The following is a 53,499-nucleotide window of genomic DNA, read 5'->3' as shown; positions in this document are numbered from 1 at the left end:
GCGCGCCCTGGGTTGCCACCTTGACCCCGGCCGGCTCAAACACCTTGCGCAGCACATCCCAGGCCACCCCGGTACCGTCGCCATTGGTGTAGTCGAGCCACTCCTCGCTGACCAGGCGGATTTGAGCAGGCAAGCCCTCGGCAGCCGCTATCCATGGCGCAAAGCTGAGCAGCATGGCCAGCAGCAGCGTCGGCAAACGCCGGCGAATCAGGCAACCGCCCACACCAGCACCTGCATGCCCAGCCAGGCGAACACACCGGCCAGGATATCGTCGAGCATGATCCCGACACCCCCATGTACGTGGCGGTCGACCCAGCGGATCGGCCACGGCTTGAGGATGTCGAAGAAGCGGAACATCAGGAACCCTGCCAGCAGCCACTGCCAGCCTTCCGGCACCAGCCAGAGGGTTATCCACATGCCGACGATTTCGTCCCAGACGATGCCTTCATGGTCATGCACACGCAGGTCGGTGGCGACCTTGCCGCACAGCCAGAAACCGAACAGCATGCTCACGCCCAGCAGCAGCCAGTAGCCCCAGTCGGGCAGCATCTGCCACAGCGGGATGAACGGGATGGCGACCAGCGAGCCCCAGGTACCCGGGGCCTTGGGCAAGGTGCCGGAGCCGAAACCAAAGGCAATGAAGTGCCATGGGTTGCGCCAGACCGAGGGCGGAACGAACTCCGCAGGCACCTGGTTGGGGTGATCGGTCACGGTGTCTCCCTGAAATGTTGGTAGCCGCGTTGCGCGGGGGTGATGTCCCGGCCTTGCGCGTCGCGCAAGGTCACGCCCTGCCCTTCGACTACGCGGCCAATGACATGCACTTCGATGAAACCCAGGGCTGTCAGGGATGCAAGTGCTTCACGCGGCAGGGTAAAGGCCAGCACGTAATCATCGCCTCCGCTAAGCGCGGCCTGCACTGCGGCCTCACGACCCAGTAATGCCTCCACCTCAGCAGACACTGGTACCTGGGCCAGGTTCACCTCAAGGGCGACCCCGGATGCCTTGGCGATATGACCACAATCGGCGAGCAGGCCGTCGGAGATATCCAGCGCAGCCGTAGCGCGGCCTCGCAGCCACGTGCCGAGGGTCAACTGCGGCATCGGCGCCCAATAATGGCGCAGCAGCGGCTTGGCCTGCTCGGCAGGCGCCTGTCGCTCACCCAGCACCAGCGGCAACGCACCGGCAGCCTTGCCCAGCGAACCGCCCACGCACAGCAGGTCGCCCGGCCGCGCGCCACTGCGGCGCAACGCCTGGCCGACGGGCACACGGCCGAACACGGTAACGGTTATGCTCAACGGGCCACGGGTGGTGTCGCCACCGATCAGGCTCATGCGGCACCGATGAGCCATGCGGCTGAGGCCGTTGGCGTATGCTTCGAGCCAGTCGGGGCCGACGTCGGGCAAGGTCAGCGCAAGGGTGAAGCCTATGGCCGTCGCGCCCATGGCCGCCAGGTCGCTGGCCGCCACGGCCAACGACCGCTGCCCCAGCAGAAGCGGATCGCACACCGCAGGGAAATGCACGCCGGCGACCAGGGTGTCGGTGGACACCGCCAGTTGCTCGCCAGGGGGCAGGTCCAGCAGGGCACAGTCGTCGCCGATACCCAGCGCCACGCCCTCGCCACCTTGCGCACAGGGCGCGGCGGCGAAGTAATGGTTGATCAGTTCGAACTCACCCATGGGCCAGCTGCGCCAGGATCAGCGCTTGTTCGCCTTGACTTCTGCTTCGCGCAGGTTCGGCGCCAGCTTGTCCAGCACACCGTTGACGAACTTGTGGCCGTCGGTGGCACCGAAGACCTTGGCCAGCTCGACACCCTCGTTGATCACCACGCGGTACGGCACGTCAACGCGCTTGATGAACTCCCAGGTGGACAGCCGCAGCACGGCCAGCTCGACCGGGTCGAGCTCGTCCAGTGGCAGGTCCAGGCAGGGCTTCAGGGCGTTGTCGATGTCGCTCTTGATCGCCGGGACCCCATGCAGGATCTCGCGGAAATAGGCGCCATCGACATCGGAAAAATCGTTATCGACCCGGAATTGCGCTTCGATCTCGTTCAGCGAATGCTGCGCCATGTGCCACTGGTACAGCGCCTGGGTCGCGAGCTTGCGGGCTTCGCGACGCTTGGCGCTCTTCGACGGCTTGCCGGCATCCGCAGGTTTTGGATCGCGCGGGTTGAAACGATCGCTTTCGTCGCTAATCACTTGGCCTCCAACTGCGCCAGCAGGCTGACCATTTCCAGAGCGGACAGGGCAGCTTCAGCACCTTTGTTGCCGGCCTTGGTGCCGGAACGCTCGATGGCTTGCTCGATGGAGTCGACGGTCAGCACGCCGAAGGCCACCGGAACACCGAACTCCATGGACACCTGGGCCAGGCCCTTGGTGCATTCGCCCGCTACGTATTCAAAGTGCGGGGTACCGCCACGGATCACTGCGCCGAGGGCGATGATCGCGTCGTAGGCACCTTGCTGGGCGACTTTCTGTGCCACCAGCGGGATTTCGAACGCGCCCGGGGCACGGATGATGGTGATGTCGCTTTCGCTGACACCGTGGCGTACCAGGGCATCAACGGCACCGCTTACCAGGCTTTCGACGACGAAGCTGTTGAAGCGGCCAACCACCAAAGCATAGCGACCTTTGGGGGCGATGAAGGTACCTTCGATGGTCTTCAGGGTCATTCCGATATTCTCATCTTCAAGAGCGAGGCCGCTTGCTGGCGGCCTCGACAGGGGTATGGACTCGAGCTGGACGGCGCATTTGCCGCCTCAAGTCACTCGGAGGGCACGTATTCTACAACTTCCAGATCGAATCCGGATATCGCGTTGAACTTCATCGGCGAACTCATCAGGCGCATCTTGCGTACACCCAGGTCGCGCAGGATCTGCGAACCGGCACCCACGGTGCTGTAGGTGGTCGGCGCCTTGACCGGCGCTTCGCCGGCGCTTTCGCGGATGTGCGCCAGCAGCACGTCGCCGTCCAGCGGGTGGCCCAGCAGCAGTACCACGCCGCTGCCAGCCTCGGCCACGGCGGCCATGGCAGCGCGCAGGCTCCAGCGCCCTGGCTGCTTGACCAGCAGCAGGTCGCGCAGCGGGTCCATGTTGTGCACGCGCACCAGGGTTGGCTCTTCGGCGCAGATCTTGCCCAAGGTCAGCGCCATGTGCACGTCGCCTTCGACCGCGTCACGGTAGGTGACTAGGTTGAATTCGCCCAGCTCGCTCTCGATCAGTTGCTCGGAAACGCGCTGCACGGTGCGCTCGTGGATCATGCGGTAGTGGATCAGGTCGGCGATGGTGCCGATCTTCAGGCCGTGTTCGGCGGCGAACACTTCCAGCTCGGCGCGGCGCGACATGGTGCCGTCGTCGTTCATCACTTCGCAGATCACCCCGCTCGGCTCGAAACCGGCCATGCGCGCCAGGTCGCAGGCAGCCTCGGTGTGGCCGGCACGGGCCAGGGTGCCGCCGGGCTGGGCCATCAGCGGGAAGATGTGGCCTGGGCTGACGATGTCTTCGGCCTTGGCATCCTTGGCGGCGGCGGCCTGCACGGTACGAGCACGGTCGGCGGCGGAAATGCCGGTGGTGACGCCTTCGGCGGCCTCGATCGACACGGTGAACTTGGTGCCGAAGCCCGAGCCGTTGCGCGGCGCCATCAGCGGCAACTTCAGCGTTTCGCAACGCTCGCGGGTCATCGGCATGCAGATCAGGCCACGGGCGTGCTTGGCCATGAAGTTGATGTGCTCAGGCTGGCAGCACTCGGCGGCCATGATGATGTCGCCTTCGTTCTCGCGGTCTTCGTCATCCATGAGGATGACCATTTTGCCCTGGCGGATGTCTTCGACCAGTTCTTCGATGCTGTTGAGCGCCACGCGGCACCCCCTCTCAATCAGGATTTCAAGAAGCCGTTGGCGGCCAGGAAGCTTTCGGTAATGCCACTGCCCTTGCTCGGTTCGGCGGCCTTGTCGCCCAGCAGCAAGCGCTCCAGGTAACGGGCCAGCAAGTCGACCTCAAGGTTGACCCGACGCCCTGCGCGGTAGTCGGCCATGATGGTTTCGGACAGGGTGTGCGGGACAATGGTCAGCTCGAACTCGGCGCCATTGACCTCATTGACCGTCAGGCTGGTGCCGTCGACGGTGATCGAGCCCTTGTGGGCGATGTACTTGGCCAGCTCCTTCGGTGCACGCACGCGGAACTGGATGGCGCGGGCGTTATCGCTGCGCGAGATGATTTCGCCAACCCCGTCGACATGGCCGCTGACCAGGTGCCCGCCCAGGCGGGTGGTGGGAGTCAGGGCCTTTTCCAGGTTGACCTTGCTGCCACTCTTGAGGTCGATGAAGGCAGTGCGCTTGAGGGTTTCGACGCTGACGTCGGCCCAGAAGCCGTCGCCCGGCAACTCGACGGCCGTCAGGCACACGCCATTGACGGCGATGCTGTCGCCGAGCTTGACGTCAGCCAGGTCGAGCTTGCCGGTTTCGACGTAGACGCGCACGTCACCGCCCTTGGGGGTCAGGCTGCGGATGGTGCCGATGGATTCGATGATGCCGGTGAACATTGGGTCTTCCTCAGAAACGGTTTGCGCTGGGCAAGCCGGGCATTATACGCCGGGCGCCGGCAGGGGCACGGCTGTGACCAGCCAGTCATCGCCCACTGCGCGCATTCCGGTAATTTTCAACCGCGGCGCTTCGCTCATCTTGTCCAGGGGCCAGTCCAGCAGCGGGCGTGCATGGCTGCCTAGGAAGGTGCCAGCGACGAACAACTGGTACTCGTCGATCAGGCCCTGCCGGGCAAAGGCACCAACCAGGCCAGCACCGGCCTCCAGCAGGATTTCATTGACGCCACGGGCGGCCAGCGCCCGCAGCAGCGCAGGCAGGTCGACCTGGCCATTATCGCCCGGCAGGCTGAGCAGTTCGTGGCCGGCAGCGGCATAGCGCGGGTCATCCGCGACAGCGCTCACTACCAGGGCCGGGCCGGCCTGGAAGAACGGCGCGTCCAGCGGCAGGCGCAGGCGGCCATCGACCAGCACGCGCAGCGGTGCACGGCTGAGTGCCAGCGCGGTGGTTTCGGCATCCAGGCCCAGCTCGGCGCCGCGCACGGTCATGCGCGCATTGTCGACCAGCACGCTGGCGGCGCTGGTCAGCACCACACTGGAGCGGGCGCGCAGGCGCTGCACGGCAGAACGCGCGGCCGGGCCGGTGATCCACTGGCTTTCGCCGCTGGCCATGGCCGTGCGCCCATCCAGGCTCATCGCCAGTTTGGCGCGAACGAACGGCAGGCCATGTTCCATGCGTTTGAGGAAGCCCGGGTTGAGCGCGCGGGCCTCGCCCTCGAGTACCCCGCTGGCCACTTCGATACCGGCCTCGGCCAGGCGCCGCAGGCCTTGCCCCGCCACTTGCGGGTTAGGATCCTGCATGGCGGCGACTACCCGCGCCACGCCAGCCTTGACCAGCGCTTCGGCGCACGGCGGCGTGCGGCCATGGTGACTGCACGGCTCCAGGGTGACGTAGGCACAGGCGCCCCGGGCACGCTCACCGGCCTGGCGCAGGGCATGCACTTCGGCATGCGGCTCGCCGGCGCGCTCGTGCCACCCCTCGCCGACCACTTCGCCATCGCGCACGATCACGCAGCCCACGCGCGGGTTCGGGTGGGTGCTGTACAGCCCCTTGCGCGCCAGCTGCAGCGCGCGGGCCATGTAGTGGGCATCGAGGATGGCAGTCTGGCTGGGCATGCTCACTCTTTGGCCGGCTCACGTGCCAGGCGGTCGATTTCTTCGCGGAACTCGTCGAGGTCCTGGAAGCGCCGGTAAACCGAGGCAAAACGGATATAGGCCACTTCGTCGAGCTTGCGCAGTTCGGCCATGACCATTTCACCGACCACCAGCGACTTGACTTCCCGCTCGCCGGTAGCGCGCAGGCGGCTCTTGATGTGGGCCAGCGCGGCTTCCAGGCGCTCGACGCTCACCGGGCGCTTTTCCAGCGCCCGCTGCATACCCGCGCGCAGTTTTTCTTCGTCGAAAGGCTGGCGCGTGCCGTCCTGCTTGATCAGCCGGGGCAGTACCAGCTCGGCGGTTTCGAAGGTGGTGAAGCGCTCGCCACAGGCCACGCATTCGCGGCGGCGGCGCACCTGCTCGCCTTCGGCAACGAGGCGAGAATCGATGACCTTGGTGTCGTTGGCACCGCAAAAGGGACAGTGCATGGTGGCAGGCAACAAAAAAAGGGAGGGCCATGGTAGCGCATCCCACTGGCAAGACAAGCCAAAGGGGTTAACATCCATGGGAAATCTGCCCGTGAAGGACTACCCCATGCACTACCGAGCGCTCGTCGTGCTGTGCTGCGCCGCCCTGCTCGCCGCCTGTGGCAGCGACAGGCCGAAGCCCGATACCCCTGCGGCACCCACGCCAGCCCGGGAGGCCAAGCCGGCCGACGTACTGGGCCCGCTGCCGGCCTACCAGCGCGAGCTGAGCGGCACCTTGCTGGAAATCCCGGCCGGGGCCGAGGTCGAACTGGCCTTGCTGGTCATCGACGAACGCGACCGCCCACAGCGCCTGCTGGCCAGCAGCAACCTGACCGGCACCGGCCAGGCCCTGCCCTACCAGCTGCGTTTCAACCCCGAGGCCTTCCCCGCCGGAGCCCGGGTCGAGCTGCGTGGCCGCGCCAGCCGCTCCGGCCAGCTGATCCTGCACCTGCCGCCCGTGCGCATTACCCAGGCCCAGAACCAGGCCACCGGCCCGCTGCGTTTCGAGAAGGCGCCATAAGTGGCGCCGCTTGCCCTGCAACAGGCGCTCAGCAGCCTGATCGGCGAAGCACGCCTGACCGTCAGCGAACTGCCTGGCTGCGACCTGAAGCTGTGGCTGATCGACGACCAGAACATGGACCGCGCCTTCAGCAGCGAGGAGACCCGGCGTATTCTGGAAGACCCGCCGTACTGGAGCTTCTGCTGGGCCAGCGGCCTGGCCATGGCCCGTTACCTGGCCGAGCGCCCGGAGTGGGTCGCTGGCAAGCGCGTGCTGGACTTTGGCGCCGGCTCGGGTATCGCCGGCATTGCCGCCGCCCGCGCCGGGGCGCTGGAGGTGGTGGCCTGCGACCTCGACCCGCTAGCCCTGAATGCCTGCCGGGCGAATGCTGCGCTGAACGGGGTGGAGTTGGGTTACAGCAGCGACTTCTTCGCCGAAGACGACCGCTTCGACCTGATCCTGGTCGCCGATGTGCTGTATGACCGCGCCAACCTGCCGCTGCTGGACGCCTTCCTCGACCGCGGCCGTCAGGCGCTGGTGGCCGACTCGCGGGTTCGCGACTTCAGCCACCCGCTCTACCAGCAGCTGGGGGTACTCGAAGCCCTGACCCTGCCGGACCTGGCCGAGCCACACGAATTCCGCCGGGTCAGCCTGTACCACGCCAGCCGCGACACCTTATAGTGGAGCCATTCATGAGTTTGCGAGAGTCGCGATGAGCCAAGACACGCCGTACATTTTCGACGCCACCGATGCCACCTTCCAGCAACTGGTGATCGAGAACTCCTTCCACAAGCCGGTACTGGTCGACTTCTGGGCCGAGTGGTGCGCGCCCTGCAAGGCGCTGATGCCATTGCTGGCGAAGATCGCCGAGGGCTACCAGGGCGAGCTGCTGCTGGCCAAGATCAACTGCGACGTGGAGCAACAGGTGGTTGCCCAGTTCGGCATCCGCAGCCTGCCGACCGTGGTGCTGTTCAAGGATGGCCAGCCGGTGGACGGTTTTGCCGGTGCCCAGCCAGAGTCGGCGATCCGCGCCATGCTCGAGCCGCATGTGCAGCTGCCTGCCGCACCTACCGCCTCGCCGCTGGAGCAGGCCAAGGCGCTGTTCGCCGAAAGCCGCTTTGCCGAGGCCGAGGCGCTGCTGCAGGCGTTGCTCGGAGAGGACAACAGCAATGCCGAGGCGTTGATCCTGTACGCCCGCTGCCTGGCCGAACGCGGTGAGCTGGGTGAAGCCCAGGTGGTGCTGGACGCGGTCAAGACGGACGAGCATAAAGCGGCATTGGCCGGTGCCAAGGCCCAGCTGACTTTCCTGCGCCAGGCCGCCAGCCTACCGGAAGTGGCTGACCTGAAGAGCCGCCTGGCGCAGAACCCGCAGGATGACGAGGCGGCCTACCAGCTGAGCGTGCAGCAGCTGGCGCGCCAGCAGTATGAGGCGGCGCTGGACGGGTTGCTGAAGCTGTTCCAGCGTAACCGTGGTTATGACAATGGCTTGCCACAGAAGGCGATGCTGCAGGTGTTCGAGTTGCTCGGTGGCGATCACCCACTGGTCAGCGTGTACCGTCGCAAGCTTTCAGCGGCAATGTTCTGAGAATACTGGGGCCGCTTTGCGGCCCCAATTTGCTGAAACCTCACCCCACCCAGTGATACACCGGCGCGTCTACGCCGCTTTCCACCTTCACCTCACTGCTGTGCCGCAAGCGCACCAGCAGCCGTTTACCCGCTGCCGTACTCCCGGCCAACCCTTCCAGGCGGTCGAGCAACTCCGGCCCGCTCATCTGCCCTGCCAGGCGCAACACATCGCGCGCCGCCGTCCATTGCCCGTCATCCTGGCGCGGCGGTGCCACCGTTGCCGCCGCAGCCGTCTGCCCCAGCGCCGGCGCCTCTGGCCGCCGCAGCTGCGCCCACTCTTCTGGCTCCAGCTCGATGGTCAAGTCCACCGGCCAGTCACCGATCTGTCCACGAATCCTCATGATGCATTCCTTGAACCCAGGTCAATGCAACCATGCTACCCGAACATGAAACCTGCGCCACGCAGGCTGGCAGCGCGCAGAAAAGTTGTTATAACATAACCACATCTTCCAGCCGTCCCGGAGTCGTCCATGCGCCGCCTGCTGCTCGCCCTGCCCTTCGCCTTGTTGCCACTGGCCGTGGCCCAAGCCCACGACGATGACCACGATCACGACCACGCCCACGGCACCCTTGGGGCCCACGAGCATGGCGTGGCCAGGCTCAATGCCGTGCTCGACGGCAATACCCTTGAACTGGAGCTGGACAGCCCGGCCATGAACCTGGTCGGGTTCGAACACGCCGCCAGCAGCGATGCCGACAAAGCCAAGGTCGTGGCAGTGCGCCAGCAGCTCGAGCAGCCGCTGAAACTGTTCGGCCTGCCGGCTGCCGCCGGGTGCAAGGAAGACCAGCAAGAGCTGGAAAGCCCGTTGTTCGGTGACGCCCCGAAAGCTGACGACGACGATCATGACCATGACCACGCACACAGCGACATCGGTGCCCATTACCAACTGACCTGCGCTAGCCCGGATAAATTGACGCAACTGGACCTCGCACCGCTATTCAAGGCCTTCCCGGCCACGCAGAAGATCAACGTGCAATTGATTGGCCCCAACGGCCAGAAAGGCCTGGAAACCACGCCGGCCAAGGCAGCGGTCGCGTTCTGAATGCGCCAGCCGTTGATCGAACTGCGCGACCTCGTGTTCGGCTGGCCAGGCCAGCCTGCGCTGCTGGACATCCCGGTGTTCCAGCTGGACGTTGGCGAGGCCCTGTTCCTCAAGGGCCCCAGCGGCAGCGGCAAGACCACCTTGCTGGGCTTGCTGGGCGGGGTGAACGTGCCGGGCCAGGGGCGCATCCAGTTGCTCGGCCAGGACCTCGGCAGCCTGGGCCAGGGCGCGCGCGACCGCTTCCGGGTTGACCACACCGGCTATATCTTCCAGCAGTTCAACCTGCTGCCGTTCCTCTCGGTACGTGAAAACGTCGAGCTGCCCTGTCGCTTCTCGCACAACCGCAAGGCCCGCGCCGAGCAGCGCCATGGCAGTGTCGACCAGGCGGCCAGCACGTTGCTGGCCCATCTAGGCCTGGGCGACCCGATGCTGCTCGCGCGCCGCGCCGACAGCCTGTCGATCGGCCAGCAGCAACGGGTTGCCGCCGCCCGCGCGCTGATCGGCCAGCCCGAGCTGGTGATCGCCGACGAACCGACCTCGGCGCTGGACGCCGACACGCGCGAAGCCTTCATCCGCCTGCTGTTCGATGAATGCCGCGCCGCCGGTGCCAGCCTGCTGTTCGTCAGCCATGACCAGAGCCTGGCGCCGCTGTTTGACCGGCACCTGTCGCTGGCCGAACTCAACCGTGCCGCCAAGCCCCGGGAGGCCTGATGTACCTGCTTCGCCTTGCCTTGGCCAGCCTGGCCAACCGCCGCTTCACCGCGTTCCTTACCGCCTTTGCCATCGCCCTTTCGGTGTGCCTGTTGCTGGCCGTGGAGCGGGTACGTACCGAGGCCCGTGCCAGCTTCGCCAGCACCATCAGCGGCACCGACCTGATCGTCGGTGCCCGCTCCGGCTCGGTGAACCTGTTGCTGTACTCGGTGTTTCGCATCGGCAACGCCACCAACAACATCCGCTGGGACAGTTACCAGCACTACGCCAATGACCCGCGGGTAAAGTGGGCCATCCCCATCTCGCTGGGCGACTCGCACCGCGGCTATCGGGTGATGGGCACTACCGGCGACTACTTCAGCCATTACCAGTACGGCCGCCGCCAGCACCTGGAGCTCAGCCAGGGTCGCGCGTTTGCCGATGACCCGTTCGAGGTGGTACTCGGTGCCGAAGTGGCTGATGCGTTGCACTACAAGCTTGGCGACAAGCTGGTACTGGCGCACGGTGTGGCCGCGGTCAGCTTGGTCAAGCACGACGACAAACCGTTCACCGTGGTTGGCGTGCTCAAGCGCACCGGTACGCCGGTGGACCGCACCCTGCATATCAGCCTGGGCGGTATGGAAGCCATCCACATCGACTGGCACAACGGCGTGCCGGCCCGAGGTGCAGGGCGCATCAGTGCTGAACAAGCGCGCACGATGGACCTGCAACCTGCCGCTATCACCGCCTTCATGCTTGGCCTGAACAACAAGATTGCCACCTTCAGCCTGCAGCGGGAAATCAACGAATACCGCAACGAGCCACTGCTGGCGATCCTGCCCGGGGTGGCGCTGCAGGAATTGTGGAGCCTGATGGGTACTGCCGAGCAGGCGCTGTTCGTGGTCTCGCTGTTCGTGGTGCTGACCGGTCTGATCGGCATGCTCACGGCGATCCTCACCAGCCTGAACGAGCGTCGGCGGGAGATGGCGATACTGCGCTCGGTTGGCGCCAGGCCCTGGCATATCGCGGGCCTGCTGGTACTCGAAGCATTGTCGCTGGCCGCAGTCGGGATCATCGCCGGGCTTGGCTTGCTGTATGCCGGTATCGCCCTGGCACAGGGGTACGTACAGGCCAACTATGGCTTGTACCTGCCACTGGCCCTGCCCATTACTCATGAGTGGACATTGCTGGCTATCATCCTGGGGGCCGCGCTGCTGATGGGCAGCGTGCCGGCGTGGCGTGCCTATCGGCAGTCGCTGGCCGATGGCCTGTCCATTCACCTTTGAGAGCCGGTAATGATCCGCAACCTCAGCGCTTTTTTCGCGGGTAAACCTGCGAAGAGGCCCGCACGACACACACTGCTGATCCTGCTGCTGACAGTGGCAATGCCGCTGTGGGCCGTCGAACCCCGCGAACTGGACTGGCCTTCCCTGATCCCCGAAGGCGCCCCCGTCATCCCGCCGCAACTCGCGCCGCTGCACGACATGTCGCAGCTCGGCGATGCACTGTCCGCCGAATCGGCGCCTCCGGCGCGCCAGCAGGCCCCCGATGCGCCAGTGGTGAAAAGCCTCGACGGCCAGCAAATCAAGCTGCCCGGCTACATCGTGCCGCTGGAGGTGAGCGAAGAAGGCCGCACCACCGAGTTTCTGCTGGTCCCCTACTACGGCGCCTGCATCCATGTGCCTCCACCACCGTCGAACCAGATCGTGCACATCTACAGCGAAATGGGCGTGCGCATCGAAGACCTTTACCAGCCTTACTGGATCGAGGGAAAGCTGCAAGTTAGAGCCTCCAGCAGCGAATTGGCGGATGCCGGCTACCAGATGGAAGCCGAAAAAATATACGCTTATGAGCTGAAGTGAGAACTGTTTCGAATTCGTGGCGACGCTTCTTTGAGCTGGGTCAAACTTTCTGTTTAAACGCATCCGTACCATTGGACTACTCGATTACTCACGTCCTTTGGGAGCTTCCATGAACAAGACCTTGCTCGGCGCCTCACTCGTGGCCCTTGCGCTCGCCGCACCTGCCGCCCACGCTTATCAGGCAGGCGATATGATCCTGCGCGCCGGCGCCATCACCACCGCTCCCAACGAAAGCAGCGGCGACCTCAAGTTCGATGGCAACAAGGTTTCCGGCACCAAGGCAACCCTGGACAGCGACACCCAGCTGGGCCTGACCTTCGCCTACATGCTCACCGACCACGTCGGCCTGGAGCTGCTGGCGGCCACCCCGTTCAAGCACACCGTCGGGGTCAAGGGCCTGGGCGGCGGCCTGGATGGCAAGCTGGCAGACATCAAGCAGCTGCCACCGACCCTGTCGCTGCAGTACTACCCGATGGAGCCAAGCTCCAGATTCCAGCCGTATGCCGGGGTGGGCATCAACTACACCCTGTTCTTCGATGAAGACCTCAGCAGTGCCCGCAAGCAACAAGGCTTCAGCAACCTCAAGCTGCAGGACTCGGTCGGTATCGCCGGCCAGCTGGGCATGGACTACATGCTCACCGACAACCTGCTGGTCAACGCCGCGGTCTGGTACGTCGACATCGACACCAAAGCCAGCGTCGACGGCCCATCGGCACTGGGCTACAGCAAGACCAAGGTCAACGTCGAAGTCGACCCGTGGGTGTATATGGTCGGCCTTGGCTACAAGTTCTGACCTGAACACTGCAGGGCGGCCTCGGCCGCCCTCGCCCGTCGTAGCCACAGCCAATACCCCAGCGCAACCGCGCTGATGGCCATGCCCAGGCTACACACCGCAGCCCAGCCCCAATGGGCAAACACCCAGCTCGCCAGTACCGCACCCAGCCCACTGCCCAGCGAATAGCAACCCATGTAGGCGCCGATCAAGCGGCTGGCCATGGCGCTGCGCCCGGCCAGCAACAGGCTCTGGTTGGTGACATGGACTGCCTGCACGGCAAGATCCAGCATCAGCACACCCAACACGAACACCGTTAAAGAATGCCCGACGAAGGCCGTTGGCAGCCATGACAGCGTGAGCAGGGCCAGCGCCAACCCGGTGGTGCGTTCGCCCAGCCCCTGGTCGGCCAGGCGACCGGCGCGCCCTGCTGCCAACGCGCCCGCCACACCGGCGATGCCAAACAGGCCGATCTCGCTATGGCTCAACGCCAAGGGCGCGGCACTCAGGGGCATCACCATGGCGCTCCACAGCACGCTGAACGCAGCGAAGATCAACACGCCGAACAAGCCGCGTTGGCGCAGCAGGCGGTCATGCCGATACAAGCTGAACTGGGCTGCGATCAGTGCCCGGTAGCCAGGCTGCAACGCCATCGGCTGTCCCGCCGGCAAGCACCGCCACAGCACCAGCGCCAGCAGCGCTAGCAGCCCGGCGGCTACCAGGTATACGCTGCGCCAACCGGCCAGGTCGGCAAGCCCGCCCGAGACCAGCCGCGCCAGCAGAATACCCAGCACCACCCCACTGGTAACCGTGCCCACCGCCCGCCCTTGCTGGCCGGGTGCAGCAAGACTCGCCACATGCGCCACCATTACCTGCACCATGACCGCCATCAGTCCGGTAATGGCCAGCGTCGCCAACAGCAGCGGCCAGTTGGGTGCCAGGGCTACGCCGACCAATGCCAGGGCCGAGCAGAGTAACTGCCCAAGCAACAAGCGCTTGCGGTCGATCAAGTCCCCCAGTGGCACGATCAGCAGCAGCCCCAGTGCATAGCCCGCCTGCGTCGCGCCAACTACCCAGCCGATCTGCAGCTGCGCCACACCCAGGTCGACGGCCATCGACTCAAGCAAAGGCTGGGCGAAATACACGGTCGCCACGGCCATGGCGCTGGTTATGGCGAGCAACAGCGTTGTCCAGCGTGTCAGCACAGGGCGCATCGGGCAGGTCTCGATATCTGGTTTTGAATTGAAACCACATGCTGGATATTTAACAAATGTGGTTTTAGTCTGCAACCAGATAATCAAGACAGGTTTGCTGTAATGCTCGATGAAAATAAAGCGCAGTGCCCCGTGGCACGTGCACTGGAGGTGCTGGGCGACCGCTGGGCGCTGATGATTCTGCGTGATGCCTTCGACGGCCTGCGACGCTTCAGCGAGTTTCAGAAGAACCTCGGGCTGGCGAAGAACATCCTTGCTTCACGCCTGAAATCGCTGGTGGAGAGCGGGCTATTGACGCTGCAACCGGCATCGGATGGCAGCGCCTACAAGGAGTACGTGCTGACCGAGAAAGGGCGATCGGTGTTTCCGGTGGTAGTTGGCTTGAGGCAGTGGGGCGAGCGATTTCTGTTCGAAGCAGGTGAAGCGCGTTCTGATCTGGTGGAACGTGTGACCGGGCAGGCGCTGGAGACACTGCAGGTACGAAGCCACGACGGGCGAGTCCTGGCGGCCGAGGATTGCCAGCGCAAGGTAGTGCAGCATCAGTGAGGATCGGGGCTGTTGTAGGAGCGGCCTTGTGTCGCGAAAGGGGCGCACAGCGCCCCTGGGGTAGTCAGCCCTTACCCAGAAGCCGCGCCAGGCCCTCGACGATCGGCGTCGCCTGCGGGAAATCGAACCGCGCCAGCAAGCGCTGATTATCCGCCCGCGAATGGCGAATGTCACCCGAACGCGCCGCCGCGTAGCTGATCGTCGGTAAACGGCCCACCACCTTTTCCAACGCTGCGAGCAACTGGTTCAGCGAGGTGGCCTGGTTGAGGCCGATGTTCACCGCCCCCTCCTCGACCTGCGGCTGCTCCAGCGCCTGCACCATCACCTGGACCAGATCGCCCACATAGAGGAAGTCCCGCGTCTGCTCGCCGTCGCCAAATACCGTTATCGGCAAGCCCTGCACCGCGCGCTCGGAGAAGATACTGATCACTCCGGAGTAAGGCGAGGACGGGTCCTGACGCGGCCCGAAGATATTGAAGAAACGGAACACCACCGGCTCCAGGCCATGCTGGCGACGGTAGAAGTCCAGGTACTGTTCACTGGCCAGCTTGTCCACGGCATAGGGTGTCAGCGGCGCCTTGGGGGTGTCTTCGGCAATCGATTCGCCTTCGCCATTGTTGCCATACACCGCCGCGCTGGAAGCGAACAACACCCGACGCAGGCCGTGCACGCGCATGGCTTCGCAGACGTTCAGGGTACCGATGAAATTGCTCTGGTGAGTGCGCACCGGGTCCTCGACCGAGGCCTGCACCGAGGCCACCGCGGCCAGGTGCACCACGGCACTGCAGCCGGCCGCCGCCTGCGTGACCAGCCCGGCATCGGCGACATCGCCTTCGATCAGTTGCAGGCGCGGATGATCAACCTGCAGATTGCCACGCCGGCCAGTGGAAAAGTCGTCGAGAATACGTACGGCGTAGCCTTTGTCCAACAACGCATCGCACAGGTGGGAGCCAATGAAGCCGGCACCGCCGGTGATCAGGATGGGGGCGTCAGCCATGGCGGTAGAACCGGTCCAGTAGGGGCGGCAAGCCTGCACGCCAGGCGCGCGGCTTGATGCCGAAGGTATGAAGGATTTTCTTGCAGGCCAATACCGCATGCTGCGGCTCTTCGCTGGCATCCGGCCGCGCAGCATGCGCCTGCGCCGTCGGGGCCTGCACGGCCAGCTGGCGATAATGGCCGGCCTCGGCGAGGATCGCCTGGCCCAGCGCCAGCGGCGTGGTCGCCTCGTTGCCGGCGTAATGATAGGTGCCCCACAACGGCGCACTGCAATCCAGCTGCTTGAGCACCGAGAGGATGACCCGGGCGGCATCGTCGACCGGTGTCGGGTTGCCGCGCCGGTCATCGGCCAGCAGCAGTTCCTGCGGTTGCTCGGCGCGGGTCAGAAAGCGGCCCAGCGCGCCGTCGATGCTTTCGTCGAGCAGCCAGCCAAAGCGCAGCAGCACATGTTGCGGGCATGCCGCCCGCACGCTCTGCTCGATGCGCCACAACGCCTGGCCGCGCAGCCCCAGCGGCACCGGTTCGTCCTTTTCGCTGTAGGCCGTGGCCCGCGAACCATCGAACACCCGGTAGCTGGAAGGCTGCACCAGGGTGATCTGGTGATGCTGGCACAGTTCCGCCAGGCGCTCCACCGCCCGCTCCTGCAGGGCCAGGCGTTGCTCGCTGACCGTCTCGGCCTGGAACCAGTCGAAGTAGTAGGCCAGGTTGACCAGCGCGTCGGGGCGATGGTCATCGAGCAACTGGGTAAGGCTGGCCGGAGTCCAGCCGTTTTCGGGCGGGCGCGGCGCCAGGAAAGCGATGTCCTCCTCGGCCCCAAGACGAATCAGCGCTTGCCCGAGGGCATTGCCACCACCCAACAGCATTAGGCGCATACGCATAGAGTCAGCAGATCCGGAGAGGTTGATCAAGGGAAAGGGGTCATTTTGCGGTTTCCCGCCCGGGAAGTCCAACCCTAGGGCTTCAGTACATACGTAAGGCGTTTCCCGCCACCTCCTGGGACATTCCCTACTTTCTACAAGGGCCGCACCCTACATCTTGGGTAAACAATATCTGGCTCAATGTCCCCGATACAACGACAAGTCTAGATTCACGCTACATACAAGGAAAATAACAATGGCAGGCATTGAACTGAATAAAGCGCCTCAGATTTTAAAATTTCAATTTACCGAACATCAATCTCGATTACTCGATTTTGGTTCAAAACAAACTGCCGCAGTCGGTGGTCCGGATGTCGCAGGCGCGGCAGCCATCGCCTCACATCATGCAAAAATCTTAAAGGGCGCAATGAATGAACGGCAGATTGATATGCTTCGTTGCTTTTACTGCGGCGAAGCTTCAGCCGTCGAGTTCGTCGCAATGCAAGCGCTATCCTCAGACCCGGCGCCAGAATGCCTGCTAACAATTGAGGCTCTCATTACCGACCCGGTCACTCTTTACCTGGCGTCGCGAAACCAGATCTTGTTGAACCTTGTCGATTATCGTTCATTCGCTTTTGACATCGACAACGATAGTCGGCAAGTAAGGCTTGTAGGGAATTTCAAGGGTGGCGGAAAAAACTTGCTTCACGCCGAGCCCACAAACCAAAAAGTCGAACTCAGCTCCCATTCAGGCCTCAAGCTGGGACCACATACCGAGCCACCTTACAACTGTTCGGTCAAGTCCGAAAGTGCACACTCCCCAGCTCCAAGCGCGTTGATCCTGACCGCCAGATGGAATCCTTTGCATGAACCAACCACATTGATCCCCGTACGCGATGTGGTTACGAGACTCAACGGTCTGGAAGCTCTGGCACTTTCCTCAAATTCATTCTCATTTACGCGTAGTGACTGCTTCATCAAGGACGAGAGCCAAAAAATGGTCGAAAAATCCATACTGCAGTTTGACCCGAACAGTGGATTCACTCTGCGCTTCAGCAGTTACCGACATGCTCCGACAGATGGGGCCAGCCCGTTGGCGCGGCAAGCGTTTCACTCACTGCTTCGGCTGTTAAACGAAGCGAAACCTTACACTTTCCCACTGCACTCCGGTTCAGCAATATTAATCAATAACAGCCAGACCCTACATGCCCGCGAAACCATCAAAGATAACCGACGATTATTAGTTCGACTGTTTGGCTATTCACCTGACGCCCAACCGCTGGTCATCCAACAAGATCCTTTGGTTGTTCGTGGCTAATTCTGGAGTCATACGAATGGAGATTGAAATCTCGACATTTTTTCTGCTCGCAATTGTCGCCTTGATCGCCGGTTTTTTCGACGCGATAGCAGGCGGCGGAGGCCTACTCACGTTACCAGCACTGTTCATAGCAGGCGTTGATCCGCTGGCGGCGATGGCCACTAACAAGTTTCAGGCGTCTTCCGCCAGTGTCTCAGCCGTCTGGGCGTTCGCCCGCAAGCAAATGATCCACTGGCAAACAGACTGGCGTGCGGCCGTACTGTCATTTGCCGGTGGTGTGGCAGGCGCCCTGTCGGTCAGCATGCTCGACAGAGCACTCTTGGAATCTACTGTGCCGGTTCTGCTGATTGCGGTGGCTAGCTACTTCGCGTTCAGCCCGAAGCTTGGCGACAGCGATCGCAAGCAACGAATGCCGCGTACAACCTTCACACTGACTGTTGTCCCAGCGATTGGCTACTACGACGGTATTTTTGGCCCAGGCACCGGATCATTCTTCCTGGTTGCTTTCACTCTTCTGCTAGGACAGCACCTCATGCAGGCGATCTGCAGCAGTAAACTGCTGAATGCCTCTTGCAACCTGGGTGCCCTCACGGTCTTCGCGGTCGATGGGACGATCATCTGGCCCTTGGCCCTGGCAATGGCAACCTGTGCCGTCATTGGCGCTCAAGCTGGCGCACGCTTTGCCCTTTACCTAGGCCCGCGGCTGGTCAAACCGCTACTGGTCACTGTGTGCTGTCTGATGGCGATCAGGTTGCTGCTTGGTGAGGGACAGCCGTTGGGAGAATGGCTAGGTAGCTTTTGACCTTCGCTGAACTACGAAACTGATACAGCTAATACATCTATTCAATCTCGAAGAGGCTGTTACGCAACGGCCGCTCACTCAACCGCTCACGTATATCGTCATCTATACGCGGATCATCCGGCTGGTACAGTTTCACCTGGCGGAAGATGCTGGCGCGATTGATCTGCTCACCGAGGTACTCCCACACCACCCGGGTGCAGGCCGGGTTGCGCCGGTCACCGCTGGATACGCCAGCCTTGAGGCCGTTGAGGCGGGTGATGCGGCTTTTGAAACTGGGAATGAGGATGGTCTGGCTCATCTCATTGAAGGTCAGCGACTCGTAGTCGACCAGGAACATCCGGTCCTGCAGCTGGAACGCCGCGCCCAGATAACGGCAACGCACCTCGGCATGGTGGTCGATGGTGCTGGAGCGCTCCTGGCGTTCCTCGCGCTCGAACAGGAAACGCCCCCGCTCCTCCCACAGGTGCACCAGCGACACCAGGACAGTGCCCGGCACCGACATGCAGTTGGAATACTCCAGGTAATAACCGCAATAACGCGACAGGTTGCCGGCGTGCTCGTGCAACGGGCGAAACAGCTCGCTGATCGGATCGCCAGCCTGCTCGACCAAAGCGGGTACGCGGGCACCGATCAGCTGGCTGAACTGCTCGGGCGGCAAATTCAGTTCGTATTCTTCGACGCCGAAGAAATCGCCGATGCGCTTGAGGTTGAAAGCCGTCGGACGGCTCTGCCCGCTCAGGTACTTGTTGAACTGGGCGCGATTGATCGAGAGCTGGCGGCAAACTTCGGAGATAGAGCGGTAGTGACTGCAGGCAAACTTGAGGTTGGTAGCGAGGTTATCGCTCATGACACGGAACCCAGGTGACGCGAATGACGCCAGTGTAGCATCAAGTCGCACCAATTTGGAGCAACCCGCGAAATTGTAACCGCTCTTGTCATGGCCAACCATGCGCGCCAACGAATAGCGGTGCGCCTGCCGTCCGCTGGTCTTCCACACGAACAATAAGAATCGAGGTCATTTTCCAATGCTCGAAGTACTCAACGATTTCCTCTCGGGGAAACTGCTCATCGTGCTGATCGTGGGGCTGGGTAGCTACTTCACCATCCGTTCCCGGTTCGTCCAGTTCCGTCACTTCGCTCACATGTTCAGTGTGTTCAAAGAATCGCTGCGTGGCCAGGCAGGCCAACTGAGCTCGTTCCAGGCCCTGATGCTGAGCCTGGCCGGCCGTGTTGGCGCCGGTAACATCGCCGGTGTCGGTATTGCCGTGACCCTGGGTGGCCCAGGCGCGGTGTTCTGGATGTGGGTTACCGCACTGGTAGGTATGTCCAGCAGCTTCTTCGAATGCACCCTGGCCCAGGTCTACAAGCGCGCCGACGGCGACGGCCTGTACCGTGGCGGCCCGGCCTACTACATCCAGCACGGCCTGAAGCTGAAAAGCATGGCCATCGTGTTCTCGATCCTGCTGCTGGTCACCTACGGCTTCGCCTTCATCGGCCTGCAGTCGTACACCGTGACCCACTCGCTGCAGAACGCCTTCGCCTTCGACCCCAAGCACACCGGCATCGTCCTCGCCGTGCTGCTGGCCATCACCTTCATCGGCGGCATCAAGCGCATTGCCGCAGTGTCGGACCTGCTGGTACCGATCAAGACCCTGGCCTACATCGGCGTGACCCTGTACGTGATCGGCACCCAGATCGAGCACGTGCCAGCCATGCTGGAAACCATCTTCAAGAGCGCCTTCGGTCTCGACCCGGCGTTCGGCGGCCTGCTCGGCAGCGCGATCGTCATGGGCGTGAAACGTGGTGTGTTCGCCAACGAAGCCGGCCTGGGCAGTGCGCCGAACGTCGCCGCCGTAGCCGCCGTTAAACACCCGGGCGCCCAAGGCGTGGTCCAGGCTTTCAGCGTGTTCCTCGACACCTTCGTGATCTGCACCTGCACCGCCCTGCTGATCCTGCTGTCGGGCTTCTACACTCCTGGCTTCGAAGGTGACGGTATCGTCCTGACCCAGAACTCGCTGGCCGCCGTGGTCGGTGACTGGGGCCGCGTGTTCGTCAGCGTTGCGCTGTCGCTGTTCGTCTTCACCTGCATCCTCTACAACTACTACCTGGGCGAGAACAGCCTGCAGTTCCTCAGCCGCAACCGTGTGGTGCTGATGGTGTTCCGCGGCCTGGTGCTGGCGCTGGTGGTATGGGGTTCGCTGCAGGACCTGTCGACTGTGTTCGCCTTCGCCGACATCACCATGACCTGCCTGGCGTTCGTCAACCTGATTGCCCTGGCCCTGCTGTTCAAGGTTGGCCTGCGGGTCATGCGCGACTACGACGATCAGCGCAAGGCGGGTGTCGACCAGCCGGTGTTCGATTCGGCCAAATTCGCCGACCTCGACCTGGACCGCAACGCCTGGCCTGCCAATCCGCAGGTGGAAACCGCCACTGACAAAGCAGTTGCCCAAGCGCAAACCCAGCGCTGATATCCTGGCCTGCAAAGCCGCCCCATCCGCGGGCGGCTTTTCTTTTTCCGTTCACCGCTACGGATGCTTTCCATGCGTGCAGTAAAGAATCTCCTCGTCCTCTATACCGGGGGCACCATCGGCATGCTCGAAACCCCCGAAGGCCTGGCGCCGGCAGGTGGTTTCGAAGCGCGGATGCGCGAGCATTTCGCCCAGATGGCCGATGCACCCAAGCTGCATTGGGCCCTGCAGGAAATGAACCCGCTGCTCGACAGCGCCAACATGCAACAGCACAACTGGCTGGCGATGCGCGATGCCATCGTCGCAGCCGTGGACGCTGGCCACGACGGTGTGCTGGTACTGCACGGCACCGACAGCCTGGCCTACAGTGCTGCTGCCTTGTCGTTCCTGTTGCTGGGCCTGCCGGTGCCGGTGCTGCTGACCGGCTCGATGCTGCCGGCAGGTGCGGCTGGCAGCGATGCCTGGGATAACCTGTGTGGCGCGCTGCGCCAGTTCGAACACGGCCTGCAGGATGGCGTGCAGTTGTATTTCCACGGCCAGTTGTTGCATGGCTGCCGCGCATCGAAGCTGCGCAGCGAGGCCTTCGATGCCTTTGCCGCGCTGCCGCGTCATCGCGACGGCGAGCGGGCGGCGGCGCTTCCCGCCGAGCTGGGTTACCGGCACCCGCGCCAGGCGGTCAACCTGGCCGTCATACCGGTGTTCCCAGGCCTGCAGGCCTGCCATCTGCAAGCCGTGCTGGACAGTGGCGTGCAAGGGTTGCTGCTGGAGTGCTATGGCAGCGGTACCGGGCCGTCGGACGACCAGGCACTGCTCGATGTGCTGAGCGCGGCGCGCCAGCGCGGCGTGTTGCTGGCTGCGATCAGCCAATGCCCGGAAGGCTCGGTGGTGTTCGATACCTATGCGGCCGGTAACCGCTTGCGCGGGGCCGGGCTGGTCAGCGGTGGCGGCATGACCCGCGAGGCTGCGCTGGGCAAGATGCTTGCGCTGCTGGGGGCTGGCCTGGACGTCGATACAGCAGAGCGGTGGTTCGCTCTGGATCTGTGCGGGGAACGGGCTTAGGCCCTCTGAAGGAAAATGGCGGAAGGCAGCGGGAGTCGAACCTGCCCGGGAACGGCTGCCGTCCCCAACCGGGTTTGAAGCCCGGCCGCGCCACCGGGCGCGATTGCCTTCCTTGAACTCAGTGCCTGGCCTGCTGTTGGGCCAGGGCGCTGTCGGCGCGAATGTGACGCTGATCGGCCACCCTGCGGGTCAGGCCAATGCGGTCGAAGTATTCCAGAATCTGCACACTGCGTTTGCGACCGATGCCCAACATATCGCGAAACGCAGCAACCTGCACTATCGGCGTTTCCCCGGCCTGCCCCAGTAGCAGCTCTGCAATGCGCCGTAGCGTCGCCTCGGGGTAGAACAGGTCGCGTACCACCTGGTGCACCAGGCCCAGGCGGGCCAGCTTGCGCAGCAACAGGCGCACATCGGCTTCTGCACAGTTTTCCTCGCTGGCCAGCGTCCGGACCCAGGGCGGATCGTATTGCCCTGCAAGCAACCTGGGTTGCAGCCGGGCCCATAACGCACTGTCGGCTTCGCTCAACTGTACCTTGTGTTGGGGCAGATGCAGCCATGGGCCGCTGCTGGCAATGGCGCCCTCATCGAGCAGTTCATCCACCAGGCTGACGAAAGCGGGCCGCTCCAGCGGCAACCCTGCGAAACGGCGCAGGCGGTCACGATCCGGGCCCAGTTGGTCGGGTTCCTGCTCGTGGAACAGCGCCAACTGCCCAAGCACCTGGCGCTTGAGCGCCTGCCACTGGTCGTTGGCGAATAGCAGTTGCCCTTGCCGCGTTGCCACCACCCGCGCGTTGTCCGGCAACTGCCAGGTATCACGCGGGCGGTTGAACTGCCGCTCCAGGCGCTGCGGGTCGATACCACCCGGGGCGCTTGCGAGCAGTGCCGGCAGAGCCTGCTCCAGGTCCTCTGCCTCACGCAGAACCTGTAGCTGCCGCAAGCGCTGTTCGCTGCGGCGCTGACGGCTTGGCGCGAACGGGTCAAGCACCTTGCCACCGCCCAGGGTGCGCTGGGCGCGCTGGTCGCGCAGCACCAGGCGGTCGCCATGTACCGCTTGCAGCGGCGCGTTGAGCAATAGCTGGGCGAACATGCGCTGGCCCGCCATCAGGGTTTCACCTTCGAGCAACGCCACCCGGGCGGTGACATCCTGGGTGCCGAGATGCACGTGCACGGCGCTGAAATGTTCGAAGGTGCGGGTTTCGCCCGGCAACAGGTACAGCTCGATATCGACCCGCACGCTGGGCGCATGCAGCCACCCGGGTACCAGCCAGGCACCGCGGTGCAGTTGCTCTACCGCCAGGCGTTCGGCAGCGATGTTCAGCGCCACCCGCTGGCCCGCTTCGGCGACCAGTGCGGCCTGGTTCTGCGCATGCAGGCCACGCACCCGCACCGGCTTGCCAGCCTTGCCCAGCAACAAGGTTTCGCCGGCACTGACTCGCCCGGCCAGCGCGGTGCCGGTCACCACCAAACCCGCACCGGTAACGGCGAAGGCACGATCGACGGCCAGGCGGAAACCGCCGCGGGTACTGCGCTGGCGCACTTGCTGTTGCGCCGCCAGCAGGGCCTGGCGCAGGGCATCGACGCCTTCGCCGGTGATGCTCGACAACGGAAATTGCCGCGCCCCGGCATAGGGCCCCGGCGCCAACAGTGCATCGACCTGCGCCTGCACTTCGGCCAGGCGCGCCGGCTCAACCCGGTCGCATTTGCTGATCGCCACCAGGGCCTGGGGAATGCCCAGCAGTTCGATGATTGCCAGGTGCTCGCGGGTTTGCGGCATCACCCCATCGTCGGCAGCCACCACCAGCAGCACCAGGTCGATGCCATGGGCGCCGGCCAGCATGTTGTGAATGAAACGCTCATGGCCCGGCACGTCGATGAAGCCGGTCAGCGCGGCCCCCTCGGACAGCGCCGCATAACGGTAGCCAAGATCGATGGTCATGCCACGGGCGCGCTCTTCCTGGCGCCGGTCTCCGGCCTGGCCGGTCAGCGCCTGCAGCAATGCGGTCTTGCCGTGGTCGATGTGGCCGGCGGTACCTACGATCACTGCACCGGCCCCAATTGCAGCGCAGGCAACTGCGCCAGCCACTGGGCTTCGTCATCCAGCTGGCGCAGGTCCAGCCACAGGGCGTCGTCGTCAATACGGCCGAGCACTGGCACCGGCAGGTCACGCAGGGCCCGCTCCAGCACATGCAGGCTGCGCCCACGCAGCTTTTTCGCCACCTGCGGGCGCAGGCACAGCGCTGCGCTCGGCAGGCGCGCTACCGGTTGGCTGCCGCTGCCGATCATGCCCAGTGCCGGCGCCACGCTGACCTGCCATGGCTCACCGAGGCAGGCCTTCAGCTCAGGGGCCAGGCGCTCGGCCTGGGCCTGGATCTCGGCCTGGCTGCGGGTCAGCAGGCGCAGGCTGGGCAGGCGTTCGGCCAGGCGGTCGGGGTTGCGGTACAGCGCCAGCACCGCTTCGAGGGCCGCGAGGGTGATCTTGTCGACACGCAGCGCGCGCTTGAGCGGGTTCTTCTTGATTTTGGCGATCAGCGCCTTGCGACCGACGATGATCCCGGCTTGCGGCCCGCCCAGCAACTTGTCGCCACTGAAGGTGACGATATCGGCGCCGTCGGCGAGGGCCTGGCGCACGGTCGGCTCGGCAGGCAGGCCCCAGCGGGTCAGGTCGAGCAGGCTGCCGCTGCCCAGGTCTTCAAGCAGCGGCAAGTCATGTTGGTGGGCAATGCGCGCCAGCTCGGCGGTGGCGACCTGGGTGGTGAAACCCTGGATGCTGTAGTTGCTGCAATGCACACGCATCAGCAAGCCGGTGCGCGGATTGATGGCGGCCTCGTAATCGCGGGCGTGGGTGCGGTTGGTGGTACCGACCTCGTGCAGTTTCACGCCGGCACGGGCCATGATGTCGGGAATACGGAAAGCGCCGCCGATCTCGATCAGTTCACCGCGGGAGATGATGCCTTCCTTGCGCGCGCCCAGGCTGTTGAGCGCCAGCAGCACGGCGGCGGCATTGTTGTTGACCACGGTGACGGCTTCGGCGCCGGTCAGCTCGCGGATCAGGCCTTCGATCAGGTCGTCGCGGTCACCGCGCTTGCCGGTGGCCAGGTCGAATTCGAGGTTGAGCGGGTAGCGGGCGGCGGTCTGCATGGCCTCGATGGCTTCTTCCGGCAGCAGGGCACGGCCAAGGTTGGTGTGCAGCACGGTGCCGGTGAGGTTGAAGACGCGCCGGACCTGGCTGCGCTGCTGATGGGCCAGGCGTTCGCCGGCGCGGCCCAGCAGAACCTCGGCGGCGAGCTCGGCGGCGCTGAGCTGGCCGTGGCGGGCGGGGTCGCGCAGGTCGTCGAGCAGCTGGCGCAGGGTGGCCAGCACGGCGTCGCGGCCGTGGCGGTCGATCAGCGGGAGGCAGGCTGGGTGGCGCAAAAGGGTGTCAATGGAGGGAAGGCGCGGGGTGTCGCTGGCTAGGCTGGAGGGCATGCGGTACTACCTTGGACTGATCCGTTGTCTGTACTGGCCTCTTCGCGGGTAAACCCGCTCCCGCAGGGTCCGCGCAGCTTTTGCGACCTGCGCCGTACCTGTGGGAGCGGGTTCACCCGCGAAGAAGGCGACTCGGTATTGCAGTGTAGACCCTCACCCACTACCCGGGTGAGAGCATCAGGTTCGGTGCCAACCGATGGAAGCCCTCCTCGTCCAGGCGCATATCCAGCGCCAGGCTGGCCAGGTCGTCGGCCAGGGGCTCGGCGGCCGCATCGTTTTCCAGGTAGTTGTGCTTCAAGTAGCTTTTGCACGCGGGGCAGCACTCGGCCCGCAACGGCGCCTTGCCCGGGGCATGGCGATCGTCGTCGAGGCTGGTGTAGCGCAAGTCCTTGCTTGACTCGCAATACACGCACTTGACCCGCACCACATGCCATTCACAGGCACACAGCGAACAGGCCAGGTAGCGCAGGCCATTGTGCTTGCCACGGTTGCGCACCACCCCGGCCATGGCCGGTGAACCACAGGCCGGGCACTGCGCCAGGCTGCCGGCAGGCTTGGGTTCGGGCGCGGGCAGTGCCAGCAGCCAGCTGGCCCAGGCCGCCTGCAACGCGGCGCCGAGGAATGGCACCAACCCCGCAGGCACGGCATCGTACTGGCCGGCAAGCAAGGCGATGCCCCAGCCCTTGCGTTGATCGACGCCACTGCCACGCAGGGTTTGCAGCGCCTCCCCCAACAGACCGCTGGTGTCAGCGTCGAAGTGCCCAAGCAAGGCTTGCAACCAGGCCAGCCACGGCCCTTCACGTACCAGGCTGTCAGCCGCCAGCGGCGGCAAGCCATGACTTATGCACAGGCGCTGACGCTGCTCGGCCACCGGCATAGCACCGGGTGGGTTATCCACAAGCTGCTGCTGAATGCGACACAACCGGGCCGCCAGTTTCAGGTAATCGCCAAGGGCATTGCCCTCGGCCAGCTGTTCCAGGCGCGCGGCGCGCAGCTCGAACAGGTTGGCCGGGGGCAGATGCAGAAACGGCGGCATCACCGCCGATGCTTCGATCTGCCCGGGTTCGAGTATCGTGCTCAAGCGCTCATCCTTCTTTTCGTCCGTGACTGCCCGGGGTCTTGTCGCCGGTCACTTCGCGGTACCACAACTCATGATGCTTGCGCGCCCAAGGGCGGCTGACCCAGCCATGCAGCATGGCGCCGACCGAGCCCTTGATCCAGATGCCGGCGTAGATGTGCACGATGATGCTGAGGATCAGCACGAACGCCGCCAGGGCATGGAGCAAGGTGGCCAGGCGAATGGCGCCTATGTCGAAGTACTGGCTGAACCAGGCACGCCAGATCACCACGCCGCTGACCAACAGGATCAACATGCACACCAGCAAGGTCCAGAACAGCAGCTTCTGGCCGGCGTTGTACTTGCCAATCGGCGGTACGCCCTCCTCCTTGTTCAGCATGACCCGATCGATACGACGCAGCCACAGGCGATCGTTGGCGGTGATGTAGTTCGCGCGCCAGAAACGCAGCACCAGGCCGAGGAAGAACACGAACATCGCCACGCCCAGGAACGGGTGCAGGATACGCGTCCATGGCCCGCCACCGAACAAGTGGCTGAGCCAGAACAGTGCCGGATGGAACAGCGCCAGCCCGGACAACCCGGCAAGGACGAACAGGATCGCGACGACCCAGTGGTTGCTGCGTTCGTTGGCGTTGTAGCGCAGGATGGGTTTGTTGTCGTTCATGGTCGCCGCTCCTCCTGGCCACCGGGCCGGGTCGGGTCATAGACATGCACCGACGGGTCCACCTGATGCACGCTTTCGTCGGGCGCTGCCGGGTGCTCGTCGTCCTCCACACGCTGTGGCCCGACCCGCACATAGTGGAAGAACCCGGCCAGCACCGCCGCGCCCATGGCCAGCAGCGCCAGCGGCTTGGTGATGCCCTTCCACAGCCCTACCAGCGGGCTGATCACCGGCTGGTCCGGCAGCCCGGCGTACAGCTTCGGCGTGTCGGCATGGTGCAGCACATACATCACGTGGGTACCGCCGACGCCGTCCGGGTCGTACAACCCGGCCTTGTCGTAGCCCCGCGACTGCAGGTCGACGATGCGCTCGGCGGCATGCACCTTCATCTCGTCCTTGCTGCCGAACACGATCGCGCCGGTCGGGCAGGTTTTCACGCAGGCCGGCTCCAGGCCCACGGTCACCCGGTCGGAACACAAGGTGCACTTGTACGCCTTGTGGTCCTTTTGCGAGATTCGCGGGATGTTGAACGGGCAGCCGGTGATGCAGTAGCCGCAACCAATGCAGTGGTCCTGGTTGAAGTCGACAATGCCGTTGGCATGCTTGATGATCGCCCCCGGGCTCGGGCAAGCCTTCAGGCAGCCTGGTTCGGCGCAATGCATGCAGCCGTCCTTGCGGATCAGCCACTCCAGGTTGCCGTCGTCGCGCTCGTGCTCGGTGAAGCGCATCAGGGTCCAGGTCTCGGCGGTGAGGTCCTGGGGGTTGTCGTAGGTGCCGTGGTTGTGGCCGACCTCGTCACGCAGTTCGTTCCACTCCGAACACGCCACCTGGCAGGCCTTGCAGCCGATGCACTTGGTGGTGTCGATCAGCTTGGCGACTTCCTGCTGCTGGCGTACCGAAGGCGGTACGGTGGTGGTGGCCGAGCGGGCAATGATGTCTTGGCTGGCCATCAGAGTTTCTCCACTTTGACGAGGAACGACTTGGACTCCGGCGTCTGCGTGTTGCCGTCACCGAGGAACGGCACCAGGGTGTTGGTCAGGTAGCCGTGGCGCGTAGTCCCGGTGAAGCCCCAGTGCAACGGTATGCCGATCTGGTGCACGGTCTGGTTGTTGACCTTGAGCGGGCGAATCCGCTTGGTCACCACCGCCACCGCCTCGATATGCCCGCGTTTGCTCGACACCCGTACCCGGTCGCCGGCCTTGATGCCCTTCTCGTTGGCCAGCACCTCGCCGATTTCGACAAACTGCTCGGGCTGGGCGATGGCGTTGAGCCGGCAGTGCTTGCTCCAGAAGTGGAAGTGCTCGGTCAAGCGGTAGGTGGTCGCCGCATACGGGAACTCCTCATGCTTGCCGAGCGTGTCCCACACCGAATCGAAGATCCGCCCGGCCGGGTTGCTGGTGGCCTTCTTGTTCTGTGGATGCAGCGGGTTGATACCAATCGGCGTCTCGAACGGCTCGTAGTGCTCGGGGAACGGCCCTTCGGCCATCTTGTCGATGGCGAAGAAGCGTGCCACCCCCTCGGGGTTCATGATGAACGGGTTCATCCCCGCCTCGGGTGGCGAGTCGACCTTGAAGTCGGGCACGTCGGTGCCGGTCCAGGCCTTGCCGTTCCACCATACCAGGCGCTTGTTCTCGGCGTCCCACGGCTTGCCTTGCGGGTCGCTGGAGGCACGGTTGTAAAGGATGCGGCGGTTGGCCGGCCAGGCCCAGGCCCAGTTCTGCACCTGGTGCATGCCGTACGGGTCGCTGTTATCGCGGCGAGCCATCTGGTTGCCCTGCTCGGTCCAGCAGCCGGCGAAGATCCAGCAGCCGGACGCGGTGCTGCCGTCGTCCTTCAGTTGGCCGAAGCCCGCGAGTTGCTGGCCGGCCTTGATCACTGCGCCGGTCGGGTCGGTGACGTCGGTCACTGCCCAGCCGTTCATTTCCCTGGCCAGTTCCTCCGGGGATGGCTCTTCGGGAATCTTGTATGGCCAGCTGATGTTCATCAGCGCGTCCGGGTAGGTGCCGCCCTCGGCCTGGTAGCGTTGGCGCAGGCGCAGGAACAGCTCGCTCATGATCTGCACGTCGGTGCGGGTCTCGCCCGGGCCGTCGGCGCCCTTCCAGTGCCACTGCAGCCAGCGGCTGCTGTTGACCAGCGAGCCGTCTTCCTCGGCGAAGCAGGTGGTGGGCAGGCGGATCACTTCGGTCTGGATATTGGCCGTGTCGACGTCGTTGAACGGCCCGGCATTGCGCCAGAACTCCGATGTCTCGGTGGCCAGCGGATCCATGATCACCAGCCACTTGAGCTTGCCCAGGGCCGCGGTCACACGGTTCTTGTCCGGCAACGCGGCAATCGGGTTGAAGCCCTGGCACATGTAGCCGTTGACCTTGCCCTGGCCCATCATCTCGAACATGCGCAGCACGTCGTAGGCTGGCACGTCGAGCTTGGGCAGCCAGTCGTAGCCCCAGTTGTTTTCTGCCGTGGCATTGGCGCCATACCACGCCTTCATCAGGCTGACGTGGAACTTGCCGTAGTTCTGCCAGTACGACAGCTGGCCTGGGCGCAGTGGCTTGGAGGCGCGCTTGTCGATGTAGGCGGCGTAGTCTTGTTCGGCATCGCCGGGCAGGGTCAGGTAACCCGGCAGCGAGTTGGAAAGCAGACCGAGGTCGGTCAGGCCCTGGATGTTGGAGTGCCCGCGCAAGGCGTTGACCCCGCCACCCGGCATGCCGACGTTGCCCAGCAGCAACTGGACCATGGCCGCACTGCGGATGATCTGCGCGCCGATCGAGTGCTGCGTCCAGCCGAGCGCGTAGAGAATCGTCATGGTCTTGCCCGGTACCGAGCAGGTGGCAATCTCTTCCCAGATCTTCAGCATGGCGTCCTGCGGCATGCCACAGGTCATACTGGCCAGTTCCGGGGTGTAGCGGCTGTAGTGCTGCTTCATCAGCTGGAACACGCAACGCGGGTGCTGCAGGGTCGGGTCGACCTTGGCAAAACCGTCCTCACCCAGTTCGTAGCCCCAGCCGGACTTGTCGGCATACACGCGCTTGGCTTCGTCGTAGCCGCTGAACAGCCCGTCCTCGAAGCCATAGGTTTCCTTGACGATAAACGACACGTCGGTGTAGTTGCGCACGTATTCGTGCTGAATCTTGTCGTTGCTCAGCAGGTAGTTGATCAGCCCGCCCATGAACGCGATGTCGGTGCCGGTGCGGATTGGCGCGTAGTAGTCCGCCACCGAAGCGGTACGGGTAAAGCGTGGGTCGACAACGATCAGCCGCGCCTTGTTGTGCGCCTTGGCCTCGGTCACCCATTTGAAGCCGCACGGATGCGCTTCTGCTGCGTTGCCACCCATCACCAGGACCAGATTCGCGTTGGCGATATCGGACCAGTGGTTGGTCATGGCGCCACGGCCGTACGTCGGGGCAAGACTTGCCACCGTCGGGCCATGTCAGACACGTGCCTGGTTATCGAACCCCAGCATGCCGGTTGCGCGGATGACCTTGTGGGTCAGGTAGCCGGCCTCGCTGGAGGCGGCGGAAGCAGCGAGAAAACCGGTGGTGAGCCAGCGGTTTACCGTTTGCCCCTGGGCGTTCTTCTCGATGAAGTTGGCATCGCGGTCCTGCTTCATCAGCTCGGCGACGCGGTCGAGCGCCTGGTCCCAGCTGACCCGCACCCACTCCTTGCTGCCCGGCTTGCGTACCTCCGGGTACTGCAGGCGGCTCGGGCTGTGGATGAAGTCCAGCAGGCCGGCGCCTTTCGGGCACAGGGTGCCGCGGTTGACCGGGTGGTCGGCGTCACCTTCGATATGGATGATGTTCTGTTTGACGTTCTTGCCCGCATCGCCCTGGCTGTACATGATCAGGCCGCAGCCGACCGAGCAGTAGGGGCAGGTGTTACGGGTTTCTTTGGTATGCGCCAGCTTGAAGTGACGCACCTGCTCGGCGAATGCCGGTGTCGGGGCCATGCCCAACGCCGCAAGGCTCGAGCCTCCAAGGCCGACGGCGGCGACCTTGAAGAATTGCCGACGGTTCAGGTCCATCGTGCACTCCTGATCAGGTGGTGGACGCACGGAACATGGCCGGCGCCTCTTGGTAGTCACGGTGGCGGCCAATTGATGGCTGCCAACAGGTAAGACTAGCCAAGAATCGGGAAGGTGCGATGACCTGGGTCAGGGAATGGGCAGCGGGTTTGCTGGACTGGCCGGATCCGCGGTTGTTTTACTGAATTGAATTGGTATTGGCATTGCTGCTCATTGCGGGTGTTCTGCGCCCCTTTCGCGACACAAGAGCGCCCAAACAGGCACTGACTGTTACAGAACTGGGTTTGTTGCTGCCGCCCAAACAAATGCCCAGAACGGTACCCGCCAGAAGAACGACGGGCAGACGGCAGGTAAGAGGCATTATTTGAATCAATGATAAGTTTTAACTAGTAAGATCCGACATACTCACCCGACTACGAGTTCAGGGTCACATGGAAGTTGTCTCCTCCCAGGTGTCGTACGGAAACCTGACCGCTAACATCTCGCCCGTCTTCCGTTATGAACTTGTAACGAGACAGAAGAAAATCCTCTGGATAAATAATACCTTCATTCCGCTGCTTGCCGCCCAATGCCATCAAAAACCCGCCGGCCATTGCAACGAGACCAGAGTTCGCTTGTATGTATTGGATCAGGGTAGGGCCTGAAAATCGATTATAATAGATGACCTCAGGCCCCCACAACTTGATGCCAACGCCCAGCGCCGACACGGCGAAACCAATGACCATTAGTACCCTGCCGTAGAACGCAGGGTCTCCAGCAGGGCCCTCAAGATGATCGGCATACTTCTCCGAAAAACCGGAGACACTATACTCTTGTATATCTGGCCTCAGGTCCATTTGACCTAATACGCTTTCCCCCTCACCGCTTTGCATGACCCACCTCATTACAAATGGTGGATACTAAGCGATCCGAGCAGCAAAAACTGCGCTCCACTAGAACTTCAGAAATCTCTGATACTCAAGGTTAGCTTTTCCTAAAGCCTCGGGTTCGCTCGAAAAAAAACCCAAGGCAACTGCCTTGGGCTTTTAGTCTTTCCAGCTGCTTAGCGGCTCTGATCAGAACGGAATATCGTCATCGAAGCTGTCGAAGTCAGCCGCCGGTTGCGGTGCCGGCTGTTGCGGCGCCGGGCGCTGAGGAGCCTGTTGCGGGCGCGGAGCCTGCTGGCGTGGGGCCTGATTGTACTGCTGCTGGCCACCGCCATAGTTGCCGCCAGCTTGATTGTACGGGTCACCGCCCTGCTGCTGGCCCTGCGGACGACCGCCGAGCAGCTGCATGGTGCCGTTGATGTCGACGATGATCTCGGTGGTGTAGCGCTTGATACCGTCTTTTTCCCACTCGCGTGTTTGCAGCTTGCCTTCGATATAGCACTGCGAACCCTTGCGCAGGTATTCGCCGGCGATTTCGGCAACCTTGCCGAACAGCGACACGCGGTGCCACTCGGTACGCTCGACCTTCTGGCCCGACTGCTTGTCGGTCCACTGCTCGCTGGTGGCCAGGCTCAGGTTGGTCACGGCGTTACCGTTGGGCAGGTAGCGGACTTCGGGATCCTGGCCACAGGTGCCGACCAGAATGACTTTGTTAACCCCACGGGCCATAACGTTCTCCTAGGCTTCGCACGCCGAAGAGGCCGGGTTCACCAGGCGCTCGAGGGTCGTACGGTCCAAAATTTTCGTATCCAGTTTGATATAGATGGCGGCCTCTTCTGCCACCACGACGGCGTCGGTCACGCCCGGTACGGCCCTCAGACGTTCGGTCAGGCCGGCTTCCCGGACTGCCTCTGGCGTCAGCGACATGCGCAGGCTGGTCACATAAGGTGGCTCGTTCATGCGCAAGGCAACGACCAACCAGATGGCACACAGTACCGCACAACCGAGGAACACCATGTTCAGCCCGCCGTGCTGGAACAACCAGCCACCGAGGATTCCTCCAAGGGCAGCGCCGAGGAACTGGCTGGTGGAGTAAACCCCCATTGCCGTTCCCTTGCCACCTGCAGGCGACACCTTGCTCACCAGCGAAGGCAGCGACGCCTCCAGCAGGTTGAATGCAGTAAAGAATACCACGGTGCCAACCACCAGTCCGCGCAAACCGTCAGCCCACTCCCAGAAGTATATCTCCGTCAGCAGCAGGACACTTACCGCACCGGCCAGCACGCGCTTCATCTTGCGCTTTTTTTCGCCATAGATGATGAACGGGACCATTGCAAAAAATGAGATGAACAACGCGGTCAGGTACACCCACCAGTGCTGCTCCTTCGGCAGGCCGCCGCGCTCGACGAAGGCCAGTGGCAACGCGACGAAGCTGGCCATGAGGATGGCATGCAGGATGAAAATGCCCGCGTCCAGGCGCAGCAAGTCCGGATGGCGCAGGGTCGGGCCGATCGCCTGGCGTGCCACCCCCGACTCGCGGTGCTGCAGGATGCTGTGGGTGTTGGGCACGACAAAGGCAACCAGCAGGATACCCACCAGGGCAAGTCCTGCCGTGGCCAGGAACAATCCTGACAAGCCAAAGGCACTTGTCAGTAGCGGGCCAACGACCATGGCGACGGCAAACGAAAGGCCGATGCTCATGCCGATCATGGCCATGGCCTTGGTTCGGTGTTGCTCGCGGGTAAGGTCGGACAGCAGCGCCATGACCGCAGCGGAAATCGCTCCGGCGCCCTGCAGAATACGCCCGGCGATCACCCCCCAGATGGAGTCGGCCTGGGCCGCCAGGACACTACCCAGGGCAAAGATGACCAGCCCCAGGTAAATCACCGGCCGGCGGCCGATGCGGTCGGAAATCATCCCGAACGGAATCTGCAATACGGCCTGGGTGAGGCCATAGGCACCAATGGCCAGGCCGATCAATGCAGGTGTGGCACCGGCCAGGTCCATGCCGTAGGTGGCCAGCACCGGCAAGACCATGAACATGCCCAGCATACGAAAGGCAAAGACCAGGGCCAGGCCGCCAGCGGCGCGGGTTTCGCCGCCACTCATGCGTTCGTTGTGGGTGTCGTGCATGGATTAATCTCGTGTGAACCGGCGGCGATTCTATCAGTCCGACAGCTTGACGGCATCTACGTGACGCTTTGCCGCGTACTGGCAGCGCGCCGTATACTTCCTTGTTTATGCCCGCCGAGCGAGGCCGCAGTGGACAAGATCCTGATTCGTGGGGCACGCACCCACAACCTGAAGAACATCGACCTGACCCTGCCCCGGGACAAGCTGATCGTGATCACCGGCCTGTCCGGTTCGGGCAAGTCATCCTTGGCATTCGACACCCTCTACGCCGAAGGCCAGCGTCGCTATGTGGAATCGCTGTCGGCCTATGCCCGGCAGTTCCTGTCGATGATGGAAAAGCCCGATGTCGACACCATCGAAGGCCTGTCACCGGCCATTTCCATCGAACAGAAGTCGACCTCGCACAACCCCCGTTCCACGGTCGGCACCATCACCGAGATCTACGACTACCTGCGCCTGTTGTATGCCCGCGTCGGTACCCCACGCTGCCCGGACCACGATATACCGCTGGAGGCGCAAACGATCAGCCAAATGGTCGACCTGGTGCTGGAGCGCCCGGAAGGCAGCAAGCTGATGCTGCTGGCCCCGGTAGTGCGTGAGCGCAAGGGCGAGCACCTGGCGGTGTTCGACGAACTGCGCGCCCAGGGCTTCGTCCGGGCACGGGTCAACGGCAAGCTCTACGAACTCGATGAACTCCCCAAGCTGGACAAGCAGAAGAAGCACAGCATCGACGTGGTGGTCGACCGCTTCAAGGTACGCGCCGACCTGCAGCAGCGCCTGGCCGAGTCGTTCGAGACTGCACTCAAGCTGGCCGATGGCATCGCCCTCGTGGCACCGATGGATGACGAACCTGGCGAAGAAATCATTTTCTCTGCACGCTTCGCCTGCCCGGTCTGCGGCCATGCCATCAGCGAGCTGGAACCGAAGCTGTTCTCCTTCAACAACCCTGCTGGCGCCTGCCCGACGTGTGATGGCCTGGGGGTCAAGCAGTTCTTCGACACCAAGCGCCTGGTCAACACCGAACTCACCCTGGCCGAAGGCGCGATACGCGGCTGGGACCGGCGCAACGTTTACTACTTCCAGATGCTGGGCTCGCTGGCTGCGCATTATGGCTTCAGCCTGGAGGAGCCGTTCGGCGAGCTCCCGGCGGAACACCAGAAAGTAATCCTGCAGGGCAGTGGCAAGCAGAGTGTCGACTTCAAGTACCTCAACGACCGGGGCGATATCGTCAAGCGCTCGCACCCGTTCGAAGGCATCGTGCCGAACCTCGAACGGCGCTATCGCGAAACCGAGTCGGCCACCGTGCGTGAAGAGCTGGCCAAGTTCCTCGGTACCCAGCCCTGCCCGGATTGCCGCGGCACCCGCCTGCGCCGCGAAGCGCGCCATGTTTGGGTGGGCGAAAAGACCCTGCCGGCAGTGACCAACCTGCCGATCGGTGAAGCCAGCAATTACTTCGGCGACCTGACCCTGACCGGCCGCCGTGGCGAAATCGCCGCGAAGATCCTCAAGGAAATCTGCGAACGTCTGCAGTTCCTGGTCAACGTCGGCCTCGACTACCTCACCCTCGACCGCAGCGCCGATACCCTGTCCGGTGGCGAGGCACAGCGTATTCGCCTGGCCAGCCAGATCGGCGCCGGCCTGGTGGGGGTGATGTATATCCTTGATGAGCCATCCATCGGCCTTCATCAACGTGACAACGACCGCCTGCTGGCCACCCTCAACCACCTGCGCGACCTGGGCAACACGGTGATCGTGGTAGAACACGACGAGGACGCCATCCGCTTGGCCGACTACGTCGTGGACATCGGCCCGGGCGCCGGCGTGCATGGCGGCAAGATCGTCGCCGAAGGCACGCCCCAGGAAGTCATGGCTCACCCCGACTCGCTGACCGGCAAGTACCTGTCCGGGCGCAAGAAGATCGTCGTGCCGGCCAAGCGCACGCCACGCAACAAGAAGTTGCAACTCAAACTCAAGGGCGCACGTGGCAATAACCTGCAGAACGTCGATCTGGAAATCCCGATCGGCCTGCTGACCTGCGTGACAGGGGTATCCGGCTCGGGCAAGTCGACGCTCATTAACAATACCCTGTTCCCACTGGCCGCCACCGCCCTGAATGGCGCGAGCAGCCTCGAGGCTGCGCCGCACAGCAGCATGGATGGCCTGCAGCATCTGGACAAGGTAGTAGATATCGACCAGAGCCCGATTGGCCGTACCCCACGCTCGAACCCGGCAACCTACACCGGCATTTTCACGCCGATCCGCGAGTTGTTCGCTGGCGTTCCGGAATCGCGCTCACGCGGTTATGGCCCTGGGCGGTTCTCGTTCAACGTCAAGGGCGGCCGTTGCGAAGCCTGCCAGGGCGACGGCCTGATCAAGGTGGAAATGCACTTCCTGCCGGACATCTACGTGCCGTGCGACGTGTGCAAGAGCAAGCGGTACAACCGCGAAACGCTGGAGATCAAGTACAAAGGCAAGAACATCCACGAAGTGCTGGAGATGACCATCGAGGATGCACGCGAGTTCTTCGACGCGGTACCGGCGCTGGCGCGCAAGCTACAGACCTTGATGGACGTGGGGTTGTCCTACATCAAGCTGGGGCAGTCGGCGACCACGTTGTCGGGTGGCGAGGCACAGCGGGTGAAACTGTCGCGCGAGTTGTCCAAGCGTGATACCGGCAAGACCCTCTACATTCTCGACGAGCCGACCACGGGCCTGCATTTTGCCGATATCCAGCAGTTGCTGGACGTGCTGCATCGCCTGCGCGACCACGGTAATACCGTGGTGGTGATCGAGCACAACCTGGACGTGATCAAGACTGCGGACTGGCTGGTCGACCTGGGGCCGGAGGGTGGTTCGAAAGGCGGGCAGATCATTGCCTGCGGTACACCGGAAGAACTGAGCGAAATGAAGCAGTCCTACACTGGGCATTACCTGAAACCGCTTTTGGAGCGGGATCGGGCTTGAGGGAACTGGGGGCGCTCTGCGCCCCTATCACGATACAAGGCCGCTTCTACAGGCGATCGCGCAATCTCTTGATTGACGCGTTCAAAGGTAGGAGCGGCCTTGTGTCGCGATAGGGCCGCAAAGCAGCCCCAGGCTTTTACATCTGCGATTGCAGGTAGTTTTCCAGGCCGATGGCCTTGATCAGCCCCTGCTGCTTTTCCAGCCAGTAAGTGTGATCTTCTTCGGTATCGGCCAGTTGCGCGCGCAAGATGTCGCGGCTGACGTAATCCTTGTGCAACTCGCACAGTTCGATGCCTTTGCACAAAGCGGCGCGCACCTTGTACTCGAGCTTGAGATCAGCCTCGATCATTTCCGGCACGGTGCTGCCCACTTCCAGATCGTCCGCACGCATGTCCGGTGTGCCTTCAAGCATGAGGATACGCCGCATCAGGGCATCGGCATGTTGCGTCTCTTCTTCCATCTCGTGGTTGATGCGCTCGTAGAGCTTGGACAGGCCCCAATCTTCGTACATACGCGAGTGAATGAAGTACTGGTCGCGCGCAGCCAGTTCGCCCTTCAACAGCGTGACGAGATAGTTGATTACGTCCGGGTGGCCTTGCATCGCCCTGTTTCTCCATGTGAAAACGTCTATGCCATATAGTGTGAACCAGCTTTTGCCTGCGGTCACTGAAAAATGCGCAATAACAGGCAAAAAAACGGCTAAACAGTAGTGATATTCATTGAAAAACCGCCCAGATGCGGGCGGTTCTTCTTATCACTTCGACTCAGGCAAGCTCAATGCCCAACGCCTTGGCAACCCCCTCGCCGTAGGCTGGATCGGCCTTGAAGAAGTACTGCAACTGGCGCTGGATCACGTCCCGGCTTACCCCAGCCATGGCTCCTGCAATATTGTTGATCAGCAGGGCTTTCTGCTCATCGTTCATGAGGCGGAACAGCGCGCCGGCATGGCTGTAGTAATCGCTGTCTTCACGGTGGTCGTAGCGGCCCGCCGCCCCCTCCAGAGCCAAGGCCGGCTCGGCATGCCGCGGCGATTGCTTCGGCGCCTCGCTGTAGCTGTTGGGCTCATAATTGGGCGCGCTGCCGTAGCGGCCGGTCGCCATCGAGCCATCGCGCTGATAGCTGTTGACCGGGCAACGCGGCGCGTTCACCGGCAATTGCTGGTGGTTGGTACCCACTCGGTAGCGGTGCGCATCAGCGTAGGCGAACACACGACCTTGCAGCATGCGGTCCGGCGACAGGCCAACACCCGGCACCATGTTGCTTGGGCCAAAGGCAGCCTGCTCGACCTCGGCGAAGTAGTTCAATGGGTTGCGGTTGAGTTCAAGCACACCCACCTCGATCAGCGGATAGTCTTTCTGCGACCAGGTCTTGGTCACGTCGAAGGGGTTCTCTTCACGCCTGGCTGCCTCGCCTTCGCTCATGATCTGGATGCATACAGTCCAACGCGGGTAATCGCCGCGCTCAATGGCCTCGAAGAGATCGCGCTGGGCGTAATCAGGATCAGTACCCGCCAGGCGTGCGGCATCTGCCGGAGCAAGGTTCTTGATCCCTTGCTGGGTCTTGAAGTGCCATTTGACCCAGGTACGTTCCCCCTCTGCATTGATCAGGCTGTAGGTATGGCTGCCAAAGCCGTGCATGTGTCGATAGCCGTCCGGGATGCCGCGGTCGGAGAACAGGATGGTGACCTGGTGCAGTGCCTCGGGCGAGTGCGACCAGAAGTCCCACATCATCTGCGCGTTTTTCAGGTTGGTTTGTGGGTGACGCTTCTGGGTATGAATGAAGTCGGGGAACTTCAGCGGGTCGCGGATGAAAAATACCGGCGTGTTGTTGCCCACGATGTCCCAGTTGCCTTCCTCGGTGTAGAACTTCACGGCAAAGCCACGCGGATCGCGCTCGGTATCGGCAGAGCCACGCTCACCACCTACGGTGGAAAAGCGCAGGAAGGTCTCGGTCTGCTTGCCGACCTGCTCAAACAGCTTGGCACTGGTGTAACCCGTGATATCGCGGGTAACGGTAAAGGTACCGTAGGCACCCGAGCCCTTGGCGTGTACGCGTCGCTCAGGGATGTTCTCGCGGTTGAAATGGGCAAGCTTCTCGATCAGGTGGAAATCGTCGAGCAACAGCGGACCACGGGGGCCGGCGGAACGGGAATTCTGGTTGTCGGCTACAGGGGCACCGCTGGCGGTGGTCAGAATCTTGCTCATGGGCTCTCCATATCGGTCTTCAAGCGCCGGCTGACCGGCTGTGGAGAGAGTATTGCCGAACAGCTTTATAGAAACAAATTCATTAAATGTCTTGTATCAATAGAAATAGACAATACATGTAGAAACAAAAAACCGGGCACTAGGCCCGGTTCTTTGTAGCAGACAGAACGTCTTACTCAGCAGCTTCTACAGCACCGCCGACCGGACGATCAACCAGCTCGACGTACGCCATAGGCGCGTTGTCGCCAGCGCGGAAACCGCACTTCAGGATGCGCAGGTAGCCGCCCTGACGGGTGGCGTAACGCTTGCCCAGGTCGTTGAACAGCTTGCCAACAGCGGACTTCGAACGGGTACGGTCGAAGGCCAGACGGCGGTTAGCTACGCTGTCTTCCTTGGCCAGGGTGATCAGCGGCTCGGCAACGCGGCGCAGTTCCTTGGCTTTCGGCAGGGTGGTTTTGATCAGCTCGTGCTCGATCAGCGACACTGCCATGTTCTGGAACATAGCCTTGCGGTGAGAGCTGGTACGGCTCAGGTGACGTCCACTTTTACGATGACGCATGATTCATTCCTTACCAAACACTACGTTCGGTGATTACGACGATCAGGCGGTCGCCTTGTCGTCTTTCTTAAGACTTGCAGGCGGCCAGTTGTCGAGGCGCATGCCGAGAGACAGACCACGAGAGGCCAGCACGTCCTTGATTTCAGTCAGGGACTTCTTGCCCAGGTTAGGAGTCTTCAACAGCTCTACTTCGGTACGCTGAATCAGGTCGCCGATGTAGTAGATGTTCTCCGCCTTGAGGCAGTTGGCCGAACGTACAGTCAGTTCCAGGTCGTCAACCGGACGCAGCAGGATCGGATCGATCTCGTCTTCCTGCTCGACTACGACAGGCTCGCTGTCACCTTTGAGGTCGACGAACGCGGCCAGCTGCTGTTGCAGGATGGTCGCAGCGCGGCGGATAGCCTCTTCAGGGTCCAGGGTGCCGTTGGTTTCCAGATCAATGACCAGCTTGTCCAGGTTGGTACGCTGTTCAACACGGGCGTTCTCGACCACATAGGCGATACGACGCACCGGGCTGAACGAAGCGTCCAGCTGCAGACGGCCAATGCTACGGCTTTCGTCTTCGTCGGTTTGACGGGAGTCGGCCGGCTCGTAACCACGACCACGAGCTACGGTGAGCTTCATGTTCAGGGCGCCGTTCGACGCCAGGTTCGCGATTACGTGATCGGGGTTGACGATCTCGACATCGTGATCCAGCTGAATATCGGCAGCGGTAACCACCCCCGAACCCTTTTTCGACAAGGTCAGCGTAACTTCGTCACGACCGTGCAGCTTGATAGCCAGGCCTTTCAGGTTCAACAGGATTTCAATGACGTCTTCCTGTACACCTTCGATCGCGGAGTACTCGTGGAGTACGCCATCGATCTCGGCCTCGACTACTGCACAGCCAGGCATGGAGGACAACAGGATGCGGCGCAGCGCGTTGCCCAGGGTATGGCCGAAACCACGCTCGAGAGGCTCGAGCGTGATCTTGGCGCGGGTCGGACTGACTACCTGCACATCAATGTGGCGGGGAGTCAGGAACTCATTTACCGAAATCTGCATGGATGCACCTATTTTCTAGCCCTTACTTGGAGTAGAGCTCGACAATCAGGTTCTCGTTGATGTCGGCAGACAGGTCGCTGCGAGCAGGAACGTTCTTGAAAACGCCCGACTTTTTAGCAGCATCCACATCAACCCACTCAACGCGGCCACGCTGGGCGCACAGTTCAAGGGCTTGAACAATGCGCAGCTGGTTCGACGACTTCTCGCGAACCGCGACCACGTCACCCGGACGAACTTGGTAGGATGGAATGTTCACAGTCTTACCGTTGACGCTGATCGCTTTGTGCGAAACCAGCTGACGGGATTCGGCGCGAGTCGAACCGAAGCCCATACGGTAGACGACGTTATCCAGACGGCACTCGAGCAGTTGCAGCAGGTTCTCACCGGTTGCGCCTTTTTTCGAGGCTGCAGCCTGGTAGTAACCGCGGAACTGACGCTCCAGAACACCATAGATACGACGAACTTTTTGCTTCTCGCGCAGCTGGGTACCGTAGTCGGACTGACGGCCACGGCGCTGGCCGTGGATACCTGGGGCTGCTTCGATGTTGCACTTCGATTCCAGAGCGCGAACGCCGCTCTTCAGGAACAGGTCAGTGCCTTCACGGCGAGACAGTTTGCATTTTGGACCAATGTAACGTGCCATTTATCTGTCTCCTGATTACACGCGACGCTTCTTCGGCGGACGGCACCCGTTGTGCGGGATTGGCGTCACGTCGGTGATGCTGGCGATCTTGTAGCCGCAGCTGTTCAGTGCACGAACGGCGGACTCACGACCTGGACCTGGACCCTTGACGTTCACGTCGAGGTTCTTCAGACCGTATTCCAGCGCAGCTTGACCAGCACGCTCAGCAGCGATCTGGGCTGCGAACGGGGTGGATTTGCGCGAACCACGGAAACCCGAACCACCGGAGGTCGCCCAGGACAAAGCGTTGCCCTGACGGTCGGTGATGGTCACGATGGTGTTGTTGAAAGAGGCATGGATGTGGGCGATGCCATCAACCACTGTCTTTTTGACTTTCTTACGAGGACGAGCAGCAGGTTTTGCCATGTCTATATTCCTGGGCGATTACTTGCGGATCGGCTTACGCGGGCCCTTACGGGTGCGTGCGTTGGTCTTGGTGCGCTGACCGCGAACCGGCAGACCTTTACGATGACGCAGGCCGCGGTAGCAACCCAGGTCCATCAAGCGCTTGATCTTCATGTTGATGTCACGACGCAGGTCACCTTCAGTGGTGAACTTCGCGACTTCGCCACGCAGGGTTTCGATTTGCTCGTCGCTCAGATCCTTGATCTTAGCGGCTGGGTTTACACCAGCGTCTGCACAGATCTTCTGTGCAGTAGTGCGACCGACACCATAGATGTAGGTCAGCGAGATAACAGCATGCTTGTTATCTGGAATGTTGACGCCTGCAATACGGGCCATTCAGTGGGACTCCAATTGACAGCTACCTACGCCCCGGAAGCCAAGAAATAGGGCGCGAGATAATATCGCTGTAGAAACGAATAATCAACCCAGCAGCACACTAGCTGCTGGGTTTGAAGCGCAGATCACACTCAGCCTTGGCGCTGTTTGTGACGCGGTTCCGCGCTGCAGATCACTCGTACGACGCCTTCGCGACGGATGATCTTGCAGTTACGGCACAGCTTTTTCACCGATGCACGAACTTTCATTACCGACTCCTCGAACCTTAGGGGCGTATCAGCGCAGCAGACCGCTGCCACCGTAGCCTTTCAGGTTGGCTTTCTTCATCAGGGATTCGTACTGGTGCGAAACGAGGTGCGATTGTACTTGGGACATGAAGTCCATCACAACCACTACCACAATCAGCAACGAGGTCCCGCCAAGGTAGAACGGCACATTTGCTGCCACCACCAGGAACTGGGGCAGAAGGCAGACGGCCATCATGTAAAGAGCACCGAACATGGTCAGACGGGTCAGAACGCCATCAATGTAGCGTGCCGACTGCTCACCAGGACGGATACCCGGAATAAAGGCACCGGACTTCTTCAGGTTTTCCGCTACGTCTTTCGGGTTGAACATCAGCGCTGTGTAGAAGAAGCAGAAGAAAATGATCCCTGCACTAAACAGCAGAATGTTCAACGGCTGACCAGGAGCGATCGACTGCGAGATGTCCTGCAGCCAGCCCATACCTTCGGACTGACCGAACCAGGCACCCAGCGAAGCCGGGAACAGCAGAATGCTGCTCGCGAAAATGGCTGGGATAACCCCGGCCATGTTCACCTTCAGCGGCAGGTGGCTGGTCTGCGCAGCGAAGACCTTGCGGCCCTGCTGACGCTTGGCGTAGTGAACGGCGATACGACGCTGACCACGCTCAATGAACACCACGAAGCCGATAATCGCTACTGCCAGCAAACCGATAGCGACCAGGGCGAAAATGTTGATATCGCCTGTGCGTGCAGACTCGAAAGACTGCCCGATTGCTCTCGGAAGACCGGCAACGATACCTGCGAAGATCAACATCGAGATACCGTTGCCCACACCGCGCTCGGTGATCTGCTCGCCCAGCCACATCATGAACATCGCGCCAGCCACGAAGGTGGAGACGGCAACGACATGGAAGCCCAGACCTACAGAAAACGCCACGCCCTGGTTGGCCAGGCCAATGGACATGCCAATGGCTTGAACCAGTGCCAGGATAACGGTGCCGTAGCGGGTGTACTGGCTGATCTTGCGACGGCCAGCTTCACCTTCCTTCTTCAACTGCTCCAGTTGCGGGCTGACCGCCGTCATCAGCTGCATGATGATCGATGCCGAGATGTACGGCATGATCCCCAGTGCAAAGATGCTCATGCGTTCGAGCGCGCCACCGGAAAACATGTTGAACAAGCTAAGAATGGTCCCCTCATTCTGCCGAAACAGATCCGCCAGACGGTCTGGATTGATGCCAGGAACCGGGATATGCGCACCTATCCGATAGACGATGATCGCCATGAACAGAAAGCGCAGACGAGCCCAGAGTTCCGACATCCCGCCCTTACCGAGCGAAGAGAGAGCACCTTGCTTAGCCATTTATTCCTCGAACTTGCCGCCAGCTGCTTCGATAGCCGCACGCGCACCCTTGGTGGCTGCGATACCCTTGATGGTGACTGCGCGAGTGACTTCGCCAGACAGCATGATTTTCACGCGCTGTACATTCTGGCCGATCACGTTGGCATCCTTCAGGGATTGCACGGAGATCACGTCGCCTTCCACCTTGGCCAGCTCGGACAGACGCACTTCAGCGCGATCCATGGCTTTCAGGGAAACGAAGCCGAACTTCGGCAGACGACGGTGCAGCGGTTGTTGACCGCCTTCGAAGCCCGGAGCGATGGTGCCACCGGAACGGGAGGTCTGACCTTTGTGACCACGGCCACCAGTCTTGCCCAAACCGCTACCGATACCACGACCCGGACGATGCTTCTCGCGACGGGAACCCGGCGCTGGACTCAGATCATTGAGTTTCATCGATTAACCCTCGACCTTCAGCATGTAGTAAGCCTTGTTGATCATCCCGCGGTTCTCGGGAGTATCCTGGACTTCTACAGTGTGACCGATGCGACGCAGACCCAGGCCTTTAACGCACAGTTTGTGGTTAGGCAGACGGCCGGCAGTGCTCTTGATCAGCGTTACTTTTACGGTTGCCATGATCAGAAGATCTCCTCAACGCTCTTGCCGCGCTTGGCAGCAATGGATTCAGGAGATTGCATGGCTTTCAGACCCTTGAAGGTGGCGTAAACCACGTTCACAGGGTTGGTCGAACCGTAGCACTTGGCCAGAACGTTCTGAACACCAGCAACTTCCAGGACAGCACGCATTGCGCCACCGGCGATGATACCGGTACCTTCCGAGGCAGGCTGCATGTAAACCTTCGAGGCGCCGTGGGCAGCCTTGGTGGCGTACTGCAGGGTGGTGCCCTTCAGATCAACCTGGATCATGTTGCGGCGAGCAGCTTCCATGGCTTTCTGGATCGCAGCAGGTACTTCGCGCGACTTGCCACGGCCGAAGCCAACACGACCTTTGCCATCACCTACCACGGTCAGCGCGGTGAAGGTGAAGATACGGCCGCCTTTTACGGTTTTGGCAACGCGGTTAACTTGAACCAGCTTCTCGATGTAGCCTTCGTCGCGCTTTTGATCGTTATTTGCCATAACTTAGAACTCCAGCCCGCCTTCACGAGCAGCATCAGCCAGCGCCTTGACGCGGCCGTGGTACTTGAAGCCGGAACGGTCAAAGGCAACTTGAGATACACCGGCGGCTTTCGCACGCTCAGCTACCAGCTTGCCAACCTTAGTGGCCGCGTCGATGTTGCCAGTGGCGCCATCACGCAGTTCTTTGTCCAAGGTCGAGGCGCTTGCCAGAACCTTGCTGCCGTCGGCCGAAATGACCTGGGCGTAGATGTGCTGCGAGGAGCGGAACACGCACAGGCGCACGACTTCGAGTTCGTGCATCTTGAGGCGTGCTTTGCGAGCGCGACGCAGTCGAGTAACTTTTTTGTCGGTCATTTGCTAGGCCCTACTTCTTCTTGGCTTCTTTACGACGGACTACTTCGTCCGCGTAACGCACACCCTTGCCTTTGTAAGGCTCTGGCGGACGGAAGTCGCGGATTTCAGCGGCCACCTGACCCACCAGCTGCTTGTCGATACCCTTGATCAGGATGTCGGTCTGGCTTGGGGTTTCAGCGGTGATACCGGCTGGCAGTTCGTAGTCCACTGGGTGCGAGAAGCCCAGAGCCAGGTTCAGGACGGTGCCCTTGGCCTGTGCCTTGTAACCAACACCGATCAGCTGGAGCTTGCGCTCGAAGCCTTGGCTTACGCCCTGGACCATGTTGTTCACCAGAGCGCGGGTGGTACCGGCCATGGCGCGAGCTTGCTGGTCACCGTTGCGAGCAGCGAAACGCAGCTCACCAGCTTCTTCGGTAACTTCAACAGACGAGTGAACGTTCAGTTCGAGAGTGCCTTTGGCACCCTTCACCGAAAGCTGCTGGCCGGCGAATTTGACTTCGACGCCTGCTGGCAGCTTAACGGGGTTCTTAGCGACGCGAGACATGCCTATCTCCCCTTAGAACACTGTGCACAGAACTTCGCCGCCGACACCGGCAGCGCGCGCAGCGCGATCAGTCATCACACCTTTGTTGGTGGAGACGATAGACACGCCCAGGCCGCCACGTACTTTCGGCAGCTCTGCGACGGACTTGTACTGGCGCAGGCCTGGACGGCTGGAGCGCTTCAGTTCCTCGATGACCGGACGGCCTTCGAAGTACTTCAGTTCGATCGACAGGGAAGGCTTGGCCTCACCAGTTACCTGGTAGCCAGCGATGTAACCTTCGTCCTTCAGAACTTTGGCAACCGCGACCTTCAGGGTGGAGGAAGGCATGCTTACGACGGACTTTTCAGCCATCTGGGCATTACGGATGCGAGTTAGCATGTCCGCTAACGGGTCCTGCATACTCATGGGCTAGATGCTCCTGATACAAGAATTATTAGCCTTGCGGCTATCACAACCACCCGAGCAGGCAGGGCAGAAAACCCAGGCTCAGGTGAGCCGGTCATTCTAGACACAAGGCAGAAACGAAACAAGCCCCATATAGGGGCTTGTTTGTTGGCGAGATCACCGGCGGTCGGAAGATTGCTCCCCTTCCGCCGGGATCCAGCCGGCAGCGATTACCAGGAGGCCTTGACCAGACCTGGTACATCACCGCGCATGGCAGCGGCACGCAGCATGTTACGGCCCAGGCCGAACTTACGGTATACACCGTGAGGACGACCGGTCAGGCGGCAACGGTTGCGCAGACGCGAGGCGCTAGCGTCACGTGGCTGCTTTTGCAGAGCGACAACGGCAGCGAAACGCTCTTCAGGAGAGGCGTTCAGGTTGACGATGGTCGCTTTCAGCTCAGCACGCTTCTTAGCGAACTTTGCTACCGTAAGCTGACGCTTCAGCTCGCGGTTTTTCATGCTCTTCTTGGCCATTATCCGACTCCAATCAGTTGCGGAACGGGAACTTGAAAGCACGCAGCAGAGCGCGGCCTTCATCATCCGAACGAGCAGTGGTGGTCAGGGTGATGTCCAAACCGCGCAGAGCATCGATCTTGTCGTAATCGATTTCCGGGAAGATGATCTGCTCTTTCACGCCCATGCTGTAGTTACCACGGCCATCGAAGGACTTGGCATTCAGGCCGCGGAAGTCGCGTACCCGAGGCAGGGAGATCGCCAGCAGGCGGTCCAGGAATTCGTACATCTTGTCGCGACGCAGGGTCACCTTGACGCCGATCGGCCAGCCCTCACGGACTTTGAAGCCCGCGATGGATTTACGAGCGAAAGTCACGACCGGCTTTTGACCGGTGATCTTTTCCAGGTCGGCAACAGCGTGCTCGATGACTTTCTTGTCGCCGATCGCTTCGCCCAGACCCATGTTCAGGGTGATCTTGGTAACGCGCGGAACTTCCATCACGTTCGACAGCTTAAGTTCTTCCTTAAGCTTGGGAGCGATTTCGTTCCGGTAAATCTCTTTCAGTCGTGCCATGGTCTTCTACCTAGCAGTGTTCAAGCATCAACCGCTTTTTGGGTCGACTTGAAGACACGAATTTTTTTACCGTCTTCTACTTTGAAACCAACGCGGTCAGCCTTGTTGGTTTCGCCGTTGAAGATGGCAACGTTGGAAGCGTGCAGAGGCGCTTCTTTTTCGACGATACCGCCCTGTACGCCCGCCATCGGGTTAGGCTTGGTATGACGCTTGACCAGGTTCACACCACCAACAACCAGACGGTTGTCAGCCAGAACCTTCAGCACCTTACCGCGCTTACCCTTGTCTTTGCCGGCGATCACGATGATCTCGTCGTCACGACGAATCTTTTGCATGTCGGATCTCCTTACAGCACTTCAGGGGCGAGCGAGACGATCTTCATGAACTTCTCGGAACGAAGCTCACGGGTCACTGGCCCGAAGATGCGAGTGCCGATCGGCTCTTGCTTGTTGTTCAGCAGAACAGCAGCGTTGCCGTCGAAACGAATGATGGAACCGTCGGCGCGACGAACACCGTGACGGGTGCGGACGACAACAGCGGTCATCACCTGGCCTTTCTTGACCTTGCCACGCGGAATTGCTTCCTTGACGGTTACTTTGATGATGTCACCGATGCCGGCGTAACGGCGGTGCGAACCGCCGAGTACCTTGATGCACATGACGCGACGAGCGCCGCTGTTATCGGCCACATCGAGCATGGATTGAGTCTGAATCATAAAATTTCTCCGACCCTTAGCCCTTAGACTTCAACAGCGCGTTCGAGGACTTCAACCAGTGCCCAGGACTTGGTCTTGGCCAGCGGACGGGTTTCACGGATGGAAACCTTGTCGCCGATTTTGCACTGGTTGGATTCGTCGTGCGCGTGCAGCTTAGTCGAACGCTTAACGTATTTACCGTAGATCGGGTGCTTAACGCGACGCTCGATCAGAACGGTGATGGTCTTGTCCATTTTGTCGCTGACGACACGGCCAGTCAGCGTACGGACGGTTTTTTCAGCTTCAGCCATGATCACTTACCTGCCTGCTGGTTGAGCACAGTTTTCACGCGAGCGATGTCACGCTTAACTTGCGAGAGCAGGTGCGACTGCCCCAACTGGCCAGTTGCTTTCTGCATACGCAGATTGAACTGGTCGCGCAGCAAGCCGAGCAGTTGCTCATTCAGTTGCTGTGCCGATTTTTCACGAAGTTCATTCGCTTTCATCACATCACCGTCCGCTTAACAAAGGAGGTGGCGAGAGGCAGCTTTGCAGCAGCCAGGGCGAAAGCTTCGCGCGCCAGCTCTTCAGAAACACCTTCGATTTCATACAGGACTTTGCCTGGCTGAATCTGGGCAACCCAGTATTCCACGGAGCCCTTACCTTTACCCATACGAACCTCGAGAGGCTTCTTGGAGATCGGCTTGTCCGGGAACACACGGATCCAGATCTTGCCGCCACGCTTAACGTGACGGGTCAGCGCACGACGTGCGGACTCGATCTGGCGAGCGGTGAGGCGACCGCGAGCAACAGCTTTCAGGGCGAACTCGCCGAAGCTGACTTTGCTACCGCGCAGTGCCAGACCACGGTTGTGGCCAGTCATCTGCTTGCGGAATTTTGTACGCTTTGGTTGCAACATTTGGCGTACCCCTTACTTAGCAGCTTTTTTACGAGGCGCTGGTGCTTGTGGTTTCAGCTCTTCTTGGCGACCACCAATCACTTCGCCTTTGAAGATCCAAACCTTCACACCGATCACACCGTAAGTGGTGTGAGCTTCGTAGGTGTTGTAGTCGATATCGGCACGCAGGGTGTGCAGCGGCACACGACCTTCGCGATACCACTCGGTACGAGCAATCTCAGCACCGCCGAGACGACCGCTCACCTGGATCTTGATGCCCTTGGCACCAATACGCATGGCGTTCTGTACGGCGCGCTTCATGGCGCGACGGAACATTACGCGGCGTTCCAGCTGCTGAGCTACGCTCTGCGCAACCAGCATGGCGTCGAGTTCCGGCTTGCGGATCTCTTCGATGTTGATGTGCACAGGCACACCCATCTGCTTGGTCAGGTCCTGACGCAGCTTCTCGACATCTTCACCTTTCTTACCGATAACGATACCGGGACGAGCGGTGTGGATGGTGATGCGTGCAGTTTGAGCCGGACGATGAATATCGATACGGCTTACGGACGCGCTTTTTAGTTTGTCCTGGAGGTACTCACGCGTTTTCAGATCCTTCAACAGGTAATCTGCGTAAGTAGCACCGTCTGCGTACCAGACGGAGGTGTGCTCCTTGACGATTCCCAGGCGAATGCCAGTGGGATGTACTTTCTGACCCATCTGATCGACTCCGTTACTTGTCCGCAACCTTGACAGTGATATGGCAAGACCGCTTGACGATGCGATCAGCACGGCCCTTGGCACGTGGCATGATGCGCTTCAGCGAACGCCCTTCGTTGACGAAGACGGTGGAGACCTTCAGGTCATCAACGTCTGCGCCTTCGTTGTGTTCGGCGTTGGCTACGGCCGACTCGAGGACTTTCTTCATGATTTCAGCGGCTTTTTTGCTGCTGAAGGCCAACAGGTTGAGCGCTTCGCCCACCTTCTTCCCGCGGATCTGGTCGGCGACCAAGCGGGCTTTCTGGGCGGAGATGCGAGCGCCCGACAACTTAGCGGCTACTTCCATTTCCTTACCCCTTAACGCTTGGCTTTCTTGTCAGCCACGTGCCCGCGGTAGGTGCGGGTACCGGCGAACTCGCCCAGTTTGTGGCCGACCATGTCTTCGTTCACGAGAACTGGGACATGTTGACGACCGTTGTGTACCGCGATGGTCAGACCGACCATTTGTGGCAGGATCATCGAACGGCGCGACCAGGTTTTAACTGGCTTGCGATCGTTCTTCTCCACCGCCACTTCGACCTTCTTCAGCAGGTGAAGATCGATAAAAGGACCTTTTTTCAGAGAACGTGGCACTGTCGTATCCCTCTAGTTACTTGCGACGACGGACGATCATGTTGTCGGTACGCTTATTACCACGGGTCTTCGCACCCTTGGTTGGGAAGCCCCATGGCGATACCGGATGACGACCACCGGAGGTACGACCTTCACCACCACCGTGTGGGTGGTCAACCGGGTTCATGGCAACACCACGAACGGTTGGGCGAACGCCGCGCCAGCGTTTGGCACCAGCTTTACCCAGCGAACGCAGGCTGTGCTCGGAGTTCGAGACTTCGCCCAGGGTCGCACGGCACTCAGCCAGGACTTTACGCATTTCACCAGAGCGCAGACGCAGGGTCACGTAGACACCTTCGCGAGCGATCAGCTGAGCCGAAGCACCAGCGGAACGAGCGATCTGAGCACCTTTACCCGGCTTCAGTTCGATGCCGTGAACGGTGCTACCTACTGGAATGTTGCGCAGCTGCAGGGAGTTGCCGGCCTTGATTGGGGCCAGGGCACCTGCGATCAGCTGGTCGCCAGCGCTCACGCCTTTAGGGGCGATGATGTAGCGACGCTCACCGTCTGCGTAGCACAGCAGGGCGATGTGAGCAGTACGGTTCGGGTCGTATTCGATACGCTCGACAGTGGCTGGGATGCCATCTTTGTCGTTGCGACGGAAGTCGACCAGACGGTAATGCTGCTTATGACCACCACCAACGTGACGAGTGGTGATGCGGCCATTGTTGTTACGACCACCAGACTTCGATTTCTTCTCGATCAGCGGTGCGTGAGGAGCGCCTTTGTGCAGCTCCTGGTTGACCACCTTGACCACGAAACGGCGGCCAGGGGAAGTCGGTTTGCATTTAACGATTGCCATGATGCACCCCTTCCTTACTCAGCACTGCTGCTGAAATCGAGATCTTGGCCTGGCTGAAGGGAGACGATCGCCTTCTTCCAGTCATTACGCTTGCCCAGACCACGTGCGGTACGCTTGGTTTTACCCAGAACGTTAACAGTCGACACGTTTTCAACTTTTACGTTGAACAGGCCTTCGACAGCTTTCTTGATTTCCAGCTTGGTTGCATCGGTAGCAACCTTGAATACGAACTGGCCTTTTTTCTCAGCCAGAACGGTAGCCTTCTCGGAAACGTGCGGGCCAAGGAGGACTTTAAATACGCGTTCCTGGTTCATCCCAGCAGCTCCTCGAATTTCTTCACGGCCGAGACAGTGATCAACACTTTCTCGTATGCGATCAGACTGACCGGGTCGGAACCTTGTACGTCACGTACGTCGACGTGCGGCAGGTTGCGAGCAGCCAGGTACAGGTTCTGATCAACAGCGTCGGAAACGATCAGTACGTCGTTCAGACCCATGCCGTTCAGCTTGTTCAGCAGATCTTTGGTTTTCGGCGCTTCGACAGCGAAGTCCTGAACCACGACCAGACGGTCGCTACGCACCAGCTCAGCGAGGATGGAGCGCAGGGCTGCGCGGTACATCTTCTTGTTGAGCTTCTGCGAGTGATCTTGAGGGCGAGCTGCGAAGGTGACACCACCGCCACGCCAGATCGGACCACGAGTGGTACCAGCACGAGCACGGCCAGTACCCTTCTGACGCCATGGGCGCTTACCGCCACCAGCCACGTCGGAACGGGTCTTCTGCTGCTTGGTGCCCTGACGGCCGCCGGCCATGTAGGCCACGACTGCTTGGTGTACCAGCGTCTCGTTGAATTCGCCACCGAAAGTCAGTTCGGAAACTTCGATCGCCTGAGCGTCATTTACATTGAGTTGCATGTCAGTTTCCCCTTAACCGCGAGCCTTGACAGCTGGACGTACAACCACGTCGCCGCCAGTAGCGCCTGGAACGGCACCCTTGACCAGCAGCAGGTTGCGCTCAGCGTCTACGCGAACTACTTCCAGGGACTGAACAGTCACGCGCTCGGCGCCCATGTGACCGGACATTTTCTTGCCCTTGAACACACGACCAGGAGTCTGGCACTGGCCGATGGAACCTGGGACACGGTGCGACACGGAGTTACCGTGGGTGTTGTCCTGGCCACGGAAGTTCCAGCGCTTGATGGTACCGGCGAAGCCTTTACCTTTGGACTGACCAGTAACGTCTACCAGCTGGCCTGCAGTGAAGAGTTCAGCTTTGATCAGATCGCCAGCCTGGAAATCGCCTTCTTCAAGACGGAACTCCCAGACACCGCGACCAGCGGCAACGTTGGCCTTGGCGAAGTGGCCTGCCTGAGCGGCAGTCACACGCGAAGCACGACGCTCGCCGACAGTGACTTGCACTGCACGGTAGCCATCGGTTTCTTCAGTTTTGAACTGGGTGACGCGATTCGGCTCGATCTCGATGACCGTGACCGGAATGGAGACACCTTCTTCGGTGAAAATGCGGGTCATACCGCACTTGCGACCGATTACACCAATAGTCATGTTGTAAACCTCATGAGTGTACGGGGCTTTCACCCGCTATGGCCGCCCATTTCAGAGCGTTACACGACCAGACCGAAGTCTTAGCCGAGGCTGATCTGTACTTCCACACCTGCCGCCAGATCAAGCTTCATCAGCGCGTCAACGGTTTTATCCGTTGGCTGGACGATGTCCAGAACACGCTTATGAGTGCGGATCTCGTACTGGTCACGCGCGTCTTTGTTGACGTGCGGGGAAACCAGAACGGTGAAACGCTCTTTGCGGGTAGGCAGTGGAATTGGACCACGCACTTGTGCACCAGTACGTTTCGCGGTTTCCACGATTTCCTGGGTGGATTGGTCGATCAGGCGATGGTCGAAAGCCTTCAACCTGATACGGATTTGCTGATTTTGCATTGGATTTCAGACTCCAGGCTGTTCCCAACGGACGCACTACGCCCGCTAAAAGGAGGCGTGATTCTATAGACGCCCCCATTTAGTGTCAACCCAATAAAAAAAACCCCCGCTGAGCGGGGGTTTTTTCAATCGGTCGAGTGATTACTCGATGATTTTGGCTACGACGCCAGCGCCGACGGTACGACCGCCTTCACGGATAGCGAAGCGCAGACCGTCTTCCATTGCGATGGTCTTGATCAGAGTGACAGTCATCTGGATGTTGTCACCTGGCATTACCATTTCA

The 53,499-nt window shown here is 61.5% G+C and carries 68 protein-coding genes and 1 tRNA gene (1 of these 69 only partly in view); 14 read left to right on the top strand and 55 right to left on the bottom strand.

Features of this window, described 5'->3' with window-relative positions; translation table 11 throughout:
* The 9 genes from QSV36_RS01980 to nrdR form a co-directional block, all read right to left on the bottom strand.
* Window positions 1-175, bottom strand: partial view of a substrate-binding periplasmic protein gene (locus QSV36_RS01980; protein ID WP_289129481.1) — the beginning only. It extends 542 nt beyond the left edge of the window; 175 of the gene's 717 nt are visible here — the first part of the coding sequence; it begins with the start codon at window positions 173-175; its stop codon lies beyond the left edge, outside the window.
* A 32-nt stretch (window positions 176-207) separates the two neighbouring features.
* The gene (locus tag QSV36_RS01975) at window positions 208-711 is read right to left on the bottom strand and encodes a phosphatidylglycerophosphatase A family protein (protein WP_170028059.1); all 504 of its coding nucleotides are present in this window, start codon (window positions 709-711) and stop codon (window positions 208-210) included.
* Window positions 708-1,676: a thiamine-phosphate kinase gene (gene thiL / locus QSV36_RS01970; RefSeq protein ID WP_289129310.1), complete on the bottom strand. Its 969-nt coding sequence runs from the start codon at window positions 1,674-1,676 to the stop codon at window positions 708-710. Before thiL ends, QSV36_RS01975 begins: the two co-directional genes overlap by 4 nt.
* Before the next feature lie 18 nt (window positions 1,677-1,694).
* Complete coding sequence (nusB, locus tag QSV36_RS01965; protein ID WP_289129308.1) at window positions 1,695-2,195, bottom strand: transcription antitermination factor NusB; 501 nt, start codon at window positions 2,193-2,195, stop codon at window positions 1,695-1,697.
* Complete coding sequence (gene ribH, locus QSV36_RS01960; protein ID WP_003255395.1) at window positions 2,192-2,668, bottom strand: 6,7-dimethyl-8-ribityllumazine synthase; 477 nt, start codon at window positions 2,666-2,668, stop codon at window positions 2,192-2,194. The genes nusB and ribH overlap by 4 nt, the downstream gene beginning before the upstream one ends.
* Window positions 2,669-2,760: 92 nt before the next feature.
* Window positions 2,761-3,852 (bottom strand): bifunctional 3,4-dihydroxy-2-butanone-4-phosphate synthase/GTP cyclohydrolase II, encoded by a 1,092-nt coding sequence (gene ribBA, locus QSV36_RS01955; RefSeq protein ID WP_170028056.1) that lies wholly within the window; start codon window positions 3,850-3,852, stop codon window positions 2,761-2,763.
* Window positions 3,853-3,869: 17 nt separating this feature from the next.
* The gene (locus QSV36_RS01950) at window positions 3,870-4,535 is read right to left on the bottom strand and encodes a riboflavin synthase (RefSeq protein ID WP_170028055.1); all 666 of its coding nucleotides are present in this window, start codon (window positions 4,533-4,535) and stop codon (window positions 3,870-3,872) included.
* A 42-nt stretch (window positions 4,536-4,577) separates the two neighbouring features.
* The gene (gene ribD / locus QSV36_RS01945; protein WP_289129302.1) at window positions 4,578-5,708 is read right to left on the bottom strand and encodes a bifunctional diaminohydroxyphosphoribosylaminopyrimidine deaminase/5-amino-6-(5-phosphoribosylamino)uracil reductase RibD; all 1,131 of its coding nucleotides are present in this window, start codon (window positions 5,706-5,708) and stop codon (window positions 4,578-4,580) included.
* 2 nt (window positions 5,709-5,710) lie between these two features.
* Window positions 5,711-6,175: a transcriptional regulator NrdR gene (nrdR, locus tag QSV36_RS01940; RefSeq protein ID WP_003255402.1), complete on the bottom strand. Its 465-nt coding sequence runs from the start codon at window positions 6,173-6,175 to the stop codon at window positions 5,711-5,713.
* 106 nt (window positions 6,176-6,281) lie between these two features.
* Here nrdR and QSV36_RS01935 point away from each other — a divergent pair, with 106 nt between their 5' ends.
* From QSV36_RS01935 to trxA, 3 genes are read left to right on the top strand one after another with little or no spacing between them, the layout of a single operon-like run.
* Window positions 6,282-6,734: a YbaY family lipoprotein gene (locus tag QSV36_RS01935; RefSeq protein ID WP_289129299.1), complete on the top strand. Its 453-nt coding sequence runs from the start codon at window positions 6,282-6,284 to the stop codon at window positions 6,732-6,734.
* Window positions 6,735-7,394: a class I SAM-dependent methyltransferase gene (locus tag QSV36_RS01930; RefSeq protein ID WP_289129296.1), complete on the top strand. Its 660-nt coding sequence runs from the start codon at window positions 6,735-6,737 to the stop codon at window positions 7,392-7,394.
* A 31-nt stretch (window positions 7,395-7,425) separates the two neighbouring features.
* Window positions 7,426-8,298 (top strand): thioredoxin, encoded by an 873-nt coding sequence (gene trxA / locus QSV36_RS01925; protein ID WP_289129293.1) that lies wholly within the window; start codon window positions 7,426-7,428, stop codon window positions 8,296-8,298.
* Window positions 8,299-8,338: 40 nt separating this feature from the next.
* Here the strand turns inward: trxA and QSV36_RS01920 are convergent, their stop codons facing one another.
* Window positions 8,339-8,680: a hypothetical protein gene (locus QSV36_RS01920; protein ID WP_289129291.1), complete on the bottom strand. Its 342-nt coding sequence runs from the start codon at window positions 8,678-8,680 to the stop codon at window positions 8,339-8,341.
* Between the two features lie 129 nt (window positions 8,681-8,809).
* On the opposite strand from QSV36_RS01920, the gene QSV36_RS01915 reads away from it, so the two are divergent.
* From QSV36_RS01915 to QSV36_RS01895, 5 genes are all read left to right on the top strand, one after another.
* Window positions 8,810-9,382, top strand: a complete 573-nt coding sequence (locus tag QSV36_RS01915) for a DUF2796 domain-containing protein (RefSeq protein ID WP_289129289.1) — start codon at window positions 8,810-8,812, stop codon at window positions 9,380-9,382.
* Window positions 9,383-10,093, top strand: a complete 711-nt coding sequence (locus tag QSV36_RS01910) for an ABC transporter ATP-binding protein (RefSeq protein WP_289129288.1) — start codon at window positions 9,383-9,385, stop codon at window positions 10,091-10,093.
* Window positions 10,093-11,358, top strand: coding sequence for an ABC transporter permease (locus QSV36_RS01905; protein WP_289129285.1), 1,266 nt, complete (start codon window positions 10,093-10,095; stop codon window positions 11,356-11,358). Before QSV36_RS01910 ends, QSV36_RS01905 begins: the two co-directional genes overlap by 1 nt.
* 9 nt (window positions 11,359-11,367) lie before the next feature.
* Window positions 11,368-11,934 carry a DUF3299 domain-containing protein gene (locus QSV36_RS01900; protein ID WP_289129282.1) on the top strand — a complete coding sequence of 189 codons (567 nt, stop codon included), beginning with the start codon at window positions 11,368-11,370 and terminating at the stop codon, window positions 11,932-11,934.
* A gap of 109 nt (window positions 11,935-12,043) precedes the next feature.
* Window positions 12,044-12,727 (top strand): OmpW/AlkL family protein, encoded by a 684-nt coding sequence (locus tag QSV36_RS01895; protein WP_225780189.1) that lies wholly within the window; start codon window positions 12,044-12,046, stop codon window positions 12,725-12,727.
* Here the strand turns inward: QSV36_RS01895 and QSV36_RS01890 are convergent.
* Window positions 12,715-13,920 carry an MFS transporter gene (locus QSV36_RS01890; RefSeq protein ID WP_289129277.1) on the bottom strand — a complete coding sequence of 402 codons (1,206 nt, stop codon included), beginning with the start codon at window positions 13,918-13,920 and terminating at the stop codon, window positions 12,715-12,717. The two genes, QSV36_RS01895 and QSV36_RS01890, sit on opposite strands and share 13 nt — an antisense overlap.
* A gap of 102 nt (window positions 13,921-14,022) precedes the next feature.
* Here QSV36_RS01890 and QSV36_RS01885 point away from each other — a divergent pair, with 102 nt between their 5' ends.
* A complete protein-coding gene (locus QSV36_RS01885; protein WP_289129275.1) occupies window positions 14,023-14,466 on the top strand; it encodes a winged helix-turn-helix transcriptional regulator in 444 nt (147 codons plus the stop codon).
* Between the two features lie 64 nt (window positions 14,467-14,530).
* Here the strand turns inward: QSV36_RS01885 and QSV36_RS01880 are convergent, their stop codons facing one another.
* A complete protein-coding gene (locus tag QSV36_RS01880) occupies window positions 14,531-15,463 on the bottom strand; it encodes an NAD-dependent epimerase/dehydratase family protein (protein ID WP_289129272.1) in 933 nt (310 codons plus the stop codon).
* Complete coding sequence (locus QSV36_RS01875; RefSeq protein ID WP_289129269.1) at window positions 15,456-16,340, bottom strand: sugar nucleotide-binding protein; 885 nt, start codon at window positions 16,338-16,340, stop codon at window positions 15,456-15,458. Before QSV36_RS01875 ends, QSV36_RS01880 begins: the two co-directional genes overlap by 8 nt.
* A gap of 235 nt (window positions 16,341-16,575) precedes the next feature.
* On the opposite strand from QSV36_RS01875, the gene QSV36_RS01870 reads away from it, so the two are divergent.
* Window positions 16,576-17,637, top strand: coding sequence for a Fe(II)-2OG oxygenase family protein (locus QSV36_RS01870; RefSeq protein WP_289129266.1), 1,062 nt, complete (start codon window positions 16,576-16,578; stop codon window positions 17,635-17,637).
* A 16-nt stretch (window positions 17,638-17,653) separates the two neighbouring features.
* Window positions 17,654-18,439, top strand: coding sequence for a TSUP family transporter (locus QSV36_RS01865; protein WP_289129263.1), 786 nt, complete (start codon window positions 17,654-17,656; stop codon window positions 18,437-18,439).
* Window positions 18,440-18,476: 37 nt separating this feature from the next.
* Here QSV36_RS01865 and QSV36_RS01860 read toward each other — a convergent pair whose 3' ends face one another.
* Window positions 18,477-19,286 carry a helix-turn-helix domain-containing protein gene (locus QSV36_RS01860; RefSeq protein ID WP_289129260.1) on the bottom strand — a complete coding sequence of 270 codons (810 nt, stop codon included), beginning with the start codon at window positions 19,284-19,286 and terminating at the stop codon, window positions 18,477-18,479.
* Window positions 19,287-19,464: 178 nt separating this feature from the next.
* Between QSV36_RS01860 and QSV36_RS01855 the strand changes: the two genes are divergently transcribed.
* Window positions 19,465-20,907, top strand: coding sequence for an alanine/glycine:cation symporter family protein (locus tag QSV36_RS01855; protein ID WP_289129258.1), 1,443 nt, complete (start codon window positions 19,465-19,467; stop codon window positions 20,905-20,907).
* Between the two features lie 72 nt (window positions 20,908-20,979).
* On the top strand, window positions 20,980-21,966 hold the full coding sequence (locus QSV36_RS01850; RefSeq protein WP_502945622.1) for an asparaginase: 987 nt from the start codon (window positions 20,980-20,982) through the stop codon (window positions 21,964-21,966).
* Between the two features lie 16 nt (window positions 21,967-21,982).
* On the opposite strand, the gene QSV36_RS01845 is transcribed toward QSV36_RS01850, so the two are convergent.
* From QSV36_RS01845 to QSV36_RS01800, 10 genes are all read right to left on the bottom strand, one after another.
* A tRNA-Sec gene (locus QSV36_RS01845) sits at window positions 21,983-22,078 on the bottom strand.
* A 6-nt stretch (window positions 22,079-22,084) separates the two neighbouring features.
* Window positions 22,085-24,007 carry a selenocysteine-specific translation elongation factor gene (selB, locus tag QSV36_RS01840; protein WP_289129253.1) on the bottom strand — a complete coding sequence of 641 codons (1,923 nt, stop codon included), beginning with the start codon at window positions 24,005-24,007 and terminating at the stop codon, window positions 22,085-22,087.
* Window positions 24,004-25,431 carry an L-seryl-tRNA(Sec) selenium transferase gene (gene selA, locus QSV36_RS01835; RefSeq protein ID WP_289129251.1) on the bottom strand — a complete coding sequence of 476 codons (1,428 nt, stop codon included), beginning with the start codon at window positions 25,429-25,431 and terminating at the stop codon, window positions 24,004-24,006. Before selA ends, selB begins: the two co-directional genes overlap by 4 nt.
* A gap of 160 nt (window positions 25,432-25,591) precedes the next feature.
* On the bottom strand, window positions 25,592-26,512 hold the full coding sequence (fdhE, locus tag QSV36_RS01830) for a formate dehydrogenase accessory protein FdhE (RefSeq protein WP_289129249.1): 921 nt from the start codon (window positions 26,510-26,512) through the stop codon (window positions 25,592-25,594).
* A gap of 4 nt (window positions 26,513-26,516) precedes the next feature.
* The gene (locus QSV36_RS01825; RefSeq protein WP_289129247.1) at window positions 26,517-27,173 is read right to left on the bottom strand and encodes a formate dehydrogenase subunit gamma; all 657 of its coding nucleotides are present in this window, start codon (window positions 27,171-27,173) and stop codon (window positions 26,517-26,519) included.
* Window positions 27,170-28,120 (bottom strand): formate dehydrogenase subunit beta, encoded by a 951-nt coding sequence (gene fdxH, locus QSV36_RS01820; protein WP_289129243.1) that lies wholly within the window; start codon window positions 28,118-28,120, stop codon window positions 27,170-27,172. Before fdxH ends, QSV36_RS01825 begins: the two co-directional genes overlap by 4 nt.
* Window positions 28,120-31,188: a formate dehydrogenase-N subunit alpha gene (fdnG, locus tag QSV36_RS01815; RefSeq protein WP_289129241.1), complete on the bottom strand. Its 3,069-nt coding sequence runs from the start codon at window positions 31,186-31,188 to the stop codon at window positions 28,120-28,122. The genes fdxH and fdnG overlap by 1 nt, the downstream gene beginning before the upstream one ends.
* A gap of 413 nt (window positions 31,189-31,601) precedes the next feature.
* Window positions 31,602-32,060 (bottom strand): hypothetical protein, encoded by a 459-nt coding sequence (locus QSV36_RS01810; protein WP_289129238.1) that lies wholly within the window; start codon window positions 32,058-32,060, stop codon window positions 31,602-31,604.
* 183 nt (window positions 32,061-32,243) lie between these two features.
* Window positions 32,244-32,783: a single-stranded DNA-binding protein gene (locus QSV36_RS01805; protein WP_170027998.1), complete on the bottom strand. Its 540-nt coding sequence runs from the start codon at window positions 32,781-32,783 to the stop codon at window positions 32,244-32,246.
* A 9-nt stretch (window positions 32,784-32,792) separates the two neighbouring features.
* A complete protein-coding gene (locus QSV36_RS01800; protein WP_289129236.1) occupies window positions 32,793-34,187 on the bottom strand; it encodes an MFS transporter in 1,395 nt (464 codons plus the stop codon).
* A 129-nt stretch (window positions 34,188-34,316) separates the two neighbouring features.
* On the opposite strand from QSV36_RS01800, the gene uvrA reads away from it, so the two are divergent.
* Entirely contained in the window at window positions 34,317-37,151 is a 2,835-nt protein-coding gene (uvrA, locus tag QSV36_RS01795) for an excinuclease ABC subunit UvrA (protein ID WP_289129234.1), read from the top strand.
* 136 nt (window positions 37,152-37,287) lie between these two features.
* Here the strand turns inward: uvrA and bfr are convergent, their stop codons facing one another.
* From bfr to QSV36_RS01640, 31 genes are all read right to left on the bottom strand, one after another.
* Window positions 37,288-37,752, bottom strand: coding sequence for a bacterioferritin (gene bfr / locus QSV36_RS01790; protein WP_084857331.1), 465 nt, complete (start codon window positions 37,750-37,752; stop codon window positions 37,288-37,290).
* A 163-nt stretch (window positions 37,753-37,915) separates the two neighbouring features.
* On the bottom strand, window positions 37,916-39,355 hold the full coding sequence (locus tag QSV36_RS01785; protein WP_289129231.1) for a catalase: 1,440 nt from the start codon (window positions 39,353-39,355) through the stop codon (window positions 37,916-37,918).
* Between the two features lie 172 nt (window positions 39,356-39,527).
* The gene (gene rplQ, locus QSV36_RS01780) at window positions 39,528-39,914 is read right to left on the bottom strand and encodes a 50S ribosomal protein L17 (RefSeq protein WP_003255451.1); all 387 of its coding nucleotides are present in this window, start codon (window positions 39,912-39,914) and stop codon (window positions 39,528-39,530) included.
* A 42-nt stretch (window positions 39,915-39,956) separates the two neighbouring features.
* Window positions 39,957-40,958 carry a DNA-directed RNA polymerase subunit alpha gene (locus QSV36_RS01775; protein ID WP_003255452.1) on the bottom strand — a complete coding sequence of 334 codons (1,002 nt, stop codon included), beginning with the start codon at window positions 40,956-40,958 and terminating at the stop codon, window positions 39,957-39,959.
* A 22-nt stretch (window positions 40,959-40,980) separates the two neighbouring features.
* Window positions 40,981-41,601: a 30S ribosomal protein S4 gene (rpsD, locus tag QSV36_RS01770; protein WP_087503320.1), complete on the bottom strand. Its 621-nt coding sequence runs from the start codon at window positions 41,599-41,601 to the stop codon at window positions 40,981-40,983.
* Window positions 41,602-41,616: 15 nt separating this feature from the next.
* Window positions 41,617-42,006: a 30S ribosomal protein S11 gene (gene rpsK / locus QSV36_RS01765; RefSeq protein WP_003255454.1), complete on the bottom strand. Its 390-nt coding sequence runs from the start codon at window positions 42,004-42,006 to the stop codon at window positions 41,617-41,619.
* An 18-nt stretch (window positions 42,007-42,024) separates the two neighbouring features.
* A complete protein-coding gene (gene rpsM, locus QSV36_RS01760; RefSeq protein ID WP_003257112.1) occupies window positions 42,025-42,381 on the bottom strand; it encodes a 30S ribosomal protein S13 in 357 nt (118 codons plus the stop codon).
* A 131-nt stretch (window positions 42,382-42,512) separates the two neighbouring features.
* Window positions 42,513-42,629 (bottom strand): 50S ribosomal protein L36, encoded by a 117-nt coding sequence (gene rpmJ / locus QSV36_RS01755; RefSeq protein WP_002555468.1) that lies wholly within the window; start codon window positions 42,627-42,629, stop codon window positions 42,513-42,515.
* 28 nt (window positions 42,630-42,657) lie between these two features.
* A complete protein-coding gene (gene secY, locus QSV36_RS01750; RefSeq protein WP_003257108.1) occupies window positions 42,658-43,989 on the bottom strand; it encodes a preprotein translocase subunit SecY in 1,332 nt (443 codons plus the stop codon).
* On the bottom strand, window positions 43,990-44,424 hold the full coding sequence (gene rplO / locus QSV36_RS01745; RefSeq protein WP_170027994.1) for a 50S ribosomal protein L15: 435 nt from the start codon (window positions 44,422-44,424) through the stop codon (window positions 43,990-43,992). It abuts the gene before it with no gap.
* Between the two features lie 3 nt (window positions 44,425-44,427).
* Window positions 44,428-44,604, bottom strand: a complete 177-nt coding sequence (gene rpmD, locus QSV36_RS01740; protein ID WP_028690238.1) for a 50S ribosomal protein L30 — start codon at window positions 44,602-44,604, stop codon at window positions 44,428-44,430.
* A gap of 2 nt (window positions 44,605-44,606) precedes the next feature.
* Complete coding sequence (rpsE, locus tag QSV36_RS01735; RefSeq protein ID WP_003255465.1) at window positions 44,607-45,107, bottom strand: 30S ribosomal protein S5; 501 nt, start codon at window positions 45,105-45,107, stop codon at window positions 44,607-44,609.
* A 3-nt stretch (window positions 45,108-45,110) separates the two neighbouring features.
* On the bottom strand, window positions 45,111-45,461 hold the full coding sequence (rplR, locus tag QSV36_RS01730; protein WP_009397496.1) for a 50S ribosomal protein L18: 351 nt from the start codon (window positions 45,459-45,461) through the stop codon (window positions 45,111-45,113).
* A gap of 10 nt (window positions 45,462-45,471) precedes the next feature.
* Complete coding sequence (gene rplF, locus QSV36_RS01725) at window positions 45,472-46,005, bottom strand: 50S ribosomal protein L6 (RefSeq protein ID WP_170027993.1); 534 nt, start codon at window positions 46,003-46,005, stop codon at window positions 45,472-45,474.
* A gap of 12 nt (window positions 46,006-46,017) precedes the next feature.
* Window positions 46,018-46,410 carry a 30S ribosomal protein S8 gene (gene rpsH, locus QSV36_RS01720; protein ID WP_009681971.1) on the bottom strand — a complete coding sequence of 131 codons (393 nt, stop codon included), beginning with the start codon at window positions 46,408-46,410 and terminating at the stop codon, window positions 46,018-46,020.
* A 209-nt stretch (window positions 46,411-46,619) separates the two neighbouring features.
* Entirely contained in the window at window positions 46,620-46,925 is a 306-nt protein-coding gene (gene rpsN, locus QSV36_RS01715) for a 30S ribosomal protein S14 (RefSeq protein WP_225780171.1), read from the bottom strand.
* A 13-nt stretch (window positions 46,926-46,938) separates the two neighbouring features.
* Entirely contained in the window at window positions 46,939-47,478 is a 540-nt protein-coding gene (gene rplE, locus QSV36_RS01710; RefSeq protein ID WP_003257095.1) for a 50S ribosomal protein L5, read from the bottom strand.
* A 20-nt stretch (window positions 47,479-47,498) separates the two neighbouring features.
* Entirely contained in the window at window positions 47,499-47,813 is a 315-nt protein-coding gene (gene rplX, locus QSV36_RS01705) for a 50S ribosomal protein L24 (protein ID WP_013970637.1), read from the bottom strand.
* 11 nt (window positions 47,814-47,824) lie between these two features.
* Complete coding sequence (gene rplN, locus QSV36_RS01700; protein ID WP_003243907.1) at window positions 47,825-48,193, bottom strand: 50S ribosomal protein L14; 369 nt, start codon at window positions 48,191-48,193, stop codon at window positions 47,825-47,827.
* 23 nt (window positions 48,194-48,216) lie between these two features.
* On the bottom strand, window positions 48,217-48,483 hold the full coding sequence (rpsQ, locus tag QSV36_RS01695) for a 30S ribosomal protein S17 (RefSeq protein WP_008089812.1): 267 nt from the start codon (window positions 48,481-48,483) through the stop codon (window positions 48,217-48,219).
* Window positions 48,484-48,485: 2 nt separating this feature from the next.
* A complete protein-coding gene (gene rpmC, locus QSV36_RS01690; protein ID WP_002555481.1) occupies window positions 48,486-48,677 on the bottom strand; it encodes a 50S ribosomal protein L29 in 192 nt (63 codons plus the stop codon).
* Window positions 48,677-49,090, bottom strand: a complete 414-nt coding sequence (gene rplP, locus QSV36_RS01685) for a 50S ribosomal protein L16 (protein WP_003255479.1) — start codon at window positions 49,088-49,090, stop codon at window positions 48,677-48,679. Before rplP ends, rpmC begins: the two co-directional genes overlap by 1 nt.
* A 12-nt stretch (window positions 49,091-49,102) precedes the next feature.
* Window positions 49,103-49,789 (bottom strand): 30S ribosomal protein S3, encoded by a 687-nt coding sequence (rpsC, locus tag QSV36_RS01680; RefSeq protein ID WP_003255481.1) that lies wholly within the window; start codon window positions 49,787-49,789, stop codon window positions 49,103-49,105.
* 13 nt (window positions 49,790-49,802) lie between these two features.
* Complete coding sequence (gene rplV, locus QSV36_RS01675; protein WP_003103908.1) at window positions 49,803-50,135, bottom strand: 50S ribosomal protein L22; 333 nt, start codon at window positions 50,133-50,135, stop codon at window positions 49,803-49,805.
* An 11-nt stretch (window positions 50,136-50,146) separates the two neighbouring features.
* Window positions 50,147-50,422: a 30S ribosomal protein S19 gene (gene rpsS / locus QSV36_RS01670; protein WP_003255482.1), complete on the bottom strand. Its 276-nt coding sequence runs from the start codon at window positions 50,420-50,422 to the stop codon at window positions 50,147-50,149.
* 16 nt (window positions 50,423-50,438) lie between these two features.
* Window positions 50,439-51,263: a 50S ribosomal protein L2 gene (gene rplB / locus QSV36_RS01665; protein WP_170027992.1), complete on the bottom strand. Its 825-nt coding sequence runs from the start codon at window positions 51,261-51,263 to the stop codon at window positions 50,439-50,441.
* A gap of 14 nt (window positions 51,264-51,277) precedes the next feature.
* Window positions 51,278-51,577 carry a 50S ribosomal protein L23 gene (gene rplW, locus QSV36_RS01660; RefSeq protein WP_003255484.1) on the bottom strand — a complete coding sequence of 100 codons (300 nt, stop codon included), beginning with the start codon at window positions 51,575-51,577 and terminating at the stop codon, window positions 51,278-51,280.
* Window positions 51,574-52,176 (bottom strand): 50S ribosomal protein L4, encoded by a 603-nt coding sequence (gene rplD, locus QSV36_RS01655; protein ID WP_008089819.1) that lies wholly within the window; start codon window positions 52,174-52,176, stop codon window positions 51,574-51,576. The genes rplW and rplD overlap by 4 nt, the downstream gene beginning before the upstream one ends.
* A gap of 12 nt (window positions 52,177-52,188) precedes the next feature.
* Window positions 52,189-52,824: a 50S ribosomal protein L3 gene (rplC, locus tag QSV36_RS01650; protein ID WP_003257089.1), complete on the bottom strand. Its 636-nt coding sequence runs from the start codon at window positions 52,822-52,824 to the stop codon at window positions 52,189-52,191.
* A gap of 80 nt (window positions 52,825-52,904) precedes the next feature.
* Window positions 52,905-53,216 (bottom strand): 30S ribosomal protein S10, encoded by a 312-nt coding sequence (rpsJ, locus tag QSV36_RS01645; RefSeq protein WP_003186070.1) that lies wholly within the window; start codon window positions 53,214-53,216, stop codon window positions 52,905-52,907.
* Between the two features lie 141 nt (window positions 53,217-53,357).
* Window positions 53,358-53,499, bottom strand: a 142-nt coding sequence (locus QSV36_RS01640) for an EF-Tu C-terminal domain-related protein (protein ID WP_445648523.1), incomplete at its 5' end; no start/stop codon positions are given.

The organism is Pseudomonas sp. BCRC 81390 (genome assembly GCF_030341915.1).
GTDB lineage: Bacteria > Pseudomonadota > Gammaproteobacteria > Pseudomonadales > Pseudomonadaceae > Aquipseudomonas.
Note: the sequence above shows the minus strand (reverse complement) of the source record. Positions and strands in the feature narration are given on the sequence as shown.

Bases quoted from the DNA above. Each gene is read 5' to 3' on its own strand.
- QSV36_RS01810 (WP_289129238.1), bottom strand. From the start codon at position 32,060: ATGCAAAGCGGTGAGGGGGAAAGCGTATTAGGTCAAATGGACCTGAGG.
- QSV36_RS01935 (WP_289129299.1), top strand. From the start codon at position 6,282: ATGCACTACCGAGCGCTCGTCGTGCTGTGCTGCGCCGCCCTGCTCGCC.
- QSV36_RS01855 (WP_289129258.1), top strand. From the start codon at position 19,465: ATGCTCGAAGTACTCAACGATTTCCTCTCGGGGAAACTGCTCATCGTG.
- QSV36_RS01950 (WP_170028055.1), bottom strand. From the start codon at position 4,535: ATGTTCACCGGCATCATCGAATCCATCGGCACCATCCGCAGCCTGACC.
- rpsJ (WP_003186070.1), bottom strand. From the start codon at position 53,216: ATGCAAAATCAGCAAATCCGTATCAGGTTGAAGGCTTTCGACCATCGC.
- rplB (WP_170027992.1), bottom strand. From the start codon at position 51,263: ATGGCAATCGTTAAATGCAAACCGACTTCCCCTGGCCGCCGTTTCGTG.
- QSV36_RS01875 (WP_289129269.1), bottom strand. From the start codon at position 16,340: ATGCGTATGCGCCTAATGCTGTTGGGTGGTGGCAATGCCCTCGGGCAA.
- rpsC (WP_003255481.1), bottom strand. From the start codon at position 49,789: ATGGGTCAGAAAGTACATCCCACTGGCATTCGCCTGGGAATCGTCAAG.
- rpsH (WP_009681971.1), bottom strand. From the start codon at position 46,410: ATGAGTATGCAGGACCCGTTAGCGGACATGCTAACTCGCATCCGTAAT.
- QSV36_RS01865 (WP_289129263.1), top strand. From the start codon at position 17,654: ATGGAGATTGAAATCTCGACATTTTTTCTGCTCGCAATTGTCGCCTTG.
- rplW (WP_003255484.1), bottom strand. From the start codon at position 51,577: ATGAACCAGGAACGCGTATTTAAAGTCCTCCTTGGCCCGCACGTTTCC.
- ribH (WP_003255395.1), bottom strand. From the start codon at position 2,668: ATGACCCTGAAGACCATCGAAGGTACCTTCATCGCCCCCAAAGGTCGC.
- QSV36_RS01800 (WP_289129236.1), bottom strand. From the start codon at position 34,187: ATGCACGACACCCACAACGAACGCATGAGTGGCGGCGAAACCCGCGCC.
- QSV36_RS01910 (WP_289129288.1), top strand. From the start codon at position 9,383: ATGCGCCAGCCGTTGATCGAACTGCGCGACCTCGTGTTCGGCTGGCCA.
- QSV36_RS01880 (WP_289129272.1), bottom strand. From the start codon at position 15,463: ATGGCTGACGCCCCCATCCTGATCACCGGCGGTGCCGGCTTCATTGGC.
- rplP (WP_003255479.1), bottom strand. From the start codon at position 49,090: ATGTTGCAACCAAAGCGTACAAAATTCCGCAAGCAGATGACTGGCCAC.
- rplO (WP_170027994.1), bottom strand. From the start codon at position 44,424: ATGAAACTCAATGATCTGAGTCCAGCGCCGGGTTCCCGTCGCGAGAAG.
- rplD (WP_008089819.1), bottom strand. From the start codon at position 52,176: ATGCAACTCAATGTAAATGACGCTCAGGCGATCGAAGTTTCCGAACTG.
- rplR (WP_009397496.1), bottom strand. From the start codon at position 45,461: ATGACCGACAAAAAAGTTACTCGACTGCGTCGCGCTCGCAAAGCACGC.
- rpsE (WP_003255465.1), bottom strand. From the start codon at position 45,107: ATGGCAAATAACGATCAAAAGCGCGACGAAGGCTACATCGAGAAGCTG.
- rpsN (WP_225780171.1), bottom strand. From the start codon at position 46,925: ATGGCCAAGAAGAGCATGAAAAACCGCGAGCTGAAGCGTCAGCTTACG.
- secY (WP_003257108.1), bottom strand. From the start codon at position 43,989: ATGGCTAAGCAAGGTGCTCTCTCTTCGCTCGGTAAGGGCGGGATGTCG.
- rpsQ (WP_008089812.1), bottom strand. From the start codon at position 48,483: ATGGCTGAAGCTGAAAAAACCGTCCGTACGCTGACTGGCCGTGTCGTC.
- rplE (WP_003257095.1), bottom strand. From the start codon at position 47,478: ATGGCACGACTGAAAGAGATTTACCGGAACGAAATCGCTCCCAAGCTT.
- QSV36_RS01825 (WP_289129247.1), bottom strand. From the start codon at position 27,173: ATGAACGACAACAAACCCATCCTGCGCTACAACGCCAACGAACGCAGC.
- rplV (WP_003103908.1), bottom strand. From the start codon at position 50,135: ATGGAAGTAGCCGCTAAGTTGTCGGGCGCTCGCATCTCCGCCCAGAAA.
- QSV36_RS01860 (WP_289129260.1), bottom strand. From the start codon at position 19,286: ATGAGCGATAACCTCGCTACCAACCTCAAGTTTGCCTGCAGTCACTAC.
- rpmD (WP_028690238.1), bottom strand. From the start codon at position 44,604: ATGGCAACCGTAAAAGTAACGCTGATCAAGAGCACTGCCGGCCGTCTG.
- rpsK (WP_003255454.1), bottom strand. From the start codon at position 42,006: ATGGCAAAACCTGCTGCTCGTCCTCGTAAGAAAGTCAAAAAGACAGTG.
- QSV36_RS01915 (WP_289129289.1), top strand. From the start codon at position 8,810: ATGCGCCGCCTGCTGCTCGCCCTGCCCTTCGCCTTGTTGCCACTGGCC.
- QSV36_RS01890 (WP_289129277.1), bottom strand. From the start codon at position 13,920: ATGCGCCCTGTGCTGACACGCTGGACAACGCTGTTGCTCGCCATAACC.
- bfr (WP_084857331.1), bottom strand. From the start codon at position 37,752: ATGCAAGGCCACCCGGACGTAATCAACTATCTCGTCACGCTGTTGAAG.
- rpmJ (WP_002555468.1), bottom strand. From the start codon at position 42,629: ATGAAAGTTCGTGCATCGGTGAAAAAGCTGTGCCGTAACTGCAAGATC.
- rplC (WP_003257089.1), bottom strand. From the start codon at position 52,824: ATGACTATTGGTGTAATCGGTCGCAAGTGCGGTATGACCCGCATTTTC.
- thiL (WP_289129310.1), bottom strand. From the start codon at position 1,676: ATGGGTGAGTTCGAACTGATCAACCATTACTTCGCCGCCGCGCCCTGT.
- rplX (WP_013970637.1), bottom strand. From the start codon at position 47,813: ATGCAAAAGATTCGTCGTGACGACGAGATCATCGTGATCGCCGGCAAA.
- selA (WP_289129251.1), bottom strand. From the start codon at position 25,431: ATGCCCTCCAGCCTAGCCAGCGACACCCCGCGCCTTCCCTCCATTGAC.
- QSV36_RS01805 (WP_170027998.1), bottom strand. From the start codon at position 32,783: ATGGCCCGTGGGGTTAACAAAGTCATTCTGGTCGGCACCTGTGGCCAG.
- rpsM (WP_003257112.1), bottom strand. From the start codon at position 42,381: ATGGCCCGTATTGCAGGCGTCAACATTCCAGATAACAAGCATGCTGTT.
- rpmC (WP_002555481.1), bottom strand. From the start codon at position 48,677: ATGAAAGCGAATGAACTTCGTGAAAAATCGGCACAGCAACTGAATGAG.
- trxA (WP_289129293.1), top strand. From the start codon at position 7,426: ATGAGCCAAGACACGCCGTACATTTTCGACGCCACCGATGCCACCTTC.
- QSV36_RS01870 (WP_289129266.1), top strand. From the start codon at position 16,576: ATGGCAGGCATTGAACTGAATAAAGCGCCTCAGATTTTAAAATTTCAA.
- QSV36_RS01905 (WP_289129285.1), top strand. From the start codon at position 10,093: ATGTACCTGCTTCGCCTTGCCTTGGCCAGCCTGGCCAACCGCCGCTTC.
- rplF (WP_170027993.1), bottom strand. From the start codon at position 46,005: ATGTCTCGCGTCGCTAAGAACCCCGTTAAGCTGCCAGCAGGCGTCGAA.
- rpsD (WP_087503320.1), bottom strand. From the start codon at position 41,601: ATGGCACGTTACATTGGTCCAAAATGCAAACTGTCTCGCCGTGAAGGC.
- QSV36_RS01850 (WP_502945622.1), top strand. From the start codon at position 20,980: ATGCGTGCAGTAAAGAATCTCCTCGTCCTCTATACCGGGGGCACCATC.
- QSV36_RS01885 (WP_289129275.1), top strand. From the start codon at position 14,023: ATGCTCGATGAAAATAAAGCGCAGTGCCCCGTGGCACGTGCACTGGAG.
- QSV36_RS01785 (WP_289129231.1), bottom strand. From the start codon at position 39,355: ATGAGCAAGATTCTGACCACCGCCAGCGGTGCCCCTGTAGCCGACAAC.
- QSV36_RS01900 (WP_289129282.1), top strand. From the start codon at position 11,368: ATGATCCGCAACCTCAGCGCTTTTTTCGCGGGTAAACCTGCGAAGAGG.
- QSV36_RS01895 (WP_225780189.1), top strand. From the start codon at position 12,044: ATGAACAAGACCTTGCTCGGCGCCTCACTCGTGGCCCTTGCGCTCGCC.
- fdxH (WP_289129243.1), bottom strand. From the start codon at position 28,120: ATGGCCAGCCAAGACATCATTGCCCGCTCGGCCACCACCACCGTACCG.
- ribD (WP_289129302.1), bottom strand. From the start codon at position 5,708: ATGCCCAGCCAGACTGCCATCCTCGATGCCCACTACATGGCCCGCGCG.
- rplN (WP_003243907.1), bottom strand. From the start codon at position 48,193: ATGATTCAGACTCAATCCATGCTCGATGTGGCCGATAACAGCGGCGCT.
- nrdR (WP_003255402.1), bottom strand. From the start codon at position 6,175: ATGCACTGTCCCTTTTGCGGTGCCAACGACACCAAGGTCATCGATTCT.
- QSV36_RS01775 (WP_003255452.1), bottom strand. From the start codon at position 40,958: ATGCAGATTTCGGTAAATGAGTTCCTGACTCCCCGCCACATTGATGTG.
- QSV36_RS01920 (WP_289129291.1), bottom strand. From the start codon at position 8,680: ATGAGGATTCGTGGACAGATCGGTGACTGGCCGGTGGACTTGACCATC.
- rplQ (WP_003255451.1), bottom strand. From the start codon at position 39,914: ATGCGTCATCGTAAAAGTGGACGTCACCTGAGCCGTACCAGCTCTCAC.